The following is a 57,671-nucleotide window of genomic DNA, read 5'->3' as shown; positions in this document are numbered from 1 at the left end:
GCTTCCAGATGGAATACTCCAGCAGCCCTTCCGCCTGGGCATCGCCAGACCGGCACCAATGCATAATGATTTCAGGGCGCACAGTGCCGTTTGCCACAGATTTCGCCAGCTCATTAGAAGCCTTACCCATCTGCGAGGTCAGCTCGATCTTGCCAAAATTGGAATTGGCGTGCATCCGCTGTGTCGATCCAAGATCTGTCATCTCAACGGCGCGTTCAACATTCCAGTTCGCCGATTGAATGACGATCCATTTCTTGTGCTTGTCTTCGGTGGCATCTCCCTCGATATCCGAGATTTCCACGAACATGCTAGCAGCCATTTTGCTATCCTTTCAAAACTTAACTCATTGACAAATTCAGAGGCAGGAGTGGTTTTTAGCCTCCCTTTTCCGAAGGCAGTTTCGACACCAAGCGCAGAGAAACCGACAGGCCCTCTAACTGATAGTGCGGGCGCAGGAAGAATTTTGAGCTGTAATAACCCGGGTTGCCCTCGACCTCTTCGACCACCACTTCGGCAGCAGCCAGAGGTTTGCGCGCCTTTTCGTTCTCCGAAGAGATATCGGCGTTAAAATCAACGTAATTGTTGATCCAGTTCTGCAGCCAGGATTCCATATCCTGACGGCTTTTGAACGACCCGACCTTATCGCGCACCATACATTTCAGGTAGTGGGCAAACCGACAGGTGGCAAAAAGATAGGGCAAACGCGCGCCGAGGTTCGCGTTGGCCGTTGCATCCGGGTCGTCATATTCGGTGGGTTTGTGCAGGGACTGCGCCCCCATGAAAGTCGCCACATCGGTGTTTTTGCGATGCAAAAGCGGCATCATGCCGTTCTTGGCAAGCTCAGCCTCGCGCCGGTCATCAATGGCAATTTCGGTAGGGCATTTCTGATCCACCCCGCCATCTGTGGTGGGGAAGGTATGCGAGGGCAACTCTTCCAAGGTGCCACCGCTTTCCACACCCCGAATGCGCGAACACCAGCCATAGCTTTTGAAGGAGCGAGTGATGTTCGTGGCCATGCCATAGGCGGCATTGACCCAAGAATACTTATCACTATCCGCGCCTGTGGTGTCCTCTTCAAAGGCAAACTCATCCACCGGATCTGTTTTAGAACCGTAAGGCATCCGCCCCAGGAAGCGTGGCATCGCCAGGCCAACATATTTAGAATCTTCGCTCTCGCGCAGAGAGCGCCAGGCGGCATATTCCGGCGTCTGAAAGATCTTGGTCAGATCGCGCGGGTTCGACAACTCCGACCAGCTGTCCATCTGGAACAACGAGGGTTCAGCCCCGGTGATCAGGGGCGCATGGGCTGCCGCTGCGATCTTGGACATCTCCCCCAACAGTTCGATATCCGGTGGCGAGTGATCAAAATGGAAATCAGCCACCAGCGAGCCATAGGGTTCACCGCCCAGCTGGCTGAACTCTTCGGTATAAAGCTTCTTGAAGATCGGCGATTGGTCCATCGCCGTGCCTTTGAACTTGGCCAGGCTCTTGCCCAATTCCTTTTTAGTGATCGGGATCACCCGGATCTTCAGCATCTCGTCAGTTTCGGTATTGTTCACCAAATAGTGCAGACCACGCCAGGCGCTTTCAAGCTGCTGAAACTCTTTGTTGTGCAGGATCAGGTTCACCTGCTCAGTCAGCTTTTTATCGATCTCCGCGACAATGCTTTCGATTGAACGCAGAGCGTCATCAGAGATCAGACCGGTATTTGCCAGGGCCTGTTCCGCCAAAGTTTTTACTGCGCTTTCAACCGCGGTTTTGGCCTGGTCAGATTTTGGGCGGAATTCCTTGTGCAACAGGTTTGCAAATTCGCTGGAGCCAAAAGCGGCATCTGCCGGGGCGGCTTCGGTTTGGAGTGCTTCGTCTGCCATATCTGTCCCTCCTTATTCCGTCTCACCACCGGCGTCGCCGCCGGGCTTGGGCTGGGCTGCCAGAGTTTTCAAAAGGCTCGGATCCTGCATGATCTTGGTGATCAGATCCTCGGCCCCAGTCTTACCATCCATATAGGTCATCAGGTTGCTGAGCTGGGTGCGCGCATCCAAGAGCTCTTTGAGCGGCGCAACCTTTGCCGCGATGGCGGCGGGTTTGAAATCATCCATGCTTTCAAAGGTGATATCCACCGCCATATTGCCCTCGCCCGTCAGCGTATTGGGCACGGTAAAGGCCGCTCTTGGCGCCATGGACTTCATCCGCTTGTCGAAGTTATCGACATCAATTTCGAGAAACTTGCGATCTGCGACAGAGGGTTGCTCGACCTCTGATTTTCCGGTGAGATCCGCCAGAACACCCATGACAAAGGGCAGCTGAACTTTCTTTTCAGCGCCGTATAGCTCCACATCATATTCGATCTGGACCCGTGGCGCCCGATTGCGGCCAACAAATTTTTGTGAACTTCCAGCCATCTAGCTCTCCTTCAACTCGTAATCTAACTTGACAAGGAAACGCTGATCCCGGTTTCTCCGGATCACCAAGACCTCATTGTCTCCGCTTAGTCGTCGTCCTCCAGGCCGCCAATCAGCTGCACGTTTTCAAGCCCGCGCGGCGCCATATCATTTACAATCGTCAGGAAGTCGGCCCCGACCAGACGCTTGGCGCGCTCCAAAAGCAACGGCAACGGGCTCGAGGGTTCTTCCCGCTGATAATAGGCAATAATCCGATCCAGCGTATTGGCGACATCGGTTGGCGAATTGATTGCCCCCGGCGCTGCCGCACCCCGGGCACCACCGGCGGTAACGGCTTCAATCTCGGCCTCTCCAGCATCCGCCTCGGTCTCACTTTCCTCCGCCTCTCCCTCTGGAGCCAGATTGCCATAATCGCGCAGTCGCTTGCTCAACTGGCGCATCAGTTTCACCAAGGGATCGAGCTCAGGCCCCTGCCCCGGCGTCTGTTCAGAAAACACATCCGACATCGCCTTGATGTTTTCTTCAGCCAGTTCCACCGCAGCCAGACGTTCTGCGATGAAGGACTCATCGCTGTCCTGGAATGCGGCCCCGATCGTGGCCTGGTCCGGAATACTGTCCATATCCTCGGGCGCCGCCATGACCCCTTCGGCGATTTCAATATCCCGCAGCGAAAAGCGACCAAAGTTGCGGCTGTCACTCAGATGGACCCGCCGCAAAGCACTGAACACAGCCGAAGGCCCCGCCATACCCCCGGGCTGCCCACAGAGGTCCTGCACAGCGTTGATCCGCATGATCGGATCGCCGTCATCCTCATCTAGTTCGGGATGGCAGCTTTCCCAGAACTGCTCGAGGCAACCCCGCATATAGCTGGTCACCTCAGCAAAGCTGGCCAGTTCCCCCCGCGCCAGATAGGCCGCTGCCAGAAAGACGGCCGCGCGCAGCTCATGACTGCGCTCAAGCACATTCTGCGCGTTTTCTTCTACCGTCGAATAGTCTGGAGGGGTGCTGTTGCCGCTGTCATCCTGCGCAGACTGAGCCGCCCGCTCCATTTCAGCAAAGGCGGGGTCATAAACAAGGTTTTCCCCACTCGGAGTTTCCTCCCCAAGGGACTGTAGCAAAACAGCCAAATCCATACAGTTGACCCCCCAAAAAACAGGCCAAGCGTAGTCTGACAAACCACATTCTATTTCAACATACAGATATGTGGCGACGCCAGATACGCCACTAACAAAACAATAACTTGACGTGGAGTGAGCCTTATCGCCATCTTAAAGTCAATTGTTTTTGCACCTTTTTGTGAGTGGTTGTGATGTGTGCAGACCGTGTTACAGGTGACGAAGTAAAGGCCATGGTGCGTGAGGGTGCCAAGCGGCGGACGAGCTTTGCTTTCTGTCTGGACCCGCTCAAAGACCCCCTGATGATGATCCAGCCCGGCAGCAAACCCGAAGCCCTGCGCGCCCCTTTGAAACAGGCAGGCGGCAAGCCTCCGATGCTTTGGGGAACCTATGTTGTACAGGGCGATCAGATGGAGATGATCTGCGAGCAGGCGCCGACGCAGATGCTCTTGCAACTCAAACGGTTTCTGAAAAGCAGCCGCATCAAAGTGGGAGTTTTATTCCTGGATGACGGCGGCAATATCCTCGACAGTCTTAAGTCGGAAGCCACCAGAGAAACGGCCAGCAAAGACGCAGATATCAGCGATATCTCAACCCCGGATATCGCCCCCTCCGCCGTCGAACCGCTGAAACGCAGATTAAAACGCATCCAGCCACGAATCGCCCTAGCCCCCGGTCCTTTGGAGCTGAAACTGAACCGCGCCTTGGGTAAAACTGTCAGCCTCATCAATGCGGGTCGATTGCAGGAAGCGGAAACACTGGTGCTGGTGATCGAACGATCCCTGGCCGCCCTGGGCAAGGATCGAGAGGACGAAGACAGCACGCTGAAACGTGGACAGCGCGAATCCGATCAGCGCTCGCTTGGGGCCCAGATCAAACGGGCCCAGGGGTTGCAGGCCCATGTGGCCCGAGCGCCAGGCCCGGCCCGTGATCGCTTGACCCAGGCCATTCACAAAGCCGCCAGGTTGTTAAAGCAACGCGATCTAAACGGAGCCAAAGACGCCATGGACAAAATCGAAAAAGCGCTGACCTCGCTGGTCTGACCGCCTGTTTGTTGCCTACCCGATCCACTCAAAGAGACAGCCGAGACCCAAAGACACGCTAGCAGATTTAGACACTTATTCCCTACAGCCCCGGAGACCGCAATGCCCCTTTCTTCTTCAGCTCTTTCCCTGATCAGCCGCTGCCTGGTCGTTGCTCTAATGGTGGGCCTGCCGCAAAACACTCGCGCCGAAACCGGTCCGCTACAGGTTGAACTGAATAAGATGGAAGAGATCGATGGCGGCGGCTGCCGCGCCTTTTTCCTGTTCCGAAACCAAACCGGCAAAAGCTTTGCGGGTTTTGAAATGTCCCTGGCCATTCTGGATGGTGACGGCGTTATCGACCGGCTGCTGTCCGTCGATGCTGCCCCCCTGCCCGTCCAACGCACAACCCTCAAACTCTTTGAAGTGCCGCAGATTGCCTGTAGCAACATCTCCGAAATTCTGCTGCACGACGTGACCGCCTGTCAGCCACAGAACGAAGCCGAAATGGATTGCTTCCCGATCCTCACTCTGGGATCGCGCGCCACTGCCAAGCTGGTGAAATAACCATGGGGGCAATTCTGCAAAACCTTACGACGGGCGGACCGATCATCGCCCTTTTGGCCGTGATCTCGCTGCTTTCGCTAACCCTGATTGTGATGAAACTGGTGCACCTTTGGCCTGTCACCTCTGGTAAGGACCCGCGTCAAGATGCGATCGAGCTCTGGCAGACTGGCGACAAGCATGGTGCCCGGACCAAGATCGAACGGGGCAAATCTCCGGCCGACAGGGTCCTGCATTTTGCCATGGGTGCCCTGCAAAACGGACTCAAGGGCCCGGTTCTGACCTCGGAACTGGAACGGCGCGGCAATGAAGAAGTGCAACGGATGAACAGCCTGATCCGGCTCTTGGAGCTGATTGCCATGGTGTCGCCGCTCCTTGGGCTGCTGGGCACCGTGCTTGGCATGATCCAGTCCTTTCAGGAGCTGGAGCTGGCCCAGGGCGCGGCCAATGCCTCAGTGCTGGCCGGGGGCATCTGGCAGGCTTTGCTGACCACTGCGGCAGGCCTGGTCGTGGCCATTCCCGCCGCCATCGCAGCAGGGTTGTTTTCTGCCCGTATCGACACGGCGGCAATGCTGATCGAAAGCGCGGTGGGACAGTTGATGCTGGCGGATCATGGCCGCTAGCCACAGGAGTATTCTCTGATGGTCCTCACCCGCCGCGCCCCTCCCAAAGCCTTGATCTCTTTGGTGCCAATGATCGACGTGATGTTGATCCTGCTGGTCTTTTTCATGGTGACCTCGACATATCTCAATCTGGATATGATCCCGGCCTTGCGCCCCTCCGGGGAAATGGCAAAACCCACTGAAGCGTCAGATCTGCGTCTGATGATCCGTATCCAGGCAGATGGCAGCCCCAGTCTGCGCGGCGCGGCCTTATCACGCCAGGAATTAGACCAGATCCTGGCGCAGGCTCTGGCCAAAGATCCCCTCGCGCAGCTTGTCATCCTGCCCTCGGGGTCGGCACCCACCCAAGCGCTGATTTCCATAATGGACCAATCAGCACAGGCAGGGGTACAAAACATGCGGGTTTTGCGACTGGAGGCCCGGCCATGAAGCTGAAACGCGCCAGCCGAACACCACAGACGGAAACCATCATTGCGTTGATTGATGTGGTTTTTTTCCTGTTGGTCTTCTTTATGCTGATCGGTCGCATGGATGCCACCGCCCCCTTTGATGTCGCCCCGCCGCAGACCGAAACCGGGCGAGACATGCCGGCGGGCGGGATCACCCTGGCCATCTCAAAAACCGGGAAACTTGCCCTAGATGGCCGTGAAATTGCGACACTAGAACTGGGCCCTGCCTTGACCGCAAGCCTGGCGAAAGATCCCGCATTGCGGCTGCGGATCAATGCCCATCGCGATGCAGATCTGCGCCATGTTCTGCCCTATGTCAGCCAGGCCGAAGTCATAGGTATTCGTGATGTCATTTTGGTGGTGACGCCAGAACGAGCCCCCTCCTCCGGGGGCGATCTGTGACCCATTGGCCAGATACCCACACCCCCGATGTGCTGTCACCATTGGGTGCCGGAGGCTGGGCCCTGGGTCTGACTGTTTCGGCCTGTGCGCATCTGGTGGCAATAGCCGCGTTGATGCCGTTTCTTGATCCAGTCCCCTTGCCGCAGCAACCCAGCCCTCAAAGCGCGCTTTCAATGGAATCCCAACAGGTTGCACGTAGCGAGGCACGAGAACAAACCGCCGATCCTGAGCCGAGTAGAGAAGCCTCAGCCCAGGGAGAGAGCCTTGACGCGGGTGCGGTGCCTAGGACCACTGCGCAGGCCAGTTCCCTGTCCCCCCACCCTATCGCTGAGGCGCCCTCGCAGGGGGAGCGCCTCGCCAGCTCTTCCCCTACCCCCACGGCTTTGGCCTCTCCTCCGCCCGCCCCACAGAAAACCCCTGCACTGACCACGCCTGGGCAAGCTTTGTCGGCGCTTTTGGCCGAGCCGCAGTGGGTATCAGCCCAACCCGCTTTCGCCCAAGCGGTGCCGCTTCAACCTGCTGAAAGCACCTCTCTCACGGCTCGCCCAGCCGCGGCTCAGGCGGTCGCTGCGCAGGCCACGGCATCACAAGAGCTCGCGGCAGCGACGCCCCGCCCGGTCAACGCCAGCGCCGTATCCACCCAGGCTCTCACACAAGATACGCCCCCCAGTGTCGCGCAAAACCAGCCGCTGGCCGCCGCTGCTACAGCTGCACAGCAGGCGATTGAGAGCCCAAACCAATCCGAGGCGATCACCGCCGCTCTGGCTTTTCAGGGCGATGCAACCAAGGATCTAGACCCAGCCTCAGTTGCCGCATTCCAGAGTTTCACACAACCGGATGATCCCATCGGCCGGGCCACAGGGCTGCGAGACGGGCTTGCCGGGCTGCTCGGCGCCGTACCCTGCTCCCGGCTGCAGGCCGTCTTTGACCCGGACACCGCAACACTGGAGCTGCGTGGGCACCTCCCCGAAGACGGTCTGCGCGGACCGGTTCTGGCCGCTTTGCAGGCGCAAATGGGCCGCGACATTGCCCTCTCTGACAAAATGCGTCTCCTGCCGCGTCCGCAATGTGGCGCGCTCAGTGGTATCTCCCAGGTTGGCCTGCCGCAAAGCACCGATCAGATCACCAACCCGCTGCTGCTCGGCCCGGATGCTCAGGCCCGGGTGTTGAGCTACACCGGTGGCGAGCAACTCTATTTTGATCTGACAGCCCCAGATTATCCGGCCTATCTATACGTTGATTACTTTGATGCGGCTGGCAATGTCCTTCATCTGAGCCCAAATGCGCATATTCCGCTGACCTTGGCGCAGCCCAAAACCGCACTGCGCGTTGGCGCCAAGACACCCGAAGACCCAGGCCTTCAAATCACCGTAGGTCCTCCATATGGTCAGGAGATCGCGGTTGCCTTTGCTGCCTCTTCCCCTCTGTATGAGGCACTGCGCCCGCTCAGCGAGCCGGCCGCCCCCTATCTTGACTTTCTGCGTCTGAGAGTGGATGAAAAAAGATCTCAAGATCCTGATTTCAAAGGAGAATGGGTCTACTTTTTGATTGAAACCCATGCAAACTAGAGCCACTGCAGCTTGCCCATGGCAAGCTGCCGGGCCCAACTGAGATTGGGCAATCTTTGAGTGCACAATCTTAGGCGGGAGCCCCCCTTTTCTTCCGGAACCTCGGATGGACCAAAGGTACGGCTTAGGGCACGCCAAGCCGGTTCTGTCTTAGCCCTTCAAACTATTGGCAGCCACCGGCAGCCCAGGACTTCAGGCTCCGCTTCATCACCCCGCCAAAGGGGTGTTGTTTGTTCAGCGAGCGCTGCATGTTCAGGCTGAGATAGGTATTAGCCTGCTCACACAGCCGGTCCCTGTTCCATTGATGACAGGAGCTGCAGGTCTGAGTTTTCCAATAGCTTTCCGGCAACCCCTCGATCGGGGGAAACATCGGAGCCTGTTCAATTATCTCTGCAAGGCTCAGCCCGCTGATCTGACTCAACTCTGACACCAGTGGGCTGGCATAGGTCACGGGTCCCGCCTCTTGTTGCCGTGGCGCAGGTCCGGGGTCCGGACTGGGCGCCTCAGCAACTGGCGCTACCCCCTCTCCAATCGGATCCGTGCTTTGCCCCGCCTGCAAGGCCGCAATTTCCGTCATTGCGATTTCTGCATATGTCCCCTCGGGGAAGCTTTGCAGATAGGCCTCATAGGCGGTCACAGACCCGTCCTCCTGCGCCGCCTTAAAAAGCGCCGTTTCTGCTTCATCCGGAACCGTCGATGCCAGCGCGGATGTCTCTGGTGCCGGAGCCCCAACAGACAGTTCCTCCGCCATGACCTCTGCCAGCATGGCGCGGGCTTCTTCGGCATAAGCGCTTTCGGGGTAGCCCCGCAGGAAGAGCATGAGCTGGACCGGATCCCGTGTCGCACGAACCGAGCGCCAGAGCTGCAGTTCTTCGGTTTCGGCTGCCGTCAGAATAGGGCGCTCAGGCGCTGTGACGAACATAAAATCACTCACCAAAGAAGAGGTATCCCAGGGAGTTTGCAATCCGGCACTCTGAGCTAACACCTCACGGCGCACCTCCTTAAAGGCCTGTTCCACCGGCTGTCCTGGTCGGGTGATGTGTTTGACCAGCGCCTGGGTAAAGGGGCTGTTCTCACCCTGCCCGTCCAAAGCAACGCTGCCCGGGGCCGTGGCATAGGCCAGAAAAGTTCCCGTTGGGGCCTTCATCTCCGCCAAACCACTTTGATTCAGATCCGGGACGTCCTCAAAGGGATTGTTGCGGCAGGCATCCAGGATCACCAGATTGGTGCGGTTGCGCGCTGACGCCATCTGACGCAACACGGATTGTGCTTCAACCGCCATCAAATCCAGATCCGCGGCATCGGACAGGGTGACATCAACCGGCAAAAGGTAGTTGTTGCCAAAGCTCTGAACTCCGTGCCCAGCGTAATAGAACAACCCCGTGGCCTCCTCGCCTGCGGCGCGCAGATCGCGGCCGAACTGGGCAATGGCACGTTTCATTTCGATCTGGCTCAGGTCCACCGCCATGGTGACGGTAAAACCGATATCCTGGAGAGTTGTTGAAATCATCCGCGCATCATTGGCAGGATTATCCAGCGCAGACACACTTCCGTAGGACGCATTGCCAATGACCAGGGCCAGGCGGCGATTGTGCTCCTCTGCAAAAGCCCGCGCCGGAGCTGACAAAAGCGTGGCAACGATGAAAAGATGGAACAGGCCCTTGGCCAAAAAACCAGTCACTACAGTAATACTCCAATATCTGTCCCCGCGGGGACACCCAACGAACGCTTGGCATTTATTTGGCCGAGGCTACGCAATACTTGCATTTTTCCCTAGGATTTTCGTTAATCAAGAGAAGAGCCCAAACCCGGCCCTAAGTCGAGGCTACCCTAGTTCATCATTCTTGTATGAGTATTTTGCCATGTTACGCCAATTTCTTCGCCCATTCCTCATCCTCTTCTTGCTGTTCACCCAGCCAGCCCTGGCTGCGGATCCCTTTGAACATGGATGGCAATTGGACCCTGATGCCTCAGCCATCACCTTCCTCTCTGTCAAAAAGGACAAGGTCGCGGAAACCAGCCGATTTGCAGCCATAAGTGGCCAAATCACCGAACGTGGCATTGCTCAGCTGGTGATCGCATTGGATTCCGTAGATACAAAAATCGACCTGCGCAACGTGCGCATGCGGTTTTTGTTTTTTGAGACTTTCACCTTCCCTGAGGCCACAGTGACCGCTGTTCTCGATCCTGTCCCGCTGCAGGATTTGCCCAGCCTGCGACGCAAGGTGATCACGCTGCCGGTGACCCTGTCGCTACATGGTGTCGAGGTTGAACTGGAAGCAGAGGTCGCCGTCACTTTGGTCAGCAATGACCGGATCAACATATCCACCCTCAATCCAGTCATTCTTCAGCTTGAGGATTTCAACCTGATGGGTGGCCGCGACAAGTTGCAGGAAGCGGCCAATGTCACGATCACGCCGCTTGGCATTGTGAACCTGAACCTGGCCTTTGATCGTCGGGCGCCTGGCACACCGGTGCTGGCAGCCCCTACCAATACAGGCAGCACAGCGGCCCTGGAGGCCACAGGCGATTTCAGTCGTGAAGCCTGTCTTGGGCGATTTGATATTTTGTCGCGTAGTCGCAGCGTCAATTTTGCACCGGGAACCTCACGGCTGGATCAAAAATCTGTCGATTTTCTGGATGGCCTGTTTGATATCGTCAGCCGCTGTCCAGACATGGTGATCGAAGTCGGCGGTCATACCGATGACAAGGGCAGCGCGGCCTCAAACACCCGCCTCAGCCAGAAACGCGCAAACTCTGTGGTCCGGTATCTGTCGAATAAAGGGATCGCGCAACAGCGTCTACAATCCGTTGGCTATGGTGAATCCATTCCATTAGTTCCCAATGACACCGCGCAGAACCGCGCCAAGAACCGACGCATCGCCTTCAAGGTTCTGAACTGATTTCGAGTGACCCGCTTTGAAATGAAATAAGGGCTGTCCCCGCAGGGACAGCCCTTATGCTTTGCCTAAGATCAAAACGATTAGTCCTTCGGCTCGTCCTCTTCCAGGGCGGCAAAAAAGGCAGATATTGCCGCCTCCAACCGATAGCGATCAATCACTGAAAAGTCGCGTTCCATGGCAAGTTCAATTCTACCATCGCGCGCCTGGCACCGCACAGTCCCTGCAGGCAACGCACAGCGCAGGGTGGTTTTGGCCACGCCAGTCTTGACCCTGTCTGAGCCGGACGTGGCGCTGCTCCCCCCATCCTCTGCCTCTAAGGTGCCCGCAAGAAACCCACGCAGCAGATCAATTTCGGCCTCTGCATCGGGGCAGGGGGTGGTTTGCAACACCCTGTTCAGCTGCGCCACCTGGCTCTCGTCTTCGGACAGCCGCTTCTTCAGATCCAATCCCAATGCCCGCGGAATGGTTTCCGCATACTGCAGCCCTTCGCCGATCATTTCCAGAAGATCAGCAAAATGGCGAATGTAGCTGCGTTTTTGCCGCCCAGCGGAGGCATAGAGATGCGCCACAGCATCCGCAACCAGCTCACAATCCGTATCCGGGTCCTGCGCATAAGAGAGCGCCAGCTGCGCCATTTCTGCAAAGGAGATATCGCGCCGCACCAGGTTTTCATCTACCATCCGGCGATACAGCCCCTTAAGATCCTCGCCCTTGGCGATCAGTCCCGCGGGGATCGCGGCGAATTCGGTATCACCGGTTTCGGCGTAAAGCGCGCGATAGGCCGACAGGCGGCGGAACCCCTGAACCAGCTGATAGCTGCCCTCGGCATCCTCTTCGACCCGGATCGGGTTCGACAGGCCAATACTGCGGATCGAAGCCTGCAGCTCCTCCAGTTCCGGATCGCGCGAGGTCGCCCGGTCACGCACCAGTTTGCTGGTCGAGATTTTGTCCAAAGGAATACGGTCTACCACCAGCCCCAGTTTTTTCAGACGCACAAACTCATGCGCCAGCCGGTCGTTTTCAGCCCGAATATTCTGCTCAGTCGCAGCACGCGCCTTCAAGGCTGCGGCGTTTTCGGTGATCGCAGTGGCCATGGGACCACGCCGACTTTCAGGCGCAGGCGAAGTCTCCTTGCCCGCAGGCTCCGGGGCAGGGGCAGCCTGCGGCGCAGGATCCGAAGGGAAGTTGATATCAAAGACGCGGCGTTTGCTCATGATCTATCCTCCATCTTGTCCCAGGCCTCAGCGGCGTAGCCTTTGAATTCTTCATAGGCCTGATCAAAGGAGGCCCGTGCCCGGCGCCAGGTTTCGCGTGTCATATCGCGGTAGTCGATCTCGTAGATCGAACTGAGGAACCGCCCGGATTGTTCGACGGCGCGGGTCATTTCGATTGGGTGGTCCGCCATGCGGCCGTCAAAGACTTTGATAAAGGCATCGCGCATGGCACGGTGCAAATCATTGCCGCTCTCATATCGGGTCAACAGGAACCGCACATCGAGGAACGCCTTCGGCAGGGTGAATGTCCCCGCGGGGACAACACCGTTGAAAGCCGATAGATCCTCCAGCGCCTCCGACAGCTGTCCAATAAAAGAGGTGGTCGAATCGTATTCCCAGTACCCCGGCCCCGAAGGGATATAGAGCATGTCGGCGGCAAAGACCGCATTCATCGACTGGTAGCCAATGGCGGGGGGGCAATCAAAAATGATCATGTCGTAATCATCTGCCGAGACCTGATCGAGGTAGCGCGACACAGCCGCAAAGAAGGACCACTCGGGATTAAGATGACGGTACTGGGCGCTGGCGAATTCAACGAAAGCAGCATTGGCGCAGCTTGGCACCAGATCAATGGTTGGCCAACTGGTCGGTTTGATGAAATCGTTGATGCGCAGATCCTGCAAACCCATCCCGGTGATGGCCTCGGGCAGAACGCGCTCGGGCAGGGCGGCCCCCGTCTCAGCCCCGCGGGTCGAGGCATTCATCCGCTCAGTTTCGCGCACCAGATCCCGCGCCATGATGCCCCAGACCGTATAGTCCTCGGTCACATCACTCAGCCCCATGGAATGTGACAGCGTCGCTTGCGGATCAAAATCCACACAGAGAACCCGATAGCCATCCAGAGCAGCAGCATGGGCAAAATGCAATGCCACTGTGGATTTGCCTGCACCACCTTTGAAGTTGGAGATCGCCACCCGCAGGGCGCGCTTACCTTCGGGGCGTGGCGGCATCAGGCTCTTGCGATTGATCTTGATGCGTCGACGCAGCTCGTTAATCTCTTCCAACGAATACCAGCGCTGACGACCGTCCTCTTCTACATGCCCCTGTGGCAGCGAGGGATCCGCCGCAAGCCGTCCACGCAACGTGGATTGGTTCACTTTAAAGATCAGTTCGGCCACTTCCCAGCTGGAGAACCGCCGCAGGGTCTTTTCCATCTCGGGAGAGAAGGTTTGCTGTCGAATCCAGCTCTGCATTTTCAAAGATTGGGCCTGTAACTTTGCCAGGTCTTCATGGGTGAACATGACTGTCGCTCGCTTTTCGCTGTATCTCGCCCTTTGCACAGGACGCTAATTTTTCCTCAATACTCATTTACGCCGTAATTGCAAAAAACGCAAAACCTATTATCCTGAAAAAAAGCGTCCTGTCCCCGCGGGGACACAGTACAGAAAAGGCCATAATTTCAACAGGGCAGGGGGTTCCTGTGATTCGCGATTCGCCTGCAAGTCCGATCCATTCTCTCTTGCGAAAGGATGGGCCAAAGACGGGGCGCGGCGCCAAATATAGGGTGACAGCCTACAGCAAACCCCCACCCATTGGGGGACATTTTTCACCATTAAGGTGACATCCAGGATGTCCCCCAATACCATTGATACCAAATTTCTATCATTATTTTGGAATTGGATCAGAGGCTGAAACAACTCAGTGCTTGACAGAATCGACCCCAAGGACGCAAATCATCTACATTGAGTAAAGAGCGTTGAGTTTCCTGCAGTAGGAGCCAACGTAAATCGGGAACAACCCGAAAGACTGAGGCAGCCGACCCTGAATCTTAATTCTGGCTTTGCATATGAAGCCAGGCTGGGATCAAACCATTTCACAATGGGCAGGGTAGATCTAGAAGGACCAAAAGAGCCATGCAGGTGCAACGACCCGCCGGGCGACATGCGTCGGTAGTGAAGTACGACATTCTGACCGCCCTAGGTGCCTTTGCTCTGTCACAGCCAAAGGCATCGCAGAAACTGGTTCTTCGGTTCATGACTCTGGTCACCGCCCGTTACAATTGGTCCCGCAATGAGCTGGCAGTTGGTCAGCGTGAAATTGCCCGGCTCTGGACGGTTGATGAACGCACTGTCAAGCGCGAGATGGCCAAGCTGCGCGCCATGGGCTGGTTGATCGTCAAACGGCAAGGGGTAAGAGGCAGGGTTAGCGAACACGGGCTGGACTTGGATCGCATCCACGAGGATACTCGTACCGTCTGGGCACATGTCGGCCCTGACTTTGAACATCGGATGAATGGTCAGGAAACTGAGCCAACCAATGTGGTGCCTCTGCGCACCGGACAGGTTGCTGCTGCACCAGATCTGAGCGATGGCAACGAATGGAGCCTTGCCAAGGCCATTTTGCATCGGGACGATCCCGCTATCTATACCGCCTGGATAGATGCGTTGAACCGTAGCGAACGGGCAGGGGCTCGGCTTACTTTGATAGCCCCCAGTCGGTTTCATGCCAATTATGTTCTGTCGCATTTAAAGCCACGGCTGCTGGCGGCCTGCCGTGATATTGACCCCGAAATTTCCGACATCCTTGTGACCAGCTGAGTGCGACAGGGTTTTTGGATTCCTATCACTGGTTGCCATGGGGCGCGCTGGTTTCTAGCCCCTGTGAATTTGGGCTTGCCGAATGCCGGCAACCCAGTAATTATGCATTTGAATAATTACTGGGTTGCACTGGTCTTGAAAACATTCCCGACCTGAAAAGTCGCCGCAGAAACAAGACTTGTGCTCAATGAGGTGGAAACCGATATGAAAACCACGGCTGTGACGTCACGATTGGCCTCCTTGGGGGGGGCAAAATGGGATTTGCATTTGACCGCACGCGCGCGTGTGGCAGCAGGTGCGGATATTATCGAAATGACCATCGGCGAGCCCGATGTTCCGGTTCCTGCGGAATTGATGGACTGTTCCATCGCTGCGATGCGGGCGGGTCGAACCGGTTATTCCGACGGGCGCGGGGAACTCAATCTGCGCCAAGCCTTGGCCGACAGCTATACCGCCAGCCGCGGCCAAGCATTTGAGCCCGATAATTTTCTGTGTTTCCCCGGAACCCAGACCGCGTTGTTTGCTGCCATGATGGGGGTGGCTCAACACGGTGACGAGGTGCTGGTCGGTGATCCTATGTATGCCACCTATGAGGGGGTAGTCGCTGCCAGTGGTGCGACCATAGTGCCGGTACCGCTTAACCCTGAAAACGGATTTCGCATGCAGGCTAGGGATGTTGCCTCTCGAATCACGCCCCGGACACGCGCCCTGTTGCTGACCAGTCCCCACAATCCAACCGGTGCCATCTTAGGCAGGGATGAGCTGATAGAGCTCTGCGAGCTGGCGCGGGTTCACGATTTCTGGATCCTTTCGGATGAAGTCTATGAACAGCTGGTTTTTGAAGGCTCAGAATTTGTCTCGCCATTGTCCCTGCCGGATTATGCCGAACGAGTTATTGCGGTGTCCTCCATCTCTAAATCCCATGCGTCTCCAGGGTTCCGCAGCGGTTGGTGCGTTGGCTCCAAGGACTTCTGCGACGCGCTGCTGCCCTATTCGGAAACTATGCTCTTTGGCAACCAGCCCTTCATCGCGGATATGACGGAAGTGGCGATCCGTGAAGGGTCCTCTGTTTCCAAAGGGATGAGCGAACGCTTCAGCCGACGTGCAGAGTTGTTGGCGAGACGGTTGGAGGCGGAAACGGCCCTGCAGGTGCACCGGCCCGAGGCGGGGATGTTTGCCATGATCAATGTGTCAGCCACGGGGATGACCGGCGATGCCTATGCCTGGGATCTGTTGGACCATGGGGTTGCGGTCATGCCAGGGTCTGCCTTCAGCGACAGTTTGATTTCTTGGGTGCGGATTGCATTGACCATTGAGGATGCAGCCTTTGAAACCGCGCTCACACGCTTAATTTCCCATGCACAAAACTTGAACAAGGGGGCGGCATGATGGATCGCGAAAAAACTATCGGCGAAACCTTGGTGGATGGGTTGGCTGCGCGGGATGTCACCTGCGTCTTTGGCATCCCCGGTGTGCATACGGTCGAGCTCTATCGTGGTCTTGCAGCCTCGGGTATTCGACATGTGACCCCGCGCCACGAACAGGGCGCCGGGTTTATGGCGGATGGCTATGCACGGGTGTCCGGCAAGCCCGGCGTGGCCTTTGTGATTACCGGGCCCGGTTTGACCAATACGCTCACACCGATGGCGCAGGCGCGGGCGGATTCTGTGCCAATGCTGGTGATTTCTGGTGTTAACGCTCAGGCAAGCCTCGGCCAGGGCATGGGGCATTTGCATGAGTTGCCCGACCAGCAGGGGCTTGCCCAAACGGTGGCTCTGACCTCGCAGCACGTGGCCAAGCCTACGGATCTGAATTCTGCTCTAAACAAGGCATTTTCCCCTTTTGCAGAGGGGCGCCCAGGGCCAACCCACATTCAGATTCCGCTGGATGTTGCCGGCAGTGCGGCCGCGGAACTTGCGACACCCACCAGGGTCGCGCAGCCCGCTGTAGAGGCCGCGCTCGTGCAACAGGCCGCGCAATTGCTGGCCACAGCAAAGAACCCGCTCATTCTGGCAGGGGGCGGCGCCAGACGGGCGGGGGAGGCCCTCCGTCTCCTGGCAGAGCGCCTGAATGCGCCAGTGGTCCAAACCACAAATGGTCGGGGGCTGATGTATCAGCACCCGCTTGGTGTGCCGGCAAGTCCCAGCCTTGCTTCGGTGCGTGGTTTGATCGCGGGGGCAGATGTGGTCCTTGCTTTGGGAACCGAATTCGGACCCACCGACTATGATATGTATGCCACTGGCGCGTGGCCGCAGATGCGCCAGTTGATCCGGGTGGATATTTGCGAAAAGCAATTGGAGCGTCATCCGGCGCGCCTCCCAATTCGGGCAGAGGTTGGGGGCTTTGCCGCTGCTCTGCTTGCGGCTTTGCCGAGCAACTGTTCAGGCGTGGATGGGGCGCCGCGAGCGGCAGAGACCCGCGCAGCGGCGCTTGCGGAAATAGGGGAGGATTACCGGGCGCAGGTCGCGGTGCTGGATGCTGTGCGCGATGCCATACCCAACAGCTTGATGGTGGGAGATTCCACCCAGCCGATCTATGCCGGAAATCTATACTATGACCACGATCGCCCCGGCGGCTGGTTTAATGCGGCAACGGGATACGGGGCGCTAGGCTATGGCATCCCTGCCGCCATCGGCGCAGCCATCGCTGCACCAGAGGCACCGGTGATCTGCATTGTCGGCGATGGTGGCGCACAGTTTTCGCTTCCAGAGATCATGACTGCGGTGGATGAAAACCTATCGATCACCTTTGTGATCTGGAACAACCAAGGCTACCGCGAGATTGCCACCTCAATGCAGGAAGTTGGTGTGGAGGTTATCGGTTGTGATCCGACACCGCCCAGATTTTGCGATACCGCGCGGTGCTTTGGTATTCCACACCTCGCCGTGTCAGACGATCCCGCAGAAATTTCGGCCGCCATGGCGCGCAGCGCGGGGCAGGGGCCTCGGATTGTTGAAATTGCCGCGCCTGTTTTTGCCGCGGCAAAAAGCTAGCCTGGGAACGAGGAACTGGGGGGATGCAGAGCCTGCGTCCTATCCCACGTCCTAGCCACCAGCTCAGCTGCGAATCTGTGGCAGTTTGGGGGCTGTCCAATAGGCGCCGCTGTCCTGTCTCAGGGCTTCATAGGCTTCGATCCGGTGGCGGGCCTCTGCGCCGCCGGCCTCAATGAGGTGAGAGAGCAGGCAATCCAGCACTGCCATGGCTCCGGCATAGGCCCCAAAAGGGTGCGGGGAGGCGGTTGTGACCGTCAGCACATGATCGGGGTCAACCCCCGGTGCTATGACCTCACTGTCAGAAATCAGCACAATCCTGGCGCCCCGCTTGCGGGCCTGGCGCAGGGCTTGAATGGTGCTGGTGGAATAGGGGGCAAAGGTGATGGCAATCAGGCAATCCTCAGGCTTGAGCGCGATCAGATCATCCATGGTGGTGCCTACATGGCGTGGCACCAGATCAATTGCCGGTAAAGCCATGCGCGCCACATAGTGGAAGTAATAGGCCAGCGCATAGCTGGCGCGACTGGCCGTCACATAGCAGTTTCGGGCGCTCAGCAAGGTGTCAACAATGGCCTGGCTGCGGTCTGGCCCCATCTGGCGCAGCGAACGCGAGACCATGTTCAGCTCCCCCTGAACGATACGGGCCTGGCGTGCGGCGGCGGGTCCCCGCCCGGCCATTTCGGCCAGCCAATCTGCCCCAAGATGGGATTCGTTGCTGGTGACCAGTGCATCCCGGAAAGGACGGCGCAGCGCTTCGAAACTGTCATAGCCAAGCCGGTCTGACAGGCGCACAAAGCTATTGGCACTGATCCCTGCCTTGCGGGCGGTATCGCGCACCGGATCCAGGGCAAAACAGCCCGGGTTGTCGATGATGTATTTTGCAGCCTGCGCCAGTTTGGCAGGCATCTGACCGATCTGCTCTTTCAGAGCGACAATCAAGCGGGCGGTTTGTTTTGGGTCAAGATGCGGATCCATGGGCGTATAAAACCATATGGTCGCCGTATTTGAAATTCAAAACATCCGTTTTTATCTGTGCGGCCGCCCGCAGAGCAGTCTGCTGCCGGGCGGCCATCAGGGGCCAGTGTCAGCCTCTTTACATCAGCCTGTGGCGGATTTCAGATCTTCGCCCTCCTCAAGGGTGATGCTGCCGTCCTCGGCGACGGTGACCCAGGCTCCGGTTTCGATCTGGTTCAACCCTTTGCAGGCGACCTGCATCAGGATGTGTTTTTCACGGGCTACAATCGCCATGTGGCTCAACCAGCCGCCCACCTCGCTCAGCACCGCGCCGGAACGCTGGACATAGGGCAACCAGGCTGGATTGATCATGTGGCACACCAGAATATCGCCATCCTGGAAGCCATCGAATGCTTCTGGCCCTGTTGCTGTTTCATCCACGACCCAATAGGCGCGCCCTGTTCTGGTGCCACTGCCCGCAACGCAGGTGCCACCCAGATCGCCCTCAGCCAAGGCAGTCTGCGCCCCGAGGGACAGCAACTCGCAATCCCGCAGTGTCAGTTGTACCTGGCTTGGAGCCGAGGGTTTGCGCAGCTCCTCCTTGGTTTTACGTGCCTTTGCCATGTCCAGCAAAGCCTGCGCGTCCGACCAGTCGCAGTGCTGTAATTCTTCCAGTGTGAACTGGAAAATAAGATCATTCAGCCCCGTACCCGCGCCCAAGGCCTGCAGGGCCCGGCGCAGCTCTGCCAAAATACGCAGCGCTTCGTGTTTGGCCTGTTCCTTGAGATCCTGATAGGTCAGAGCCAGAGAAATACAGTCTTTCAGATCATGGGGCAGATTGGCAGGCAGCTGCCCCAGTTCTGAGATCTGCGAGATTGGGTTGTCCAGCAGCGGCCACAACAGGGCAGGGGCCTCGCTGTAGCGGGGCGAGCTGAGCTCGTAGTCAAAGATCGAGCGATGCCCCATCAGGGCCAGGGCCTGATCTCGATTGCCTTGGCAGGCGCTCAACAGCGAAGAGGGGGCATGGGGCAGTTCTGCCAACATCAGATGCTTGCGCAGTGTGACATCGCCTGCGGTTGCGGCTCTGGCTTCGTTCATGGTGAAACCGGCCAGAATATTGATCTTTTCGGCCTCGACGTAGATGTCATGGGCAAAGAAACTGACGAGGGTCTGGATCATCTCGATCAGCTTGTGCTGGGGCAGGGCGGCATAGTCCAGCGCTTGCCAGATCGCCAGACGATCTGCGATTATTGGCAGGGTTTGATCGTGAAAATCCCTGACCAGCGGGCGCGCTAGCCGGCGCAGCTGCTTGGCCTTGGATTTGGAGAGTTTGAGTGTCATTTGCCGCTTGAGCTCGGCATCCACATAGGTTTTGCCAAAGAGGTTGACCAGATGACCGTCGCGGCCTTCCGGCAGCCCGTAGGGGACGCCAAGCGCGCGACAGGCGTAGTCCACGCTGCCGCCGGGTGCCCAAAGGCTGCTCATGAGAGAGAAGGACATGGGCGTTGGGCGCGGCAGGACTTCGGACATTTCATCCTGTTCCAGGATCATCGCATCGGGATCACGATCGCCAAAGCGGTCCAGCACGGCGCGCCATTCGGTCAGCCGGATCTGTTCCGCGTCGGGACCATGGGCCAGTGTGGTGATGTCGCGGCTTTGCAGGATCTGAAACCCACCATCGGCATAGGCCCATTCGATATCTTGAGGGCCGCCAAAGAGGGCTTCGACCCGGCGCGCAAGGGCCAGCAAAGGCGCCAGATCCAGCGTTTGATCCTGATCCTCAAATGCGGGTCGGCCGGAGGAGCGTCCAAAGCGCAAAGACACAGGTGTCACCCGGCCTGAGACCAGATCTTCGCCACAGCCCTTTACCCATTCCACCATGGTCATTCCGGGGGCATTGGGGTCCTGTGTAAACAAGACGCCGGCATAGTCAGCCTGCACCATCTGCTGAACCAGTACATTGGCGGCAGATGTATCCTGGGCCTGCCGGTCGTAGCTGGCGGCCCGTTCTGAAGAAAAGCTTGCCACCACACTGTTCAAGGCGCCGCGCAGGGTGTCGCCGGTCACATCCAGCTCGGACTCAAACACCCCGGCAAAGCTCTGCTCGGCACCATCTTCATTGCTGGCGCTGCTGCGCACGGCGCAGGGTTTTTCTGCTATTAGCTGCCAGATCTGAGCCGCAAAGCGCTCTTGCTGGGGAAGGGACATCTGTTGAAAATCAGCGATGGCCTCCTGGCGCAGCACCAGACCATCGGGCACGGGCAGCCCGGCTGTTTTCATCACGGACAGCCGCAGCGCCTTATTGCCCGCCTGTGCCAGTTCTTCGCTAAAGCCCATGGGGATGACCCCGGCAGGCAGCTGTGCCAACTGACGTTTCTGGCGCCAAAGATCCAGCTGGTGTTTCAGAGATTTGTGCAGTCCGGTCACATAGGCACGCTGCAGCAGCAGCAGGCTGAGGCTGAAACAGAGATAGGCATTGGCGGCGGCGCTGAGGCTAAAGACCATGGCAAAGAGAAGGGGCAGACCCATAAAGAGCCAAAGCTTGATTTGCCGTGCCGTCTTAGCGACTGCCCAGGTCAGGTAGATCGCGGCCAAAGCGCAGAACATCAGCGGCAGGGCAAAGGCCGGATCTGGCAGGCCTAAATCGTCGATCCATAGCATTGAGATTGACAGCAGCCCGCTGGCCTCTCCGGCGGCAGAGACCCCCACCATCATCACCGGCAAAAACAACAGGGCGCTGAGATTGCGCAGCGGCGTCAGCCCCTTGGAGGCATAGAACGCCTGGATGGCACGGGCGCGGCGCACCGGATCCTGGGCCAGTTCTGATTTGAGTGTCGCCAGCTCCTCGGCACTGTTGTGGGTGATGATCTGGTCGCGTTCCGATTTCAACGCAACCGGTAGAACCAACAGGCGGGTCAGCAGGGAGAGGGCAAAAAGCCCCAACAAGAGATGGCTATGTGCATGGCTCCAGAGCAAAGCCGAGGTGACTGCTGCGACAGCCCGCTGCCAATAGGTCTGGTTTTGCGCGGCCAGCCAGTCCTGGACATGGGGTTTGGCAGCGGGGGCAATAAAATACTCCCAGGGCAAGGTATAACGTCCCAGGTAGTCGACCCCCTGCTGGACCAATTCCAGCCCCAGAACCTGCCCCATGAAGCAGCTGCGCCGATCATAGCAGGCCGTGAGGGTCGGCTTGTCCTCCAATGCAGCGATCCTGCGCATCAGGTCATCAGTCGGCAAGGCGCGAATGGGGATATTGATGGCACCGGGTAGGTGACCGGCCTCAAAATCGCCGGGATAGCGTGTGTCGACGATCTGCAGATCTTCGGTTTCGATCAGTGTCGTGAAATCAGCGGTGCTTAGCAGGGTGTCCTTGTTGACATAGTCTGGAATGGCGCGCAGGTCGGCCAGCGTCTCAACCTCGGCATCGCTAAAGGAGCGTCCTTCGACGATCCATTTCTCGATCCCGCCGGCAATAAAGCTGCAATCGATGCCCAGCTTTGCCAGTTCGGCGCAGGTCTCGGAGCTACGGTTGCCGTTGTGGCAAAAAACCACCGCCCGCTGTCCGGGCTGCAGGGGGCGAGACTGCAGAAAATCAGGAAATCGGACGTGCGTGGCGCCCGGCAGGCTGCCCATGGCGTTTTCGCCGGTTTCGCGGATGTCAAAGAAGGCGGCGTCCCCCGATGTCAACAGAGCTGCAGCCTGATCAGTGGAAATGGCCAGCGGGTTTTCTTCCTGTTTGGAAAAGCTAGTTTCCTTAAGCGTGTCGTCCTTGATCTCAGTTCCGGCGAACTGCGCCGGACGAAACAAGGTCGCCTGAAGGCGTGTCTGTTCTGTGGCTCTATAGCTGCTGTACTGCCAGTAGTTTGCAGCTACCAAGCCGGTCACAAACAGCACGAGCAAGCCAATGAGACGGACCGGATAGCGCTGTGTTGCGGCTCTTGGCTTGAACCCCAGTTTGGTTGCCAAAAGTGCGCCGGCCCCGGAAATCATTGCAAGACCCACAGCAAAAACCTGAGACAGGGATGTCACCGAGCCGATGACCAGTTCCGGAGAGGGAATGGCCAGAGCTTTCATGGGGATAGCCAAAAGGATTGCAGCCAAAAGAGAGGCAAAACAGAATTTTCGTTTGTTGTTGTGGGAAGAAGGGGCCGGTGTTTGCACTGAGAGACCTGCTGTCTGTTTAGGGATTCTTTATAGTTGTGACATTTTTATGAAAAAATACCTAAAGTATTACGGAACCGTTAAGTGCGGTATGCGATCCGGCCTTTCATTTAAAATTGACGGAAGAAAGCGAAAAAATTAACGTCATACACGCATTTGGTGAGCGATAAGCTAGAATGCATGTGCCTTTGGCGCGCAGTACACGAGCTAGGAGGCTTACCTATGCGGAACTTCATTACCTTAATTTTCTCAAGTGTTCACAGACTGGGACGGGGGCTTCTTGGCGTTTTGTTTTTGTTTGCTCTGAGCTTTGCACCAAATGATGCAGGTGCTGGGATCACGCTGACCTTTGGCACCTATGCCGCTGACAAACCCACCGAAACCGTGCGCAAATACAGGCCTTTCCTTACCTTTCTTGCGGATCGGATGTCCGAGCGGTTGGGAGAGAAGGTCACGATCAAGCTCACAATCGCCAAGGAATACGCGGAAGGTATTCGCCAGCTTGCCGAGGGTGAGGTGGATTTTGCCCGGTTTGGGCCGGCGTCCTATGTGGTGGTCAAGGAGCTCAACCCGGATATCAGCATTGTGGCCATGGAGTCCAAAAAGGGCCAAAAACGCTTCAAAGGCGTGATTGTTGTCCATCGCGATAGCCCGATCCAATCCCTGGAAGAGCTGTCTGGGCTGACCTTTGCCTTTGGTGATGAGCTGTCAACAATTGGTCGATATCTGGCTCAGGCGCAATTGCTTGATGTTGGGATCTCGGGTGAGGATCTGCACAGCTTTGCGTATCTGGGGCGACATGATCTGGTGGGCGAAGCCGTCGGTGCCGGAAAATATGCAGCAGGAGCCTTGAAAGAAAGCACCTATAAAAAGCTGGTTGCCAAAGGCGTGCCGATCCGGGCTTTGACCTCATTTGACAATGTCACAAAGCCCTGGCTGGCCTCTGCCGATTTGGACCCGCGGTTTCTGCAGGCCATGCAGGAGGTGATGCTGTCCGTTCAAAATGAAGAGATTGTCCGGCGCGTCTCCAAGAATGGATTTCTGGCGAGCGAAGATTCAGATTACGATCTGATCAGAGAAGCCATCGAACAAAGCCAAAGCTTCTAAGGCTAGAAACACAGAGAAATGAAACGCTCCAGTGTCCTGTTTCAGATTGTGCTTTCGCTGTCCCTGGCCGCCCTTTTGGTGGGGCTGGTTGTCGGGGCTGTTGCGCGCCGTACCGAGAGCATCCAGCTGCGCGACCAATTGAGCGAACAGGCAGGGCTGACGATTTCACTGCTCAGTGGTCTGATGCTGGAATCCATCATTGTCGAAGATGTGCCGGTGTTGGAAACAGGGCTTCACGAAGCCCTGGCCCGCACGCCTAAAATTCTCTCCATCCAAATTCTGAACAACGACGGCGTCACAATCGCAACGGCCAAACGGCGGGAAACCGATGCTGTAGAAGAGTTTGTCACCTACGAACAACCAGTTGAAATGGAGGGGTTCGAATTCGGCACAATGGTCGTGCGATGGTCTATGCTGGAAGGCCAGGCCATGGTTCAGGAAAAGGTCCGGTATACCATTATGTGGACGGTTCTAGCCGTCGCGGGCCTGTCGGCCCTTGTTTTGGCCTTGGTGCATATGCTGGCTCTGCACCCGCTCAGAACCATCCATCGCCGGATGTCGAATGCTCTCTTGGGCGCGCGGGGGAAGGCTGGCAAGCTCCCATGGTATGCCTCGCGGGAATTCTGGGCGCTGAACTATTCGGTTGGTGTTCTGGAAGACACTTTTGTTGAGCGGGATGAACGTGAAACCGCTTTGCAGCGGGCCTGTGAAGAGGCAGATATCGCCAACCAGGCCAAGTCGGAATTCCTGGCAAACATGAGTCATGAAATCCGCACGCCAATGAATGGTGTGATTGGTATGGCAGAGCTGATCATGGAAACCGACCTGGATGAGGATCAGCGTGTCTATGCGGAAACCATTTCCAAATCTGGCGCAGCGCTGCTGACAATTATCAATGATATCCTCAATTTCTCCAAAATCGAAGCAGGCAAAGTTGAGCTGAACCCCTTCCCGTTCAACCTCTTGGCGGCTGTCGAAGACGTGGTCACACTGCTCGCCCCCAAGGCCAGCAATAAGGGCATTGAGATCATTCTGAGGTATGACCCTGATCTTCCAATCTTTTTTGAAGGAGATGTTGGTCGGATCCGCCAGGTTATTACCAATATCATTGGCAATGCGGTAAAGTTCACCGACCATGGCTACGTCTATATTGATGTCTCAGGGCACAGAGATGCCAATGGCTATGATCTCGTGATCCGTGTCACCGACACCGGGATTGGCATTCCCGAAGACCGGCTTGATAGAGTCTTTAGCGCCTTTGAACAGGTGGACAGCGGCGCCACACGCAGCTTTGAAGGTACGGGACTTGGCCTGGCGATCTCGGCGCGCCTGATAGAGTTGATGAAGGGGCGGATTTCGGTGCAGTCGGAGGCGGGGAAAGGGTCCGTCTTTACCATCGATTTGCCATTGCCGCTGACCGACCAGATCGCTGACGTCAAAGTGGCGTTTAATGCCTTGCAAGGTATGACAGGACTTATTGTGGATGATCTGGAATTGAACCGGGCGGTCCTGAGCGAGCGGTTGCGCGACTGGGGTGTGAACTGCGTTGAGGCCGGTAGCGCCGCTCAGGCCTTGGAGATCATGGCGGATCTGCGTTTGGATTCGCAACGCTTGAATTTTGTCATTCTGGACTATCAAATGCCGCAGGTTGATGGCAGCGCGCTGGCGCGGCAAATTCGAGCAATCCCCGATTATGCAACAATGCCAATTGTCATGCTGTCCTCGGCGGATCAATCCGCTGCCCGGTCAAATGACCACCGGGCGAAGATCCGCGACATTGTGTTGAAACCTGTTCGAATGGCACAGTTGAAACAGGTGCTGCGGCGGGCACTCAAGCTTGAGCAGTCCGGGCGAAGCGCGGTTGTCATGCGTCAAGAGGCGCGACAGGCCATCCATTCCCTCAAATTGATCATCGCCGAGGATAACCGGACCAATCAGTTGGTGGTGACCCGGATGCTCAAGGATGCGGGGTTTGACATTACTATTGTGGCCAACGGCGCCGAGGCGGTTGAGAAATTTCGAGAAGTGCAGCCGGATATCATCCTGATGGACATGATGATGCCGGTGATGGACGGGGTTGAAGCGACGATGAAAATTCGGGAGATCGAATCTGCGTCCCATAGCTCTGGTTGTCATATCATCGCCCTGACCGCCAATGCGCTGGAGGCGCATCGGGAAGAATGCCTGGCGGCGGGCATGGATGATTTTCTTAGCAAGCCGATCAACAAACAAGCGCTACTGGAGGCCCTTCACAAGGGCGCTGATACTCTGGACGAACTTCCCGCTGATCTGAGAGCAGGTCAGACCTGAGGGTGTGCCGCTCTTTAGTTAACGGTCATTGCTGACAGCTGGGAGCCGGTTTTTCCAGATCGCACTTCCCAGATTTGTCAGGGCAAAAAATACCGCTGCGGCGCAGACAATTGTTGGCCCGGTCGGGGTATCCAGAACAAAGGAAGCCTGGAGGCCAACCAGGGCGGCAAGTGCGCCGATGCTAGCAGCAATCGCGGCCATGCGTTCGGGGGTCGCGGCAAAGGGACGTGCGGCGGCGGCCGGGATCAGCAAGAGCGCTGAAATCAACAAGACTCCGACAACTTTGATGGCGACGGCCACGACCAGGGCTAGGGCGACGGTCAGCACCAGTTGTTCACGTTTGGGGTTGATGCCGGCTGCATAGGCCAAATCAGGGCTGAGTGTGGCGGTCAATAGGGCGGACCATCTGGCCCAGAGCAACAATAAAACCAGGGTCGCTCCGCCCCAAATTACGGCCAGATCTATTCGGCTTACTGCCAGGATGTCGCCAAACAAATAGGCCATCAGGTCAATGCGGATGCCCTGCAGAAAAGAGACCGCCACGAGCCCAAAAGCCAGCGAGGAATGCGCCAGCACCCCCAAAAGCGTGTCCATGGCAAAGCCCCGTCCGCTCAGGCTGGAAACTGCGGTGGCCATCAGAAGGGCAATGATCAAAACGCCTGCAAAGATCGGCACCTGGAACCCCAGAGCCAATGCAACGCCCAGGATCGAAGCATGGGCCGTTGCATCGCCAAAATAAGCCATGCGGCGCCAGATCACAAAACATCCCAGGGGGGCGGCTGCGATGGCGACGCCGGTTCCTGCAAGGGCTGCGCGGATCAAAAAACTGTCGAACAGTGTGATCATCTGTGTGCCTCATGCGCAGGGTGAGAGTGCTGGCCCCCGGTCTCGTCTTTGCCGTGATCATGGCCGCAACTGTGGTCGTGGCTGTGATTGTGCTCGTGGCGATAGAGCGCCAGCGCGCCCTGGGTGCCACTGCCAAACAGCGCCCGGTATTCTGGCGCCGAAGCCACATGCTCAGGCTCGCCTTCGCAGCAGATATGGCCGTTGAGGCAGATCACCCGGTCAGAGGCCGCCATAACAACATGCAACTCATGACTGACCATCAAAATGGCGCAGCCCAGAGTTTGCCTCAGGGTTTCGATCTTTTGGTAAAATGCGGCTGATCCGGGCTGATCAAGCCCCTGGGTGGCCTCGTCGAGGATCAGAAGCTGCGGCTGGCACAAAAGCGCCCGCGCCAGCAAAACGCGCTGAAACTGACCGCCCGATAGATCGGCCATTTGACGGTTGGACAACTGTCCGGCGCCGGCCTGTTCCAGGGCGCTGGTGGCCTGGGCGTTGGACACTCGGTCCGGCAGGCTGAGAAACCGACGCACGGTCATTGGCAAGGTCGGATCGATATGCAGTTTTTGCGGAACATAGCCAATCCGCAGATCCGGGCTTCGATTGACCGTTCCCTTGCTGGGCATCTGCGCCCCGATGACACTGCGCAACAGGGTGGATTTGCCGGAACCATTGGGGCCAACGATGGTGACGATTTCTCCGGGAGAGATGCCAAAGGTCACGTTCGACAGAACCGTGTTTCCGCCATAGCTGACAGAGAGATCCTGAAGTGAGATCAGTTGCATTTATGGGCAGCTTCTTGGCATTTGGGGCAAAGACCTTCGGCTTCGACCACGGTGCGTTCTATCTGGAACCCGGCGTCGCGGGCGGCCTGACCCAACTGGCCATTGGTTGGCACGGCCTGGGCTTCGGCCACTGACTTGCACAGGCGGCAGATCATGAACACCGGGGCGTGATCCTCGCCGGGATGGGTGCAGGCAATAAAGGCGTTCAGCCGTTCGATTTTATGGGCAAACCCGTTGCTCACCAAAAAGTCCAGCGCGCGATAGGCGACGGGCGGTTGCGAGCCAAGTCCTTCTTCGCGCAAACGATCAAGAATTTCATAGGCGCCCAGAGCCCGGTGTTCCTGCAATAGGATTTCCAAGACCCGTTTGCGGACAGGGGTAAACTGTAGCCCCTGCGCCTTGCACTGGGCATCAACCGTTTCAATGCAGCTGGAAATACAGCTTGTGTGGTCATGGGGCTCAAATCCGATGGAATCCATGGTCTTGGGTCTCCGCTGATAAGGGCGATGCCTGGGGCTTGCCGAACTTGGCTCTTGATATGTTATGCTATGACGTTTAACAAGCCGTGAGATGTTATAAAATCACATGAGAGTCCCATGCTTAAAACTCCCCTGACTTCTGTCGCAGCCCTGATGGGATTTGCAAGCGTTTCTGTGGCAGATGTGCCCAAAGTCGCGACCGATATTGCCCCCGTGCACAGCCTGGTCGCCCGAGTCATGCAGGGAGTTGGAGAGCCAGGCATGGTGGTTCCAAACGGCGCCTCGCCGCATCACCACTCAATGCGCCCCTCCGAGGCCCTGACCCTGTCGCAAGCGGATGTGGTCTTTTGGATCGGCGAAGCACTGACCCCTTGGTTGGAAGGTCCGGTGGACGAGCTGGCAACGGAGGCCCATGTGGTTGAGCTTTTGGAGCTGGAGGGCGGCGTGGCGCTTCCTTTCCGTGAGGGCGTTGGCTTTGAGGCCCATGATCACGGGGATGAAGAGCAACACGACGACGATCATCACGATGCGCATGAGGATCATGATGACCACGGGGATGATCACGACGCTCATGCCGAGCATGAAGATCACGACCGCGAGGCACATGCCGAGGCCGGGCATGATCATGAAGAGGACCATGAAGAGGACCATGAAGAGGGTCATGACGATGAGCACGAGGGCCACGATCACGCGGGTCATGAAGGCCACGACCATGAAGGGCTGGATCCTCACGTCTGGCTCTCTCCAGAAAATGCAATGCTTTGGCTTGATGTGATTGCGGCGGAGCTCTCCGAGCATGATGTTGAAAACGCCGCCACCTATGCGGCAAATGCAGCAGCCGGCAAGCAGGAGCTCAAAGAAGTCAAAGCTGAGATCAAAGCCAGCCTAGAATCCGTGCGTGACGGCGGCTTTGTGGTGTTCCATGATGCCTATCAGTACTTTGAGCACAGCTTCGGTATCTATGCCGCTGGTGCGATCTCGCTGGGGGATGCGTCAGACCCAAGCCCTGCGCGTATCGCGGAGATCCAGCAGGTGGTGAAGCAAGCACAGGTTTCTTGCGTCTTCTCAGAGCCGCAGTTCAACCCGGATATGGTGGCCACCGTTCTGGAAGGTAGCGGCGCCAAAACCGTGGTCATCGACCCATTGGGGGCCGCCTTGGAACCTGGCGCCGGATTCTATCCCGCGCTGCTGAAAGAGCTGGGCGCCGCCATGGCCAGTTGCCAGTAAACGCAGGGATCATTGTCGTAGCCGCTTCAACTTCGTGACAGTGGCCCGGCAGTGTTTCCCAAAGGGGGCAGAGCAAGCTCTGACCCCTTTGGGTTTTTAGATTCGGTCTTTGACAAGATGGATCAGGGTTGCGCCGGTCTCGTAATAGGCACCACGCAGGCGGGCAAAGGGCAGGCTATGGCCAGAGCTGGCCGGCAAGGGCAGTAGGCTCTCATCTTTTGTGAGCAGGGCCTGAGCCATCTGTTGGCCAAACAGGGTTCCAGGCCCGATGCCACGACCTGAATAGCCAAAGCTGACATAGCCTTCCTCCAGTTTCTCGATCTTGGGCAGGTATTCCCCGGTCATGGCGATGCGGCCAAACCATTGGCTTTCCAGTTTGATCCCGGAAAGCGCAGGAAAGACCGCGGATAGCTTCCGCTTGAGCCAGCCTTGGTGAATGTTGCTGCCAAGATGATCCAAAGCCCCCATGGCACCAATCACCAGCCTGCCCTTTTGGTCCATGCGCCAGGAGGACATTACCATAGCGGAATCCCAGCAGCCTTCGAGCCCTGGCAGAATTTGGGCTTTCTGGGCTGTTGTCAGGGGGGCAGTAGCGCCTTGGAAATAGTGAACGGGAACGATCGCAGGTGCCTTATAGCCGGACATGGGACGGGCATAGGCATTTGTTGCCATGATCAGATGTTTGGCGCGGATGTGGCCACGAGGCGTTGCAACCTCCCAGCAGCCATTGTTGCGGGTGATTGCCTGGGCCGGAGTTTGATCATGCAGGCGAGCACCAGCGGAGATCGCGGCACGGGCCAGCCCTCGGGCAAAGCCTAGCGGCTGGATGGTGCCGGCACGGGGGTCAAACAGGGCGCCGTGCACTGCCTCGGATCCGACGCGGGCCCGGGCTTCGGCGGCCTCCAATAGCTGCACTGGGGCGCCGATGGCCTGCAACTGATCTGCGCGCCGTTGCAGATCCTGCATGCCGCTGGGGGCATGGGCGCAGTGAAGAGTGCCATTGCGTACAGGCTCACAGGCGATCTTGAACCTGTCGATGAGCCCGTAAACCAGGTCAGGGGCCTGCCCCAAGGCCTGCGATAGATGGTTGCCGATCTCTGCGCCAAGCCGGGCGTTGATGTCTTCGGGTGGCAACCACAGCCCGGCATTGACCAGACCGACGTTGCGGCCAGACCCGCCATGGCCAAAGACCTCAGCTTCGAGCAGACAGACCGAGGCCCCCATTTCGGCGGCCTTTAGCGCGGCAGAACAGCCGGTATAGCCGCCCCCAATCACCACCAGATCTGCCGTGGCCTCCCCGGATAAAACCGAGGAGGCAGGGTTTTCCTGGCAGGTCTGGTGCCAGAGGCTGTCAGTCAGGTCAGATGTCAAATTTGATTCCCTGTGCAAGCGGCAGCTCCCGCGAGTAGTTCACGGTGTTGGTCTGGCGACGCATATAGCCCTTCCAGGCGTCAGAGCCGCTTTCCCGTCCACCGCCGGTTTCCTTTTCGCCACCAAAGGCGCCGCCGATTTCGGCGCCCGATGGGCCGATGTTGACATTGGCGATACCGCAATCGGATCCGGCTGCCGAGAGGAAATATTCCGTCTCGCGTACATCTGTGGAAAAGATGCAGGAGCTCAGCCCCTGTGGCACATCGTTTTGCAGGGCGATGGCCTCGTCCAGATCCTCATATTTCACCACATAGAGGATCGGAGCAAAGGTCTCGGTGTGCATGATCGCAGACTGCGCGGGCATTTCGACAATCGCCGGATGGGCATAGGCCGCAGCAGAGTGGCTGTCGGTTAGCGCCTGGCCGCCTCCATGGACCGTGCCGCCTTCGACTTCTGCCTGAGCCAGGGCCTCGGTCATGGCCTTCAACGCCAGATCGTCGATCAGCGGGCCAACAAGCGAGCCTTCCAGCAGCGGATCCCCAATCGGCAGGCCTGCATAGGCTTTGATCAGCCGGGGGATCAGCGCGTCATAGATATCGGCATGGACGATCAGGCGACGCAGCGAGGTGCAGCGCTGCCCGGCGGTGCCAACGGCAGAAAACACAATGGCGCGCAGGGCCATTTCCAGATCAGCCGAGGGGGCGACGATCATCGCGTTGTTGCCGCCGAGTTCCAGAATTGTGCGGCCCAGGCGGGCAGACATGTCCTTGGCCACGGCCTTGCCCATGGGGACAGAACCGGTGGCCGAGATGATCGCGACGTCTTTGGATGCGGTCAGGGCTTCGCCCAGATCGCGCTCGCCGATCAGTGTCTGGATCAGACCTTCGGGCGCATCGGCACCAAACTGGGTGGTGACGCGATCACAGATCTTCTGTACGGCAAGGGCGGTTAACGGGGTCTTTTCCGAGGGTTTCCAGATCACCGGATCACCACAGACCAGCGCCAGGGTTGCGTTCCAGCACCAGGGAGCCACGGGGAAGTTGAAGGCGGTGATAACACCGCAGGTCCCCATCGGGTGCCAGGTTTCGCGCATGGCGTGGCCGGGGCGTTCCGAGGCGATGGTCAGGCCATAGAGTTGACGCGACAGGCCTACTGCGAAATCGCAGATATCGATCATTTCTTGCACTTCGCCCAGACCTTCCTGGTAGATCTTGCCACATTCCAGCGTCACCAACCGGCCGAGGTTCTCTTTTTCCCGGCGCAGCTCTTCGCCCAAGAGGCGCACCAGCTCGCCGCGGCGCGGTGCGGGCACTGTGCGCCAGGATTTGAAGGCTGACTTGGCATTTGTGATCTGGGCCTGGGCATCCGCCAGGCTGTGCATGGCGATGCGGGCAATCTCGCTGCCATCAACTGGGGTCTTGACGCTAAGACTGCCGCCAGAGAGGTCGTTCTGGGTGAAACCTGCGGCGGTGAGGATCTGGGAATAAGGCATGGTGCATCCTTTCGAGGAAACTGTCAGGCCATGAGCATTACACGGGGTAAAACGCTGGTGACTCACGGGTGTTTCCTGTAATTCTCACGATAAATGTGAAATTGCACATGATACTAAATTCTAAAGCTATGAGGTAAAATCATATGATAGCGCCGCGTCGGTTTCTGCCTTCGATCTCATCTCTGCTGGCACTGGAAGCCGTGGACCGTCTGGGAAGCGCTTCAGCGGCTGCAGAAGATCTGAACCTGACCCAGAGCGCTGTCAGCCGTCAGCTTAAACAGTTGGAACAGCAGATGGAGGTGGATCTGATTGCGCGGGATCAGATGCGACTGCAGTTGACTCCGGGCGGGGCGAACTATGCCAAAGAAGCCCGCGCGATCCTGTCCCGGCTGGCGCAGGCCTCAATCAAGCTGCGGGCGAATCCGGATGGTGGTAGTTTGAATCTGTCGATCCTGGCCTCCTTTGGCTTGCATTGGTTGGCTCCACGGCTCAAGAATTTTGTCGCTCAGCACCCTGGCATTACGGTCAACTTGCAGACCCACAACCTGCCGTTCGGTTTTGAATCCGGCACAGCTCAGGCTGCGATTCATTATGGGACGCGCGACTGGCCCGGCGTGGAGTATCTGCCCCTGATGCCCAAACACGTGCTGCCAGTCTGCGCGCCCGGCCTTTTGCAGGCGCCCCTGTCCGTGCCAGAGATGCTGCTGCACTATCCGTTGTTGCACCTGGAAAGCCATCCGGACAGTTGGGAGCAATGGTTTGGCCTGCACGGTGTCACGGCTGAGCGCTTGCAGGGTATGTTGTTTGACCAATCATCGGCGATGACACAGGCGGCGGTGCATGGGCTGGGCATTGCCCTGTTGCCAACCTTTTTGGCCGAGGGCGAGATCAAAGCCGGCCGCTTGCAATTGGCCATCAATGGACCGCCTGTGACACTGGGGGAGTATTTTCTGGTCTGGCCGCCGGAGCATTGCGATGACTACCCGCTCATGCAGTTTCGCAATTGGCTGCTCGATCAGATAACGGCTCAGGAGGCCTAAGGATGCGCTTGCCCAGTCTCACCCATCTTCGCTGTTTTGAAAGCGCCGCCCGCCACCAGAGTTTTACCGCGGCAGGCGAAGAGATTGGCCTGACCCAAAGTGCTGTCAGCAAGAAGGTCAAGGAGCTGGAGGCGGATCTTGGCTTTGCGCTGTTTCAGCGCGTTGGCCGGGGCGTGGTGCTGACCGACGCTGGCGCCGGTCTCGCTGCGGATTTGGCGCAGGACCTTGGCGCGCTGCGCACCTCGGTGCAAAAGGCGGTGGCGGCGGGGGCGGGGCGCAGTGCGCTGCGCATCGCGGTGCTGCCAACCTTTGCCAACCGCTGGCTGATACCACGCTTGCCGGATTTCTTTGCGCGCCATCCGGAGATTGAGCTGAGCCTTTCGACACGGTTGGACCCCTTTGATTTTGCGCGCGACCCCTTTGATTTGGCGATCCATTATGGGCGTGACAACTGGCCCGGTGCCCGTATGGTCGAGCTGTTTGGCGATCAGATGGTGCCGATTTCTGCCCCCGAATTCTATGCCAGCTATGGATTGACAGATCTAACCGCGTTGGAAGACGTGCCTTTGGTGCATCTGGAAAGCCGCAGTGAGGTCTGGGCGAATTGGTTTCAGGAGGCAGGGATCAAGGGGCAGCCGCGACAAGATGGGCGCTATTTTGATCAATACTCCATGGTTATTGGCGCGGCGACTGCGGGGCTCGGGGCAGCGATCGTGCCTTTTGACATGGTCTCGGATGAGCTGGACAGCGGCGCTTTGGTGCAACTGCCGGGGCCGGTCCTGGGGTCGGCCAAACGCTATTACCTAACCCGCCCGCATGGGGCGGCGACGGATGCGGTGCAAAAGTTCGAGACCTGGATCACCCGACAGCTGAGGTGCAGACCGGGCTGACCCATGTGGTTTTGGAATGAGTTGGGTCCAACTTGGGGATTTTTCTCTCTGGAGCTTGGTGCTTTAGGCTTTGAGCATTGGCGCGCGCCGGATTGTCCAGCGCCCCTGTTTCAGCTGTAGGACGACACCCATGACAGAATTCCGCAAGGCCAGCCGTATTGATGCAATCGAAGTATCTGAAATCCTGCAGATCGGGGCGCGGGCTGCGGAGCTGAAACAACAGGGGCGACCGGTGATTGTGCTGGGTGCGGGCGAGCCGGATTTTGACACGCCTGACGCCATCAAACAGGCGGCTGTTGACGCGATATGGGCGGGAGAAACCAAATATACAGCCCTTACTGGCACGCCGGATCTGAAGCGGGCGATCCGCGCCAAATTCAAGCGAGATCACGGTTTGGACTACTGTCAGGATGAAGTGATTGTTTCTACCGGTGCCAAGCAGGTGCTGTACAATGCTTTCATGGCCAGTCTGGAGCCAGGTGACGAAGTCATCGTGCCGGCTCCCTATTGGACTTCCTATGTGGATATCATTGCTCTGGCCGGTGGCAAAGCCGTGCTGGTGCCCTGTGGTGCCGAGACCGGTTTTCGAATGACAGCAGAGCAGCTGCAGCAGGCGCTTGGCCCGCGCACCCGTTGGGTGCTGTTCAACTCGCCATCAAACCCCTCTGGTGCGGCCTACTCGGCGCAGGATTACGCACCCTTACTGGAGGTTTTGATGCAGCATCCGGGTGTCTGGGTCATGGCCGATGACATGTATGAACATATCACCTACGAAGGATTTGAATTTGCCACGCCTGCGGCGGTTGAGCCGCGTTTGAAACCCCGTTGTTTGACCATAAATGGCGTCTCCAAAGCCTATGCTATGACCGGATGGCGCATTGGCTATGCGGGTGGTCCTGCAGCTTTGATATCTGCCATGGCGGTGATTCAGGGGCAGTCGACCTCCTGTGCCGCTTCGGTGTCGCAGGCGGCAGCACTGCAAGCCTTGAACGGGGGCCAAGATTTCTTGACAGAGCGGCGCGCCAGCTTTCAGGCCCGTCGCGATCTGGTGGTGGATGGGTTGAATGCAATTGAGGGGATCAGCTGTCCGCGTCCCGAAGGGGCTTTTTACACCTTTGCCAGCTGCGCTGGCCTGCTAGGGCGTCGAACCCCGCAAGGCAAGACTTTGCAAACGGATGCGGATTTTTGTGCCTATGTTCTGGAACACCACGATGTTGCCATGGTGCCGGGGCGGGCCTTTGGGCTGTCGCCGTATTTCCGCATTTCTTATGCTACCAGTCCGGCAGAGCTGCGTGAGGCTTTGGTGCGATTGGCGCGGGCGGTCGCGCAGCTGGACTAACGCAGAGCGGGGCAGGGTTACAGCTGCTTTTGCATCAGGATCAGGTCCAGCCACTGATTAAATTTACGCCCGACCTGAGGCAGAAACCCTGTCTGGGTATAGCCAATGGCTCTGTGAAATTTGAGCGCCTTGGGGTTGGCGCTGCTGATACCTGCAACCAATACATGCACCTCTCGGGTGCGGGCTTCCTTTTCCAGCTGACCCATCAGCGCCCGGCCCAGCCCATGGCCCTGGGCTTCGGGGCGCAGCTGAATGGAATGCTCTTGTGTGTGGCGATAGCCCGGACCGGAACGAAAGGCGCTGTAAGTTGCAAAGCCCAGGATCCTGCCGCCTCGTTCTGCCACGAGGAAGGGCGTCAGATCTTGTTCCAGCCGGGCCGCGATCTCTTGGGGCTGGCGCTCCTGAGAGGTAAAGGTGAACAGCGTATCGCGGATCATTGCATTGGCAATTTCGGCAATACTGGCGCTGTCGCGCGGCTGGGCATGACGTATCTCCAATGGCATCGTCGAGGTCTCTTTCACTGAAGGCAGCAGATGACGGCCAAGGGATCATGGCCGTGGGCAAACCACAAGGGCAGACAGGTGGAAGGCTGGGGGCTACCCGCCCGAGACTAGAGAAAGCAATTGAACTCGGCGCAGGAGCGCTTCAAAGATGGAAAACCACAGCAGGGAGTCTTTGACATGCAGCGCAACGATATGAAACCAGCCACAATTGCGGCTCAGGCTGCTGGTGCCATCGATGCGGCCAGCGGTGGGGTAGTGCCTCCCCTGCAGCCCTCGACCACCTTTGTGCGGGACCGGGACTATCAGCTGGTCAATCAGGACAACGTCTATCTGCGCTCCCACAACGAGGCCGTCAGGCTGGGCGAAGAGATCCTGTCTCGCCTTGAGGGCGCCGCGGACACACAGCTGTTTCCCTCCGGTATGGCGGCTATTGCCGCAGTTTTTCGTACCGTGCCCAATGGTGGTGCAGTGATTGTTCAATCGGGCATTTACTGGGGCACAACCAAATGGATCCGGGATTTCTGTATCCGCCGCGACATCACCCTACACGAGGTCGAGGCCAGCGATACAGCGGCTTTGCAGACGGTCTGTGAAGCGCATGAGGCGCAGATCCTGTTTGTTGAAACCCCGTCAAACCCCTGGCTCAAAACCGTCGATATCGCGGCGGCAAGAACCTGCGCCGATCGCGCTGGTGCCAGCCTGGTTGTTGACAGTACCGCCGCCACCCCGCTGCTGACCCGGCCATTGGAGCTGGGCGCGGATATCGTCATGCATTCTGCAACCAAGGTGATCAATGGTCACTCTGATGTGTTGGGCGGCGTGCTCAGCACCCGCAGGCCCAACCCGATGTGGGAGGCAATCTGTATGGATCGCAACGAGGCGGGTGCGGTGATGGGGCCATTTGAGGCCTGGCTTTTGGTGCGAAGCATGCGCACTTTGCCGCTGCGAGTGGAAAAGATGTGCGCCAATGCGATGAGGGTGGCTGAGTTCCTGGCCAGCCATCCTGAGGTCGAAGAGGTGTTATACCCGGGCTTGCCAAGCCACGAAGGACATACGCTCGCCAGCCGTCAAATGTCCGGCGGCTATGGGTTTCTGATGTCCTTTCTGGTCAAGGGAGGGCGCGAGGTAGCACTGGCGGTCGCCGGGCGTTTGAACCTGTTCCACCGTGCCACGTCGCTGGGGGGCGTTGAAAGCCTGGTTGAACACCGCCATACCATCGAGCCCCATACTGGCATCCCTGAAAGCCTGTTGCGGATCTCTGTTGGGATCGAAGATGCGGATGATCTGATCTCGGATCTGAACCAGGCTCTGTTAGGCTAGGGATTGTGCGGCTGCGGCGGGTACCGTTTGTGAAGGCCGTTTTTAACAGGAGCGGACACCCATCTGAATGAGTGTGCTTCCCTTGATCTTGTAGACGCTATTGATCCGTTTGCGACCTGTCTGCATGTACCAGGTGTTCAGTTGCGGCGGGTAGTTGGCGGCAATGATGCGGGAATAGCGGTCGAATTCATCCGCCGGCAAAGGGTGACCGCTTTTGGACGGTCCATGAAATCCAAAGGTGGTATTGGGAGAGACACAGGTATTAGGTAGCCCCAATAGCATGGTACAGGTTGAAAAACAGATACGCCCCCGAATTTCGACAGGTCGGCCTGAGGATCGCAGATTGTTCAATTCAATTAGGCGATCGCGAACGTATCCGCCCCGGTCGTTGCCAACCACATAGGGGGTCTGCCCGGCGGCAAAGGCGGTTTCGGTCACGAAAAACAGTGCCATTGTGACGGCAGCTGTAGTGGCCAGGGTTTTACTCAAGGTGCCAAACACCGCCTTGATGCGGACTGCGCGTTTCGCTGGATCACCCATACCTTACTCCTTGCAGATAAAACTGTGTTGGAGCTCAGGGCTAGAGGCTTGGCATGGGCTACTTTGGGGCGGGATGTGGCGAAAAACGGGCGCTTGTTTTCAAATTGATTAGGATTGTTGACGAAGTGTGACCACTTTGGTTGGCAGCAAAGGGGTTCTCAGAAGTTTGAAAATGTTCCGGTTGTCGGTTTTCCGTCCCGCACGATTGGCTGCGCCCCAAAAAGCAACATAACATTGATTATTGGTTATTTTATGATGCTGGGGTGCGCGCTACTTTGAAGTGCGACTCTTGTTAGAAAACAAGATGTTATCTGACGAGAGGAATCGCCATGGGAGCCGTTTACACCCAACTGAGTATCACAGAGAGACGCAAAATAGAACGCTGGAGGCATGCGAAGGTCCCTGTTGATGAGATGGCGCGTGTATTGAAGCGCTGTCGGTCGACGATCTTTCGAGAACTTAAGCGCAATCATTTCTCTGATGAATGCATGCCAAAGTGTGATGGCTATTACGGCGCGGCCGCCCAGATGATGGCCGCAGATCGTCGCGCGCGACAACGCAAACTGATGAAGCATCCCGAACTTTTCCAGCGCGTGATCGAGCGGATCAAAAACGGATGGACGCCCGAGCAAATCGGCAACCGCATGATCCATGAAAGGACCATTCCAAGGGTCTGCCAGGAAACGATTTACCGCTACATCTATTCCAAGGAAGGTCAGCGCGAAGATTTGTGGTGGTACCTTCCAACGCACCGTGTCGCGCGCAGGCCCCGGCGAACCAGACGCCGCAGAGAGCCTAAATTCCATCGCGATGTCAGTATCCTTTTCCGCCCCGACGATGTCGCTCACCGCCGCCAGTTCGGTCACTGGGAAGCTGATTTGATGCTGTTCAAACAGAAGCTTGGTCAAACCAACGTCACCTCACTCGTCGAGCGTGTCAGCCGGTTCACAGTGATCCTGAAGAACCCAAATAAGCGGACAAAACCTGTCATGGGAAAGATTATGGATGCCATCCGTGATCTTCCCCTCCCTGCACGCAAGTCAATTACCTTTGATCGTGGCACGGAGTTTGTAAGCTGGCCCCACCTGCAGGCTGAGATCGGGACACAGACTTGGTTCTGTGATCCATCCAGCCCCTGGCAAAAAGGTACTGTCGAGAATACAAACCGCAGGCTTCGAAGATGGCTCCCGCGTAAGCGCGACATCCGGCAATGCACAGATCACGATATGAAGATGATCTGCGATCGCCTCAACAACACGCCCCGTAAATGCCTCGGATGGAAAACACCCGCCGAAGTCTTCCGCGAAAAAATGATGGAGGAAATGGGTCGATCCCCCTACCCTCAGAAGGAATAGGAGTCGCGGTTCAAGTATCGCTCACAAGGGAGCAGATCAGAGAGAGACCTGTGCCTCTGGTGGTTACAACGGGTAGGTGACGGCAATACGGGCACTGCCACTATCGAATTGCAGGTATGTTGTTTGGGGCGCCCTACAACCTGGATGATTTTGAATAGCTGATTGCCTCGCGATATGTGTCGTCCTCGTGAAGTTGCCAGTAGAGCGCCATCAATCGTTTTGAGAGGAGACCAACGTCTCCTGCTCCAATCGGTTGCCCGTCAATTCTGGAAACAGGCATAACGCCGCCTGCGGTTGATGTCACAAAGACTTCATCCGCTGCCATCAACTCTGCAACCGAGATATCCTGGGCGTTGCATTGGATGCCTGCCTCTGTGCAGAGGTCAAAGACGGTTTGGCGTGTCACGCCGAGCAAGACGCTCAGATCGGGTGTCGAAATCACACCGTCCTTAACTGCAAAGACATTGAACCCGGGCCCTTCTGATACATTGCCGTGGGCATCGAGCAGCACTGCCGTGTCTGCCCTCCGCGCGTAGGCTGCATATAGCGCCTTAACCATATCCAGCCAGTGATAGTTCTTTACGGTTGGGTCGACAGAGGAGGGTGGGATGCGCAGGACATCTGTTACGGCCATGTGCAAGCCCCGTTTCATCTGTTCTTCGTTCGCAACCGAGCCAAAAGGAATGGCAAAAGCGATAAAGCGGTTTTCGGCATCCCTGGGGTCGCGGCTGAAGTTCGGGGAGGTGCCCCGTGTGCAGATGAATTCCACATAGGCATTTTCAAGTCCGGATAGGGCCACGCAGTTGTGCAGGACTTCGGCCACTTGTGTCTTGCTATAAGGAATGTTCATATGCAGTTCCCCCATACCGCGGAAAAAGCGCTCCAGATGGTCTCCCAATCTGAAGAAAGCGCCATTCCATACATGGGCAACATCATAGGTCGCATCGGAGTGGAGAAATCCATAATCCAGAACGGAGAGCTTGGCCTCCTGGATCGGCAGATATTGCCCGTCCATATAGGCAACGCCAGGGGGGTAGTTGCGCGGATCAACGTGGCGATCGGTTAACTGAGGAGATTTCTGCATGAGGGAACTTTCGATGCGAGTATTTGGCGTGTTCGTTTGAAATTACGGGTTTTCTCTGAGCATCTTGCCTGAACTTTGCTATATTTGTGAGATAAGTGCCGCAACATTTGAAGGTATGATGAGCAAAATGCCAACTGCGCTGGATGAAACGGACAAGAAGCTTCTAACGTTGCTTCAGCGGAATAACCGGCTGACGGCAGACGATTTGGGGGATCTCGTTGGGACGTCACGCTCGTCGGTTCAACGGCGGATGAAGCGGTTCAGGGATGAAGGTATTATCGAAGCCGACATATCTGTCCTTTCCACCAAGGCTGTTGGCCGGCCCATGACTTTTATTGTTGAGGTCGAGCTGGAACGCGAACGTACAGATCTTCTGGATGAATTTCGCCGTTCCATGCTTGCTTTGGATGATGTGCAGCAATGCTACTATGTGACGGGGCACACTGATTTCATTCTGATTGTCACATCTGCGGATATGGCTGCCTATGAAGAGTTCAGCCGCCAGGTGTTTACGGACAACCCCAACATCCGACGGTTTCATTCAAATGTTGTTGTAAACCGCATAAAGGCAGGTTTGCAGGTGCCCCTTTAACCTGCCAAGGGGGCAGTGACCTCGCAGCGCTTTAGGATGATAATTCCGAAATGGCTGCACAATCTTCAGTCCAGAATCTGCACCGGCGGTGTGCGGCCTTTTGCGGTTCCGAAAACAATCACAAAATCGAGGAAAAGCGAGAAAAATACTCCTATTCCGGCGAAAGAATGATGCCTGTCCTTTTGAGTTCTGGGTAAATTCTAAAACCACAATAGGGGGCGTTCCATGAATGAGTTTCACAGAGATCTGACGGCGTTGCGGCAACAGTTGCATCGGGATCCTGAGCTTGGCTTTGAAGAACAACGGACCAAGGCCCGGGTCGCACAGAGGCTGCAGCAGTTGGGTTTGGAGGTGCAGGAGGGGGTGGGCGTCGTAGGTGTGCTCAAGTCAGGCGGCGGCAACCGTGCAATTGGCCTGCGCGCAGACATGGACGCGCTGCCCATTCACGAGATTGGCAATCAGGACTATGTCTCGCAGAACCCGGGTGTCATGCATGCCTGTGGCCATGACGGCCATATGGCCATGCTGCTGGGCGCCGCTGAAAAACTGGCGCAGAGCCGAGATTTTGAGGGCACCGTGGTGTTTATCTTCCAACCCAACGAAGAGCACGGGCTTGGCGCGCAGGCCATGCTCGCCGAGGGGCTGCTGGAGCGTTTTGGCTTGGAAGAAGTCTATGCCATTCACAATTTGCCCGGTGCGCCAGTGGGGCAGGTCTCAACGCGTCAGGGGCAGATCTGCGCCAGCGAAAGCCTGTTTGAGATTTCCCTGAATGGTCAGGGCGGTCATGCCTCGATGCCCCATGTCGGGGTGGATACCATTACTGTAGGCGCCGAAGTCGTTCTGGCCTTACAGACAATAGTGTCCCGCAAATTGGCGCCATCTTCTGGTGCCGTGGTTTCAGTCACCGAATTCATCACCGATGGGCAGCGCAATGTGCTGCCCGGCAAGACCTTGCTCAAGGGCGACGTGCGGGCCCGTCTACCCAAGGATCGCCTGGCGCTGGAAGGCTTCATGCGCCAGATCAGCTCAGGCATTGCGGCGGCCCATGGCATTTCGGTTGAGATGAGCTTTAACACTGAATTCATTGAGACGATGAATGCCAAAGCCCCCACCGAGGCCGTTGTGCGCGTGTCGCAGAAGCTTGGGCTTGAGACGATACCGGATCGTGCGCCGATGAGCTTTTCCGAGGATTTTGCCCATTTCAGCGCTGCCCTTCCTGGCTGCTTCCTGCTGTTGGGCAATGGAGACAGCGGCGCCCATGGCCAGCCGCTGCACTCTGCCGACTATGATTTCAACGATGCGCTTTTGCCGATCGGCGCTGCCCTCTGGGCGGATCTGGTCCGTGATCGCCTCCCCAGCCGAAAGACTACCGATGTTTGATCTTCTTCCCGCTGCCAAGCTTGGCCATGTTGCCGCCAAAAGACGTGAGGGTGACGCCGCAGAACGTGTGCTGTCGCGCCAGGATTTTGCCACCTCCCGTGCCGAAATCACCCAGTGGGAGGGCTATCAGCCTACTCCGCTGGTTTCGCTGAAAACGCTGGCGGATAAGATTGGCGTTGGCGCGGTCCTGTATAAGGACGAAGGACCCCGGTTTGGACTTGGCAGTTTCAAGGCGCTTGGCGGATCTTATGCGGCCCAGCGGGTGTTGCAACGGCAAATCTCTGCCAAACTTGGCCAAGAGGTTTCGCTGCAAGAAATTCGCACCGGCAAGTATAAGGCGGAGGCTGCCGAAATTACGCTTGTTTCTGCGACAGACGGCAATCATGGGCGTTCCCTGGCCTGGGGCTGCCAGCGCTTTGGGGCGCCCTGCCGGATCTATATTCACGCGGAGGTCAGTGAAGGGCGTGCGGAAGCCATGCGAGACCTGGGCGCTGAGGTGATCCGTATCAGTGGCGATTATGATGAGTCGGTGATCTTGGCCAAAAAGGAAGCCGAAGAGAACGGCTGGTTCGTGGTCTCAGATACCTCCTGGGAGGGCTATTTTGAACCGCCGCGGGATGTGATGGCGGGGTACGGGGTGATGACCCAGGAGATCTGCGACAGCCTGGATCAGGCGCCAACCCATGTGTTTTTGCAGGGCGGTGTCGGCGGTTTGGCGGCGGGCGTTGTTGCCGGTCTGCGTCAACACTGGGGGGCAGAAGCGCCGAGGGTGGTGATTGTTGAACCCGAACTTGCGGCCTGCCTGTTTGAAAGCGGACGCGCCGGCGAGGCCACCACTTTTGCCATTCAGACCGAAACTCTGATGGCGGGTCTGTCCTGCGGTGAACCCTCGGGAATGGCGTGGGAGATCCTGGGCGAAGAGGCTTCGGATTTTCTGACAATTCCTGAAGGCCTGGTTGCCCCCGCTGTACGTCTATTGGCGCGCCCCCTGCCCGGGGATGAGGCGATCGAAGCGGGCGAAAGCGCCATTGCCGGATTGGCAGCGCTCATTGCGGCCCGTCAGGATGCGGAGCTGTCGCAAAAGCTGGGGCTGGATCACAGCGCGCGTGTTTTGCTGATCGGGTCCGAAGGGGTCACGGATCCCGCAATCTTTGCTCAGATCATGGAGGAAAGCGATGCGGCGTGAAGGGCCTGCGCGCGGTTTTGAGGCGGCCGAGTTTAAGGTCCGCACGGAAAAAGCTCAAAAGTTGATGGCAGCTCAGGGGCTGGAGGGACTGTTGCTGTGGAGCGAACCCGATGTGCGCTATTTTAGCGGGTTTCACACCCTGTTCTGGCAAAGCCCGACACGGCCCTGGTTCCTGTTTGTTCCGGCTTCGGGCAAGCCAGTTGCGGTGATCCCGGAAATCGGCGCCGCCTTGATGCGGCAGACTTGGATCGAAGATATCCGCACCTGGAGCGCCCCTGCCCCGCAGGATGACGGGATAAGCGTCTTGACCGAGCTTCTGGCGCCCCTGGCACAGCGCGGTGCGCGTCTTGGTGTTTTGAAAGGTCACGAGACCTCATTGCGGATGCCCTTGGGCGATTGGGAGCGTCTGGTGCAGGCCCTGCCGGGGCTGCAACTGGCGGATGCAACTAGTTTGGTTCAGGGTTTGCGGATGGTAAAATCTGTGGCCGAAATTGAAAAACTGGCGCATATCTGCGCGATTGGATCGGCCACATTTGACCAGGTGCCGAGCCAGGTATCGCAGGGAATGCCGCTGGAAGAGGTGTTTCGTGCCTTTCGCCGTGAGGCCTTGGCGCAAGGCGCAGATGATGTGCCCTATCTGGTGGGCGGCGCCGGCCCCGGCGGCTATATTGATGTGATTTCGCCGCCCTCCCGCCGCCCCCTAAAACAGGGGGATGTGCTAATGCTGGATACCGGCGCCACCTGGGATGGCTATTTCTGCGATTTTGACCGCAACTTTGCCATCGGCGCAGCTGATGATGCTGCCCGCCGGGCCTATGATGTGTTGTGGCGGGCAACTGAGGCTGGGATTGCCGCTGCGCAACCGGGCAATAATTGCCGGGACCTGTTTCAGGCCATGCAGCGGGTCATCGCTGAGCTGGACGACCAGGGCGGCGACATCGGCAGGTTGGGTCATGGGCTAGGGATGCAGCTGACCGAACAGCCCTCGCATGCCGATTTTGATACGACGCCGCTGCAAGAGGGCATGGTGCTGACACTAGAACCCTCGCTGGGCTATGGCGATAATCTGATCATGGTGCATGAAGAAAACATTGTCATTCGCGCGCAAGGAGCCGAATTGCTCACCCGTCGCGCGGTTCCTGAATTGCCGGTCATCTAGCCAAGTCTCAAGTATTGGGCGCAGAAACCGGTTGTCCTTTGACCGTGTTCTGCGCTTTATCAGAACATGGACGACAAAGATCTGGAAATACTGAAACTGATGCAGGGCAATGCCCGTTTGACTGCCGATGCGCTGAGCGCTCAGGTTGGCCTTTCACCGCCTGCGGTACAGAAACGAGTAAAACGTCTGCGTGATTCCGGTGTGATTGAGAGCGAAATTGCGGTTCTGTCTCCCGCCAAGCTGGGCCGCGAGATGACAATTATCGTCGAAGTGGTTCTGGAACGCGAAAGCCGCAGGCATCTGGATGCGTTCAAGCAGCGCATGCGCGCCGCTTCCGAGGTACAGCAGTGCTACTATGCGACAGGCGACGCAGATTTTATTCTGATCGTCGTCACTAAGGACATTAAAGAGTATGAAGCTTTCACGCAGGAATATTTTTTTGATGAATCCAATGTCAGCAGGTTCAACACCTCGGTGGTCATGGACCGGGTCAAGGTCTCGCTGGATATTCTCTAATCCTGCAAGGTTCTTACTGCAGGAACTGCATCCGGTCGCCGAGGCGCGCTGCCTCTAGGTTTTGCTTTGCAAAGCCGCACTAAGGATTTGCGACAATCCGGCCTTGTTCATCGGCTTTTGGAAAAAGACATGACCATGGTCGGCCAGCGCGGCCAGCACTTCTTCATTCTGGGTATAGCCCGACATCAAAACGGCCTTGATTTGCGGATGGTGGCGGCGAAGTCGTTCCACAAACTCGACACCGCTTTCACTGCCTTTTAGTACCACATCGGCAAGGATCAAGGCGGGGAGTGGTCCCTGCGAAATGACCTGCATGGCGGTTGTTGCATCGCTGGATTGGGTGACCCGGTAGTTCAGAGATTCAAGAATGCCACGCAGCGTGCTCTGCACGGCGCCATCGTCTTCCAGAAGATGCACATGTTCGCCACTGCCGGCAATCGGTGCTGGGGTATCGGCCTGAGGCTGGGCCACGGGTTCCTGAAACGAACGAGGCAGGAACAGCGAGGCGCGGGTGCCTGCGCCGCGCTGGCTGTGCAGGGCGACTCCGCCGCCAGATTGCTGTGCAAAGCCAAAGACCACGGATAGGCCCAACCCACTGCCCTGCCCGGCCTTGCGGCTGGTGAAAAAGGGCTCACTGGCCCGGTTGAGCGTCGCAGGTGTCATGCCCTCGCCACTGTCGCAGACCTGGATTTCAACATAGTCACCCGGCGCCAGGCTATGTTCCCCCCCGGCAAGGGGTTGCACCTGCGTCACCACATGGTTCCGGCAGGAAATTTCCAGTTGCCCACCCTGAGGCATGGCCTCACAGGCGTTGCGCGCAAGATGCAATAGAGCACTTTCGACCTGGGTTGCATCGGCATGGATGGGCCACAGAGCACCAGCGATCTTGGTTTCTACCTTGATCCCCTCCGTGAGGCCGTCCAACAAGGTTCTATTCATGCCGGTAATGAGCCGAGACAGGTCCATCGGCCTGGGGTGCAGGGTTTGCTTGCAGGAATAAGCAAGCAGGTGGCGGGTCAGATCCGCTCCGCGCAGTGCAGCGGTCTTGATAGCAGTTATCAGCTCGTGATTGGCACTGTCAGACATGTCCAACAGTTCAGCATTTCCCAAGATGACCGTAAGCAGATTGTTGAAATCATGCGCGATACCTCCTGAAAGCTGGCCAATCGCTTCGGAGCGATGCGCCGCAAAAAGCGAAGCTTCGAGCTCTTTGCGTTCGGTGATGTCCGTAAGAATGCCTACGGAGCGGGTCGCCCGGCCATCTGGACCGACAATTGATTTGCCCTGGGCATGAAACCAGCGATAGGAGCCGGACCCGGTTTTTATCCGGTGCTCATGGCTAAAGGGCACATCGGGCTCTTTCAGGTGGCGCATCACCTCGGCCTGAAAAGAGGCCAGGTCGTCAGGGTGCAGAATTTTGAAGGCGATGCTGTCTACTGAGCTGTCGAGCAATGTATCGGTCTGAAAATCAGAGTCAAGCTCCAGAGCCTCAAGGAAATTGGGGGACAGGAACAGATGGTTTTGCTGCAGGTCCCAATCCCAGACTGCGGCGCATTGCGTGGCCAGGGCATAGCGCTCTTCGCTGGTGTCGAGCTGCCTGGTGCGGTCTTCCACTTTACGTTCAAGCTGCGCGTTCAGCGCCTGCATTTGCAATCGCAAAGCATTCTGTTTGGTGACATCTTCCTCGCTCACAACCGTTGCAAAGACACCGGTAATCGGATCGCGGCCCCGCCGCGCCTGGATGCGGTGCACCCGAGAGCCGTGTTGTGTCCAGACAAGCTGTTCCAGGTCCAGGCTTTTGCCGTTCCTGGCGGTTTCAAGGAGCTGTACCGCGACATCCGGATCTTTGAGTCGACCAGCCATCTCATTGCCGTTCAGGCCGGGCCGTGGCGGTCCATAGCAGGCGAGCGCTGCCGGGTTTTGCGCCAGCAGATGGCCCTCTGCTGAAAAGGTGCTGACCATCAAAGCCGAGGCGCGGGCAGCTTCGAGGATTCGCAGGGAATCCGCATCGACAACACTGTCGGCAAATTGCTTTACCTCGATGAGGACCGCATCTGTGCCTTGTTTGATGGTAATGGGGAGAAAAGACAAAATGACGTGTTTGGGCTCGTCGTTTGGATAAAGCGTCCAGGTGTCTTGGATCCGGTTTTGGTTGTAGCCATTTCGCACGATCTGGCGCAATCGAGTGCGTACGACATCACTGTCCGTGGAAAAATCTCTTTGCAGGAGAGCCTCCAGGCTTGGGGCCTCCCAAAACAGAATACCTGCGGCGTTTGACCACCAAATGTCATGACTTTCGACGTCAAAGACCCACATGGGCGTGGCCAATTGTTCAAAATGGCCCAGGTCTTCCCGGGTGGCAAAATGCGAGTGGGTTTGATCGCTACTCATACTAAACAAGGTACCAAGGCTAATAACTGTAGCATTAGTACACGTCTCGCCTTGGCAACCCAAGCTATTTTGACAGGCCAGCGGGAGTCCCAGGCCTTGGTATGCTGGCATTGCGGGATGGAATTAACTGTGGCAACGCCGGGTCTCGTGCGACGATCTGAGGTGGAGATAGGTTTAGGATACCTATATTAAGGATGGGAAGAGGAGCCATAGGATAAGCTCTGAAAGGGGGCCGATATGAGATCAACCCTGCCGCCGCTGCGGGCCCTGCAGGTATTTGAAGTTTTTGGTCGTTGTGGATCTGTCAGTGCCACTGCGCAGGAGCTGGGGGTCACGGCTGGAGCGGTCAGCCAGCAGATGAAGGTCCTGGAGCAGCACCTAGGCCAACCGCTCTATTGCAAGGACGGCGGTCGTCCCAGCCTGTTGCCGGAGGCAAGGGCCTATCATCAGATTGTCACGGCCGGCTTTGATCAGCTGCACCAGGCGCAAGAGCTCATGATGCAACAACAAAGCAGAGCTGATCTCAAGATTTCGGGCCTACCAACCCTTCTGCTGAAGTGGCTGAACCCAAGGATTCACCGCTTCCAGGCGGCGGCGGAGGGGGCTGCAATCCATCTTGAGGCTACCCATGCCGAGCCCCGGCCTCATCAGCAGTCAGAGCTGTTTCGCTTAACCTATGGGGAGGCGGCCGAAGCCTTTCCTCATAAACAGGCTCTGTTTTTGGATCATTGCTTTCCTGTTTGCTCGCCTGAATTCCTGCAGCAGTTCCCAGAAGCAAAGGACCCCAGAAAGTTGCGGGAGGTGCCCTGGATCGATATCAATTGGGGGGCTGGCTATTCTGCGGTCCCCCGTTTGGCTGATTGGTTGGCAAGTCAGGGCATCGATGCTCCCCGCCAGAAACCCAAATCCGTGCATTCCTTGTCGAGCCTGGCGTTGGAGGCTGCTGCCGGCGGTCAGGGCGTTGTACTGGCGCAGGCTTCGTTTGTAGAGCTTGATCTGGAGCTGGGCCGTTTGCTACCGCTGTCTCGCGACAGCCTACCCATGCCTGCGCCCTACTATGTCTGCTGGGGTGGCGCTGCCCTGCAGCGGCCAAAGGCTCAGGCCTTTCTCAAATGGATTTTGTCCGGTGCCGAGTGAATGAGAGCTTTAGAAAAACTAAACCTATAGCAAGAGATCTATGGGTGAAATGAGACCCTTGAGACTCTAGGATCGGCCAAGGCTAATTTCCGAACTGGAGGAAACGGATGTTTCTCAGGAACGCATGGTATGTCGCTGCCTGGAGCGATGAAATCGATAGTACGCTGCGACAGATCAAGGTTCTGGGTGAAAAAATCTGCATGTTTCGCACCGAGGCGGGGGAAGTCATTGCGCTTGAGGATGCCTGTCCGCACCGCAAATTGCCCCTGTCTAAGGGGCGGATTAAGGGCGATACTGTTGAATGTGGCTATCACGGGCTGACCTTTGATTGTGCCGGGCGATGTGTCTGGGCCCCAGGCGGCGGGCGCATCCCTTCTGCGGCAAAGGTGCGCCCCTATCCGATCCATGAAAAATACGGATTGGTTTGGATTTGGATGGGCAATGCCGCCATCGCCGATATTGAAGAGATCATCGAAATCCCCAATTTCGACAGTCCAGACTGGGGGATCAATCGTGGTGCTGCGATGGAACTGCAGTGCAACTATCTGTTGATGTGCGACAATCTACTAGACCCGACCCATGTGGCCTGGGTTCATCAGTCGTCTTTTGCAGCGCCTGCTACCAAGGACACGCCCCTGCGGGTCAGCAGGACGGATGAGGGCATTATTGTGCATCGCTGGATGATGGATCACGAGCCCGCGCCTTTCTACAAGAAGGTGATCGAATTCGAGGGCAACTGTGATCGCCTGCAGCACTATGAGGTCCGCTATCCCGCTCATGCTCTGATCCGGGCTATTTTCACTCCCGCCGGAACCGGTGGGCCGGACGGCCCTCTGGATGACAAGACTTTTGTCATGGACAGCTACAATTTTATGACCCCAACAACCGAGACGGAAACCCGCTACTATTGGTTTCAGCTTCGCAACCTACGCCCCGATGATGCCGCGCTTTCAGCGATGATGAGTGAGGACGTAAGGGCGGCCTTTGAGGAAGATAGGGCCGTGCTAAACGAGGTGCAGATTGGCATGGAGGAGAGGGTCTCAGCGCATATCGACCTGAGCATTGATGCGGGGCCTTTGCGGTTCCGGCGCCAGCTCCAGGCGATGATCGCCGAGGAGGCCATGTTGGACAAAAAGATGGAGGGCTAAGGGGCGCATTCGGAGGTGACTGGCTAGGGTTGCCTAAGCGGCTCTAACCGCCTCCTGCGCCTATACACTTAGACAATATGCTTTTATGATTGCGCTTAAACAAGGGGCGCAGGGATCATGAAGGCTACATTCCGAGACGTAAAAGCGGATATCATGGCAAAGATCACCTCGGGCGAATGGGCTCCGGGCGGATTGTTGCCCAATGAAATGGATCTGGCCGACAACTATGGCTGCGCCCGTGCGACCGTCAATCGCGCCATGCGGGAACTGGCGGATGAGGGCGTCATTGAGCGCCGCCGAAAGGCTGGCACCCGGGTGCGACAGGCCCCTCTGCGACAGGCGCGCTTTGCGATCCCTATCGTGCGGGCCGAGATCGAAGGCCAGAATGCCATCTACCGCTATGCGCTGGTCAAGCGCGCTGTATTGGAGGCGCCGCATTGGCTGTGTGCGCGGTTGCAACTGGCCCAGGGCAGCACGGTTTTGCATCTCACCTGCATGCATTATGCCGATGGCGCACCCTATCAGTTTGAGGACCGTTGGATCTCTTTGTCGATATTGCCCCAGGCAGAGGCGGCTGATTTCAGCACTCTGGGGCCAAACGAATGGCTGGTGGCCACAGTGCCTTTCTCGGATGCTGAAATCGCATTTTCCGCGACAGCGGCCACGTCAGACCTGGCTGACTATCTGGGCTGTTCTAAGGGAGAGGCCCTGTTCACGGTTGAGCGCTCCACCTGGCTCAAGGGCGAAGCCATTACCTTTGTGCGCCAGACCTTTCGGCCGGGCCATCGCATGACGACGCGGTATTGATCCGCGCCGTCTGTTTTTGGGCCTGATTTCACCTCAGGATGCCCGGCAGGCGCAGGTTGTGCACGCGGGCACATTCTTTGGCCTCTTCATAACCTGCATCCGCGTGGCGCATCACGCCCGATGCCGGATCGTTCCACAGCACCCGCTCCAGCCGTTTGGCGGCTGCATCCGTGCCGTCGGCGCAGATCACCACACCGGAGTGCTGCGAAAAGCCCATGCCGACGCCGCCACCATGGTGCAGCGACACCCAGGTCGCGCCCGACGCGGTATTGGTCAGCGCATTCAAAAGTGGCCAATCCGACACCGCATCAGAGCCATCCATCATGGCTTCAGTCTCGCGGTTGGGTGAAGCCACCGAGCCCGAGTCTAGGTGATCGCGGCCAATCACCACCGGCGCGCTCAGCTCGCCGTTTTTTACCATTTCGTTGAAGGCCAGCCCCGCCTTGTGGCGGTCACCCAGACCAATCCAGCAGATCCGCGCCGGCAGGCCCTGGAAGGCAATACGCTCATCTGCCATGTCCAGCCAATTGTGCAGATGGGTGTTCTCGGGGAACAGCTCTTTCATCTTGGCATCGGTCTTGCGAATGTCTTCGGGATCACCAGACAGGGCCACCCAGCGGAAGGGGCCAATGCCACGACAGAACAGCGGGCGGATATAAGCAGGCACAAAGCCGGGGAAGTCAAAGGCGTTCTCCAGCCCTTCTTCCAGCGCCATCTGGCGGATATTGTTGCCGTAATCCACGGTGGGAATGCCCATGGCGTGGAATTTGCACATGGCATCCACCTGCACACGCATGCTGGCGCGCGCCGCTTTGTCCACCGATTTGGGGTCGCTCTCGCGGCGCTCTTTCCACTCGCCCATGGTCCAGCCCAGTGGCAGGTAGCCATTGACCGGATCATGCGCCGAGGTCTGATCGGTCACGATGTCAGGGCGTGCACCGCCAGCTTCGGCCCGGCGCAGAATCTCGGGGAAAATCTCGGCGGCATTGCCCAGTAGGCCGACGGACTTGGCCTCGCCTGCTGCGGTCCAGCGCTCGATCATCTCCAGCGCTTCGTCCAGGGTTTCTGCCTTTTCATCCAGGTATTTGGTGCGTAGGCGGAAATCGATTGAGTCAGGGTTGCACTCGACCGCCAGGCAACAGGCGCCGGCAAAGATCGCAGCCAGAGGCTGGGCGCCGCCCATGCCGCCTAGACCCCCGGTGAGAATCCATTTGCCAGTAAGGTCACCGCCATAGTGCTGACGACCGGCCTCGGCAAAAGTCTCGTAGGTGCCCTGTACGATGCCTTGTGTGCCGATGTAGATCCAAGAGCCGGCAGTCATCTGGCCGTACATCATCAAACCCTTTTTATCGAGCTCATTGAAGTGATCCCAATTGGCCCAATGCGGCACCAGGTTGGAGTTGGCGATCAACACGCGCGGCGCATCCACATGGGTGGGCACAATGGCTACTGGCTTGCCGGATTGCACCAGCAGGGTCTCGTCCTCTTCCAGATCTTTCAGGCTGTCGACGATGAGGTCAAAATCCGCCCAGGTGCGCGCGGCGCGGCCAATGCCGCCATAGACCACCAGCTCATGCGGGTTTTCAGCCACATCGGGGTGCAGGTTGTTCATCAGCATCCGCATTGGCGCTTCGGTCATCCAGCTTTTGGCAGTGATCTCGGATCCGGTGGGCGGAAAGATGTCGCGACTATTCTTGCGGGGATCGGTCATGTGGTATCTCCGGTCTGAGGAGCCCAGTTTGTCAGGCTCATGAGAATGTGGTGCAGATGTTCGCGCAGGCGGTTTGCCTTAGCCTGGTCATAGCTCCAGGGGGTGGCTTCATCTGTCAGATAGGTGCTCTGCGCCAGTTCCATCTGGATGGCGTGTATCCCTTCGGTGGGGCGGCCATAGTGGCGCGTGGTCCAGCCGCCTTTGAAACGTCCGTTGAGAACCGAGCTGTAGCCCTTGGCCTGATCGCAAGCGGTGACGACGATCCGTTCGATCGCGGGATCGCAGGTGGTGCCCAGATTGGTGCCAGTGTTGAAATCCGGCAGGGTGCCTTCGAACAGAAAGGGGATCTGGCTCCGGATCGAATGGCAATCATAGAGAATGGCAAAGCCATGCTGGGCCTTCACCCGCTGCAGTTCTGCCTCCAGGGCCGCATGATAGGGCGCGTGAAAAGCCAAACGGCGGTTTTCGATCTCCTCCGCATCAGGTGCCTCGCTCCAGATCTCCTGCCCGTCAAAGTCCGTGAGGGGCACCAGGGTGGTGGTGTTTTGTCCGGGATAAAGCGAGAGGCCTGACGGGTCGCGATTGGCATCAATCACATAGCGGTGGAAGGTGGCGCGCACTGATGTGGCCCCCTCCAGAAGCCCATCATAGAGCCTATGAATATGCCAATCGGTGTCATCCAGCCCGCGGCCCCGCGCATTGAGCTTGGCCTCAATTTCAGGCGGCACATAGGTGCCGGTATGGGGCAGGCCCAAAACAATCGGGCTGTCGCTCCTTTTCACTTCAACCGGAGAAATCATGCAGACAGATCCGGCATGACGATATCAGTGCAATGGGCAATTTCACCGCTGCTGATCAGTGTCGAGGCGGCCTCGATATCCGGGGCGGTATAGCGGTCGTCGCCCAGGGGCGGCACCACATCGCGCAGTTTTGCCATGACCTGTTGCAGCGCTTTGCTGGTAGGCAGCGGTGCGCGGAATTCGACGCCTTGGGTCGAACAGAGCAGTTCCACCCCAAGAATACGCTCCAGGTTGGTGATCATCTGTCCCAGACGGCGCGCACCGTGTGCGGCCATCGAGACATGGTCCTCCTGGTTGGCCGAAGTTGGCGTGCTGTCGGTGACGCAGGGGTTGGCCAGGTGCTTGTTCTCGCTCATCAGCGCCGCCGTGGTCACCTCGGCAATCATATAGCCCGAGTTGAGGCCGGGATTTGGCGTCAGGAAGGGGGGCAGATCATGGCTCAGAACCGGATCTACAATCAGGGCAATCCGTCGCTGCGCGATGGCACCGATCTCGGCAATGGCCAATGCGATCATATCGGCGGCAAAGCCAACTGGTTCGGCGTGGAAATTGCCACCAGATACGATCAAATCCGCACCGACCAGTACCAGAGGGTTGTCGGTGGCGGCATTGGCCTCGATCTCCAGCGTGGTTGCGGCTTGGCGCAAAACATCCATTGCCGCACCTACAACCTGTGGCTGGCAGCGGATGCAATAGGGGTCCTGTACCCGGGTGTCGTCGTCCCGATGGCTTTCGCGAATAACCGAGCCTTCGAGCAGGGCCCGCATGGTGGTGCCAGCTTCGATCTGGCCGCGATGGCCGCGCAGGGCGTGGATCTCGGGCTGCAGTGGCGCCGTGGAGCCCATGATGGCATCTGTGGTCAGCGCAGATGTGACCAATGCGCTTTGTGCCGCCTGCCAGGCGCCAAACAGGCCTGCCAGACCAAAGGCGGTGGAGAACTGTGTGCCATTGATCAGCGCCAGGCCTTCCTTGGGGCCCAGCTCTAAAGGGGTCAGTCCTGCGGCTGCCAGGGCTTCGCCACCGGGCATGACCGCGCCGTCAAACTCGGCCTCGGCCTCTCCCATCATAACCGCCGCCATATGCGACAGGGGCGCCAAGTCGCCAGAGGCGCCAACTGAGCCTTGTGCCGGGATCCTGGGCGTCACGCCCTTGTCAAGCATCGCTTCCAGCAGGTCGATGACCGCGAGCCGTACCCCCGAGGCTCCGCGACCAAGGCTGAGCAGCTTTAGCACCATCATCAGGCGCGCATGGGCGCGTGGAATGGTCGGCCCCACACCGCAGCAATGGCTGAGGATCAGGTTGCGCTGCAGGGTGGCCGTGTCTTCTGCGGCAATCTTGACGCTGGCCAGTTTGCCAAATCCGGTGTTGACGCCATAGACGGCGGCCTCGCCATTGGCGGCGGCTTCGATCCGGCTATGGGCTTCTTCAATTGCGGGGCGGCAGGATGGGGCCAGAGAGACCGCGCATTCTTCTCGAAAGATACGTTCAAGCTCCACAAGAGAGACATTGCCGGGAACAAGAGTAAGAGTGGTCACGAAGTGCCTCCAAAGATACGGGCGTGAAGCGGATTGAAGCCAATGCGATAGGCCAGCTCCGAGGGGTGGGCGACATTCCAGATGGCTAGGTCGGCGCGCAGGCCCGCAGCGATGCGGCCACAATCAGTAAGCCCCAAAGCGCGGGCGGCGTTGGTGGTGACCCCGCGCAGGGCTTCTTCTGGGGTCATGCGAAACAGGGTGCAGCCCATGTTCATGGCCAGCAGCAGAGAGGTCATCGGGGCTGAACCGGGATTGCAATCAGTGGCCAGGGCCATCGGCACGTTTGAGCGGCGCAGGGAGTCAATTGGCGGCATCTGGGTTTCGCGCAGGGTGTAAAAGGCGCCAGGCAGGATCACGGCGATAGTGCCGGCCTCTGCCATCGCTGCAACGCCTGAGTCATCCAGATATTCAATGTGATCCGCCGAGAGGGCCCCGTAGCTTGCCGCCAGTTTGGCGCCGCCAAGATTTGACAGCTGTTCGGCGTGCAGTTTCACTGGCAGGCCCAATTCGCGCGCGACCTCAAAGAGCGGGCGGATCTGCTCGGGGGCAAAGGCAATGCCTTCGCAGAAGCCATCAACCGCGTCTACCAGGCCTTCGCGCCTTGCGGCGCGTAGCGTCGGGATGCAGACCTCGGCAATATAGGTGTCAGGACGATCCTGATATTCAGCTGGAACCGCATGGGCCCCCAGAAAACTGGTTACCACCCGGACGGGGCGATGCTCCGGTAGGGCGCGGGCTGCGCGCAGCATATTCAGCTCGGTCTCGCGATCCAAACCATAGCCTGATTTGACCTCTACTGTCGTGACACCCTCGGCCAACATGGCATCAAGGCGGGGCAGCGCCTGACGGATCAGATCCTCGACGCTGGCAGAACGGGTGGCGGTGACGGTCGAAACAATGCCACCGCCTGCGCGCGCCACCTCTTCGTAGGACGCGCCATTGAGGCGCAGTTCGAACTCTGAGGCACGATTGCCACCGTGCACAATATGGGTGTGACAGTCGATCGGAGCCGGGGTGACCAGGCGGTTTCCAAGCGGGGTTTGCTTTAGCCCGGCATAGCGGACAGGCAGTTCGACCTGGGGCCCAACCCAGTCGATCTGCCCTGCAATCACAGCAATGGCGGCGGCTTCGATCAGCCCATAGGGACTGGAGGCATCGGCCAGGGTGGCGACCCGAAGCTCGGTAAAGAGGTGATCCTCAGCCTGCATGGTGACCTCTGTTTCTGTTGTTTCCTCTTTTCTCGTACAAATCAATGTGCCATATGTCTAGACATAAAATGAGGTGTGACATGACAGTAGTTTTTGCAAAACGCGCGCTATTGACGACGGGCTGGGCGGAACAGGTGCGGGTGAAACTGCGGGGCGGCAAAATTGATGCGATCACCACCCAGGCAAAGGCTGAACCCGAAGATCAAAGGGTCGATGCCCTCTTGCCGGCGCTGGCCAATCTACACAGTCACAGCTTTCAGCGGGCGATGGCGGGGATGACCGAATATCGGATGGCGGGGCGCGACAGCTTCTGGACCTGGCGAGATCTGATGTACCGGTTCACGGCCCACTTGACCCCTGATCAAATCGAGGCGATTGCCGCTCTAGTGTTTCTGGAGATGCAAGAGTCAGGCTATGCTTCGGTTGGTGAGTTTCACTATTTGCACCATCAAAAAGACGGCAGCCCCTACGACAATTTGAGTGAGCATTCCGACCGGATCATGGCGGCGGCGGCGCAGACTGGGATCGGCCTGACGCATCTACCCGTACTTTACAGTTATGCGGGCGTTGGTAAACGGCCCCTGGAGCCAGGTCAAAAGCGGTTTGGCAATGATGTTGACCAGTTCTGCACATTGGTAGAGCAAGCCCGCAGCTGTGCGGAGGCTCTGCCTGCGGACTGCCGGGTTGGTATTGCGCCGCATTCGCTGCGCGCCACCGCGCCCGACGATCTGGCGCGGATTCTCGAGGCCCAGACCAAAGGCTGCCCAATCCATATCCACATCGCCGAACAACCCAAAGAGGTGCAGGAGGTGCTGGCCGGGCTTGGCGCCCGTCCGGTTGAATGGCTGCTTGAAAATGCGCCGGTAGATCAAAACTGGTGTCTGATCCATGCCACTCATATGACCTCCAAGGAAACCCTCGCGATGGCGGCCTCGGGTGCGGTGGCAGGCCTTTGCCCGGTCACAGAGGCCAACCTGGGGGATGGGCCCTTTAATGGGGCAGCCTACCTTGAGGCCCGTGGTGCCTTTGGTGTTGGATCGGATTCAAATGTGTTGATTTCTCTGACCGAAGAGCTGCGGGTGCTGGAATACTCGCAACGGCTGCGAGATTTGTCGCGCAATGTGCTGGTCAGGGGCGAGGGCTCAGTTGGGCATGCGCTTTATACCGGAGCGGCACAGGGGGGTGCCCGCGCTTTGGGGCGCGATGCTGGTGAGATTACTGTCGGTCACTGGGCTGATTTGTTGGCGGTGGATACCACGCAACCCTCGCTCTGCGCGCTGCGGGAGGACCAGCTTCTCGATGGGCTTGTCTTTGCCGCCAAGGACGAGGTGGTGACGGATCTGTGGTCTGCTGGGCGCCACTCTGTGGTAGGCGGTCGCCATGTTGCGCGGGATCAGATTATTGTCCGGTATCGCAAAGCCATTGGTGATTTGCTGGAACAGATCCGCT

49 protein-coding genes (1 of these 49 running past the window's edge) are annotated in these 57,671 nt (G+C 57.9%); 27 read left to right on the top strand and 22 right to left on the bottom strand.

Translation table 11 applies throughout. From position 1 onward, the window contains the following. From AN476_RS13610 to tssA, 4 genes are all read right to left on the bottom strand, one after another. Positions 1-319, bottom strand: partial view of a type VI secretion system tube protein Hcp gene (locus tag AN476_RS13610; RefSeq protein WP_054462148.1) — the 5' portion only. 185 nt of this gene lie to the left of the window's left edge; only the first 319 of its 504 coding nucleotides appear in the window; its start codon is at positions 317-319; its stop codon lies off the left edge, out of view. Positions 320-374: 55 nt separating this feature from the next. After that, on the bottom strand, positions 375-1,871 hold the full coding sequence (gene tssC / locus AN476_RS13605) for a type VI secretion system contractile sheath large subunit (protein WP_054462146.1): 1,497 nt from the start codon (positions 1,869-1,871) through the stop codon (positions 375-377). Positions 1,872-1,883: 12 nt separating this feature from the next. Beyond that, entirely contained in the window at positions 1,884-2,402 is a 519-nt protein-coding gene (gene tssB / locus AN476_RS13600) for a type VI secretion system contractile sheath small subunit (protein WP_054462145.1), read from the bottom strand. An 86-nt stretch (positions 2,403-2,488) separates the two neighbouring features. Continuing rightward, positions 2,489-3,535, bottom strand: a complete 1,047-nt coding sequence (gene tssA / locus AN476_RS13595) for a type VI secretion system protein TssA (RefSeq protein WP_054462144.1) — start codon at positions 3,533-3,535, stop codon at positions 2,489-2,491. Between the two features lie 176 nt (positions 3,536-3,711). Here tssA and AN476_RS13590 point away from each other — a divergent pair, with 176 nt between their 5' ends. From AN476_RS13590 to AN476_RS13565, 6 genes are all read left to right on the top strand, one after another. Further along, positions 3,712-4,560 carry a hypothetical protein gene (locus AN476_RS13590; protein ID WP_054462143.1) on the top strand — a complete coding sequence of 283 codons (849 nt, stop codon included), beginning with the start codon at positions 3,712-3,714 and terminating at the stop codon, positions 4,558-4,560. Positions 4,561-4,662: 102 nt separating this feature from the next. Beyond that, on the top strand, positions 4,663-5,106 hold the full coding sequence (locus tag AN476_RS13585) for a hypothetical protein (RefSeq protein WP_054462142.1): 444 nt from the start codon (positions 4,663-4,665) through the stop codon (positions 5,104-5,106). A gap of 2 nt (positions 5,107-5,108) precedes the next feature. After that, positions 5,109-5,726, top strand: a complete 618-nt coding sequence (locus AN476_RS13580; RefSeq protein WP_054462140.1) for a MotA/TolQ/ExbB proton channel family protein — start codon at positions 5,109-5,111, stop codon at positions 5,724-5,726. Between the two features lie 18 nt (positions 5,727-5,744). Beyond that, the gene (locus AN476_RS13575; RefSeq protein ID WP_054462138.1) at positions 5,745-6,155 is read left to right on the top strand and encodes a biopolymer transporter ExbD; all 411 of its coding nucleotides are present in this window, start codon (positions 5,745-5,747) and stop codon (positions 6,153-6,155) included. After that, positions 6,152-6,577 carry a biopolymer transporter ExbD gene (locus AN476_RS13570; protein ID WP_054462136.1) on the top strand — a complete coding sequence of 142 codons (426 nt, stop codon included), beginning with the start codon at positions 6,152-6,154 and terminating at the stop codon, positions 6,575-6,577. The genes AN476_RS13575 and AN476_RS13570 overlap by 4 nt, the downstream gene beginning before the upstream one ends. Further along, positions 6,574-8,145 (top strand): DUF4384 domain-containing protein, encoded by a 1,572-nt coding sequence (locus AN476_RS13565; RefSeq protein ID WP_083464337.1) that lies wholly within the window; start codon positions 6,574-6,576, stop codon positions 8,143-8,145. Before AN476_RS13570 ends, AN476_RS13565 begins: the two co-directional genes overlap by 4 nt. A gap of 163 nt (positions 8,146-8,308) precedes the next feature. On the opposite strand, the gene AN476_RS13560 is transcribed toward AN476_RS13565, so the two are convergent. Beyond that, entirely contained in the window at positions 8,309-9,826 is a 1,518-nt protein-coding gene (locus AN476_RS13560; protein WP_054462130.1) for a caspase domain-containing protein, read from the bottom strand. Positions 9,827-10,007: 181 nt separating this feature from the next. Between AN476_RS13560 and AN476_RS13555 the strand changes: the two genes are divergently transcribed. Next, positions 10,008-11,048, top strand: coding sequence for an OmpA family protein (locus AN476_RS13555; protein ID WP_054462129.1), 1,041 nt, complete (start codon positions 10,008-10,010; stop codon positions 11,046-11,048). An 80-nt stretch (positions 11,049-11,128) separates the two neighbouring features. Here the strand turns inward: AN476_RS13555 and AN476_RS13550 are convergent, their stop codons facing one another. Together AN476_RS13550 and AN476_RS13545 are read right to left on the bottom strand one after the other, a co-directional pair. Continuing rightward, the gene (locus AN476_RS13550; RefSeq protein WP_054462128.1) at positions 11,129-12,262 is read right to left on the bottom strand and encodes a ParB/RepB/Spo0J family partition protein; all 1,134 of its coding nucleotides are present in this window, start codon (positions 12,260-12,262) and stop codon (positions 11,129-11,131) included. Then, on the bottom strand, positions 12,259-13,563 hold the full coding sequence (locus AN476_RS13545) for an AAA family ATPase (protein WP_054462127.1): 1,305 nt from the start codon (positions 13,561-13,563) through the stop codon (positions 12,259-12,261). The genes AN476_RS13550 and AN476_RS13545 overlap by 4 nt, the downstream gene beginning before the upstream one ends. 612 nt (positions 13,564-14,175) lie before the next feature. Between AN476_RS13545 and AN476_RS13540 the strand changes: the two genes are divergently transcribed. The 3 genes from AN476_RS13540 (at position 14,176) to AN476_RS13530 (ending at position 17,852) form a co-directional block, all read left to right on the top strand. Continuing rightward, the gene (locus AN476_RS13540; protein ID WP_054462126.1) at positions 14,176-14,859 is read left to right on the top strand and encodes a hypothetical protein; all 684 of its coding nucleotides are present in this window, start codon (positions 14,176-14,178) and stop codon (positions 14,857-14,859) included. Positions 14,860-15,063: 204 nt separating this feature from the next. After that, complete coding sequence (locus AN476_RS13535) at positions 15,064-16,248, top strand: pyridoxal phosphate-dependent aminotransferase (protein ID WP_054462125.1); 1,185 nt, start codon at positions 15,064-15,066, stop codon at positions 16,246-16,248. After that, the gene (locus AN476_RS13530) at positions 16,245-17,852 is read left to right on the top strand and encodes a 5-guanidino-2-oxopentanoate decarboxylase (protein ID WP_054462124.1); all 1,608 of its coding nucleotides are present in this window, start codon (positions 16,245-16,247) and stop codon (positions 17,850-17,852) included. The genes AN476_RS13535 and AN476_RS13530 overlap by 4 nt, the downstream gene beginning before the upstream one ends. A gap of 63 nt (positions 17,853-17,915) precedes the next feature. On the opposite strand, the gene AN476_RS13525 is transcribed toward AN476_RS13530, so the two are convergent. Together AN476_RS13525 and AN476_RS13520 are read right to left on the bottom strand one after the other, a co-directional pair. Further along, positions 17,916-18,827, bottom strand: coding sequence for a MurR/RpiR family transcriptional regulator (locus tag AN476_RS13525; RefSeq protein ID WP_054462123.1), 912 nt, complete (start codon positions 18,825-18,827; stop codon positions 17,916-17,918). 123 nt (positions 18,828-18,950) lie between these two features. Beyond that, complete coding sequence (locus tag AN476_RS13520) at positions 18,951-22,880, bottom strand: PEP/pyruvate-binding domain-containing protein (protein WP_083464336.1); 3,930 nt, start codon at positions 22,878-22,880, stop codon at positions 18,951-18,953. Between the two features lie 309 nt (positions 22,881-23,189). Here AN476_RS13520 and AN476_RS13515 point away from each other — a divergent pair, with 309 nt between their 5' ends. Then, positions 23,190-24,074 (top strand): PhnD/SsuA/transferrin family substrate-binding protein, encoded by an 885-nt coding sequence (locus AN476_RS13515; RefSeq protein ID WP_054462121.1) that lies wholly within the window; start codon positions 23,190-23,192, stop codon positions 24,072-24,074. Between the two features lie 18 nt (positions 24,075-24,092). After that, positions 24,093-26,384: a response regulator gene (locus AN476_RS13510; RefSeq protein ID WP_054462120.1), complete on the top strand. Its 2,292-nt coding sequence runs from the start codon at positions 24,093-24,095 to the stop codon at positions 26,382-26,384. A gap of 18 nt (positions 26,385-26,402) precedes the next feature. Here the strand turns inward: AN476_RS13510 and AN476_RS13505 are convergent, their stop codons facing one another. The 3 genes from AN476_RS13505 to AN476_RS13495 are packed head-to-tail and all read right to left on the bottom strand — an operon-like array spanning position 26,403 to position 28,491. Next, entirely contained in the window at positions 26,403-27,230 is an 828-nt protein-coding gene (locus AN476_RS13505) for a metal ABC transporter permease (protein ID WP_054462119.1), read from the bottom strand. Further along, on the bottom strand, positions 27,227-28,012 hold the full coding sequence (znuC, locus tag AN476_RS13500) for a zinc ABC transporter ATP-binding protein ZnuC (protein ID WP_054462118.1): 786 nt from the start codon (positions 28,010-28,012) through the stop codon (positions 27,227-27,229). The genes AN476_RS13505 and znuC overlap by 4 nt, the downstream gene beginning before the upstream one ends. Further along, positions 28,003-28,491, bottom strand: a complete 489-nt coding sequence (locus AN476_RS13495) for a Fur family transcriptional regulator (protein ID WP_054462117.1) — start codon at positions 28,489-28,491, stop codon at positions 28,003-28,005. The genes znuC and AN476_RS13495 overlap by 10 nt, the downstream gene beginning before the upstream one ends. 117 nt (positions 28,492-28,608) lie before the next feature. Here AN476_RS13495 and AN476_RS13490 point away from each other — a divergent pair, with 117 nt between their 5' ends. Next, positions 28,609-29,718 (top strand): zinc ABC transporter substrate-binding protein, encoded by a 1,110-nt coding sequence (locus AN476_RS13490; protein WP_054462116.1) that lies wholly within the window; start codon positions 28,609-28,611, stop codon positions 29,716-29,718. Between the two features lie 96 nt (positions 29,719-29,814). Here AN476_RS13490 and AN476_RS13485 read toward each other — a convergent pair whose 3' ends face one another. Then, on the bottom strand, positions 29,815-31,089 hold the full coding sequence (locus tag AN476_RS13485) for an FAD-binding oxidoreductase (protein ID WP_054462115.1): 1,275 nt from the start codon (positions 31,087-31,089) through the stop codon (positions 29,815-29,817). Then, positions 31,079-32,581, bottom strand: coding sequence for an aldehyde dehydrogenase family protein (locus AN476_RS13480; RefSeq protein WP_054462114.1), 1,503 nt, complete (start codon positions 32,579-32,581; stop codon positions 31,079-31,081). Before AN476_RS13480 ends, AN476_RS13485 begins: the two co-directional genes overlap by 11 nt. A 143-nt stretch (positions 32,582-32,724) precedes the next feature. Between AN476_RS13480 and AN476_RS13475 the strand changes: the two genes are divergently transcribed. From AN476_RS13475 to AN476_RS13465, 3 genes are all read left to right on the top strand, one after another. After that, a complete protein-coding gene (locus AN476_RS13475) occupies positions 32,725-33,621 on the top strand; it encodes a LysR substrate-binding domain-containing protein (protein ID WP_054462113.1) in 897 nt (298 codons plus the stop codon). 2 nt (positions 33,622-33,623) lie between these two features. After that, entirely contained in the window at positions 33,624-34,511 is an 888-nt protein-coding gene (locus AN476_RS13470; protein ID WP_054462112.1) for a LysR substrate-binding domain-containing protein, read from the top strand. 130 nt (positions 34,512-34,641) lie between these two features. Further along, positions 34,642-35,850 carry a pyridoxal phosphate-dependent aminotransferase gene (locus AN476_RS13465; protein WP_054462111.1) on the top strand — a complete coding sequence of 403 codons (1,209 nt, stop codon included), beginning with the start codon at positions 34,642-34,644 and terminating at the stop codon, positions 35,848-35,850. A 17-nt stretch (positions 35,851-35,867) separates the two neighbouring features. Here AN476_RS13465 and AN476_RS13460 read toward each other — a convergent pair whose 3' ends face one another. Next, on the bottom strand, positions 35,868-36,353 hold the full coding sequence (locus tag AN476_RS13460) for a GNAT family N-acetyltransferase (RefSeq protein ID WP_054462110.1): 486 nt from the start codon (positions 36,351-36,353) through the stop codon (positions 35,868-35,870). 177 nt (positions 36,354-36,530) lie between these two features. Here AN476_RS13460 and AN476_RS13455 point away from each other — a divergent pair, with 177 nt between their 5' ends. Then, entirely contained in the window at positions 36,531-37,673 is a 1,143-nt protein-coding gene (locus tag AN476_RS13455) for a PLP-dependent aspartate aminotransferase family protein (protein ID WP_054462182.1), read from the top strand. Between the two features lie 42 nt (positions 37,674-37,715). On the opposite strand, the gene AN476_RS13450 is transcribed toward AN476_RS13455, so the two are convergent. After that, entirely contained in the window at positions 37,716-38,213 is a 498-nt protein-coding gene (locus AN476_RS13450) for a hypothetical protein (RefSeq protein ID WP_054462109.1), read from the bottom strand. Between the two features lie 329 nt (positions 38,214-38,542). Here AN476_RS13450 and AN476_RS13445 point away from each other — a divergent pair, with 329 nt between their 5' ends. After that, a complete protein-coding gene (locus AN476_RS13445) occupies positions 38,543-39,568 on the top strand; it encodes an IS30 family transposase (RefSeq protein ID WP_054462108.1) in 1,026 nt (341 codons plus the stop codon). A 133-nt stretch (positions 39,569-39,701) separates the two neighbouring features. Here the strand turns inward: AN476_RS13445 and AN476_RS13440 are convergent, their stop codons facing one another. Next, on the bottom strand, positions 39,702-40,652 hold the full coding sequence (locus AN476_RS13440) for an aminotransferase class IV (protein ID WP_054462107.1): 951 nt from the start codon (positions 40,650-40,652) through the stop codon (positions 39,702-39,704). Between the two features lie 118 nt (positions 40,653-40,770). On the opposite strand from AN476_RS13440, the gene AN476_RS13435 reads away from it, so the two are divergent. The 5 genes from AN476_RS13435 to AN476_RS13415 all read left to right on the top strand — a co-directional run bounded on the left by AN476_RS13435 (position 40,771) and on the right by AN476_RS13415 (position 45,485). Then, positions 40,771-41,244 (top strand): Lrp/AsnC family transcriptional regulator, encoded by a 474-nt coding sequence (locus AN476_RS13435; protein WP_157063757.1) that lies wholly within the window; start codon positions 40,771-40,773, stop codon positions 41,242-41,244. A 225-nt stretch (positions 41,245-41,469) separates the two neighbouring features. Continuing rightward, positions 41,470-42,624, top strand: a complete 1,155-nt coding sequence (locus AN476_RS13430; RefSeq protein ID WP_054462105.1) for an amidohydrolase — start codon at positions 41,470-41,472, stop codon at positions 42,622-42,624. Further along, positions 42,617-43,810: a diaminopropionate ammonia-lyase gene (locus AN476_RS13425; RefSeq protein WP_054462104.1), complete on the top strand. Its 1,194-nt coding sequence runs from the start codon at positions 42,617-42,619 to the stop codon at positions 43,808-43,810. Before AN476_RS13430 ends, AN476_RS13425 begins: the two co-directional genes overlap by 8 nt. Further along, entirely contained in the window at positions 43,800-44,969 is a 1,170-nt protein-coding gene (locus AN476_RS13420) for a Xaa-Pro peptidase family protein (protein ID WP_054462103.1), read from the top strand. The genes AN476_RS13425 and AN476_RS13420 overlap by 11 nt, the downstream gene beginning before the upstream one ends. Positions 44,970-45,035: 66 nt before the next feature. Then, positions 45,036-45,485 (top strand): Lrp/AsnC family transcriptional regulator, encoded by a 450-nt coding sequence (locus AN476_RS13415; protein WP_054462102.1) that lies wholly within the window; start codon positions 45,036-45,038, stop codon positions 45,483-45,485. A 54-nt stretch (positions 45,486-45,539) separates the two neighbouring features. Here the strand turns inward: AN476_RS13415 and AN476_RS13410 are convergent, their stop codons facing one another. Next, a complete protein-coding gene (locus tag AN476_RS13410) occupies positions 45,540-47,876 on the bottom strand; it encodes a PAS domain-containing sensor histidine kinase (protein ID WP_054462101.1) in 2,337 nt (778 codons plus the stop codon). A gap of 237 nt (positions 47,877-48,113) precedes the next feature. Between AN476_RS13410 and AN476_RS13405 the strand changes: the two genes are divergently transcribed. From AN476_RS13405 to AN476_RS13395, 3 genes are all read left to right on the top strand, one after another. Further along, entirely contained in the window at positions 48,114-49,013 is a 900-nt protein-coding gene (locus AN476_RS13405) for a LysR substrate-binding domain-containing protein (protein ID WP_054462100.1), read from the top strand. A gap of 107 nt (positions 49,014-49,120) precedes the next feature. After that, positions 49,121-50,161 carry an aromatic ring-hydroxylating dioxygenase subunit alpha gene (locus AN476_RS13400; RefSeq protein ID WP_054462099.1) on the top strand — a complete coding sequence of 347 codons (1,041 nt, stop codon included), beginning with the start codon at positions 49,121-49,123 and terminating at the stop codon, positions 50,159-50,161. A 117-nt stretch (positions 50,162-50,278) separates the two neighbouring features. Further along, positions 50,279-50,968, top strand: a complete 690-nt coding sequence (locus AN476_RS13395) for a UTRA domain-containing protein (RefSeq protein ID WP_054462098.1) — start codon at positions 50,279-50,281, stop codon at positions 50,966-50,968. A 28-nt stretch (positions 50,969-50,996) separates the two neighbouring features. On the opposite strand, the gene hutU is transcribed toward AN476_RS13395, so the two are convergent. The 4 genes from hutU to hutI are packed head-to-tail and all read right to left on the bottom strand — an operon-like array spanning position 50,997 to position 56,222. Beyond that, on the bottom strand, positions 50,997-52,679 hold the full coding sequence (hutU, locus tag AN476_RS13390; protein WP_054462097.1) for a urocanate hydratase: 1,683 nt from the start codon (positions 52,677-52,679) through the stop codon (positions 50,997-50,999). After that, positions 52,676-53,479, bottom strand: a complete 804-nt coding sequence (gene hutG / locus AN476_RS13385) for an N-formylglutamate deformylase (RefSeq protein WP_054462096.1) — start codon at positions 53,477-53,479, stop codon at positions 52,676-52,678. The genes hutU and hutG overlap by 4 nt, the downstream gene beginning before the upstream one ends. Beyond that, a complete protein-coding gene (hutH, locus tag AN476_RS13380; protein ID WP_054462095.1) occupies positions 53,476-55,014 on the bottom strand; it encodes a histidine ammonia-lyase in 1,539 nt (512 codons plus the stop codon). The genes hutG and hutH overlap by 4 nt, the downstream gene beginning before the upstream one ends. Beyond that, the gene (gene hutI, locus AN476_RS13375; RefSeq protein ID WP_054462094.1) at positions 55,011-56,222 is read right to left on the bottom strand and encodes an imidazolonepropionase; all 1,212 of its coding nucleotides are present in this window, start codon (positions 56,220-56,222) and stop codon (positions 55,011-55,013) included. Before hutI ends, hutH begins: the two co-directional genes overlap by 4 nt. A gap of 80 nt (positions 56,223-56,302) precedes the next feature. Between hutI and AN476_RS13370 the strand changes: the two genes are divergently transcribed. Further along, positions 56,303-57,671, top strand: a 1,369-nt coding sequence (locus AN476_RS13370) for a formimidoylglutamate deiminase (protein ID WP_157063756.1), incomplete at its 3' end; no start/stop codon positions are given.

It is taken from the genome of Phaeobacter sp. 11ANDIMAR09 (assembly GCF_001294455.1).
Lineage (GTDB): Bacteria > Pseudomonadota > Alphaproteobacteria > Rhodobacterales > Rhodobacteraceae > Pseudophaeobacter.
The sequence above is the reverse complement of the archived record's forward strand: the minus strand, read 5'-3'. Positions and strand labels throughout refer to the sequence as shown.

Excerpts from the sequence above, each read along its gene's own strand:
- tssC (WP_054462146.1), bottom strand. The coding sequence starts at position 1,871 with ATGGCAGACGAAGCACTCCAAACCGAAGCCGCCCCGGCAGATGCCGCT.
- tssB (WP_054462145.1), bottom strand. The coding sequence starts at position 2,402 with ATGGCTGGAAGTTCACAAAAATTTGTTGGCCGCAATCGGGCGCCACGG.
- tssA (WP_054462144.1), bottom strand. The coding sequence starts at position 3,535 with ATGGATTTGGCTGTTTTGCTACAGTCCCTTGGGGAGGAAACTCCGAGT.
- AN476_RS13590 (WP_054462143.1), top strand. The coding sequence starts at position 3,712 with ATGTGTGCAGACCGTGTTACAGGTGACGAAGTAAAGGCCATGGTGCGT.
- AN476_RS13585 (WP_054462142.1), top strand. The coding sequence starts at position 4,663 with ATGCCCCTTTCTTCTTCAGCTCTTTCCCTGATCAGCCGCTGCCTGGTC.
- AN476_RS13580 (WP_054462140.1), top strand. The coding sequence starts at position 5,109 with ATGGGGGCAATTCTGCAAAACCTTACGACGGGCGGACCGATCATCGCC.
- AN476_RS13575 (WP_054462138.1), top strand. The coding sequence starts at position 5,745 with ATGGTCCTCACCCGCCGCGCCCCTCCCAAAGCCTTGATCTCTTTGGTG.
- AN476_RS13570 (WP_054462136.1), top strand. The coding sequence starts at position 6,152 with ATGAAGCTGAAACGCGCCAGCCGAACACCACAGACGGAAACCATCATT.
- AN476_RS13555 (WP_054462129.1), top strand. The coding sequence starts at position 10,008 with ATGTTACGCCAATTTCTTCGCCCATTCCTCATCCTCTTCTTGCTGTTC.
- AN476_RS13550 (WP_054462128.1), bottom strand. The coding sequence starts at position 12,262 with ATGAGCAAACGCCGCGTCTTTGATATCAACTTCCCTTCGGATCCTGCG.
- AN476_RS13545 (WP_054462127.1), bottom strand. The coding sequence starts at position 13,563 with ATGTTCACCCATGAAGACCTGGCAAAGTTACAGGCCCAATCTTTGAAA.
- AN476_RS13540 (WP_054462126.1), top strand. The coding sequence starts at position 14,176 with ATGCAGGTGCAACGACCCGCCGGGCGACATGCGTCGGTAGTGAAGTAC.
- AN476_RS13535 (WP_054462125.1), top strand. The coding sequence starts at position 15,064 with ATGAAAACCACGGCTGTGACGTCACGATTGGCCTCCTTGGGGGGGGCA.
- AN476_RS13530 (WP_054462124.1), top strand. The coding sequence starts at position 16,245 with ATGATGGATCGCGAAAAAACTATCGGCGAAACCTTGGTGGATGGGTTG.
- AN476_RS13525 (WP_054462123.1), bottom strand. The coding sequence starts at position 18,827 with ATGGATCCGCATCTTGACCCAAAACAAACCGCCCGCTTGATTGTCGCT.
- AN476_RS13520 (WP_083464336.1), bottom strand. The coding sequence starts at position 22,880 with ATGAAAGCTCTGGCCATTCCCTCTCCGGAACTGGTCATCGGCTCGGTG.
- AN476_RS13515 (WP_054462121.1), top strand. The coding sequence starts at position 23,190 with ATGCGGAACTTCATTACCTTAATTTTCTCAAGTGTTCACAGACTGGGA.
- AN476_RS13510 (WP_054462120.1), top strand. The coding sequence starts at position 24,093 with ATGAAACGCTCCAGTGTCCTGTTTCAGATTGTGCTTTCGCTGTCCCTG.
- AN476_RS13505 (WP_054462119.1), bottom strand. The coding sequence starts at position 27,230 with ATGATCACACTGTTCGACAGTTTTTTGATCCGCGCAGCCCTTGCAGGA.
- znuC (WP_054462118.1), bottom strand. The coding sequence starts at position 28,012 with ATGCAACTGATCTCACTTCAGGATCTCTCTGTCAGCTATGGCGGAAAC.
- AN476_RS13495 (WP_054462117.1), bottom strand. The coding sequence starts at position 28,491 with ATGGATTCCATCGGATTTGAGCCCCATGACCACACAAGCTGTATTTCC.
- AN476_RS13490 (WP_054462116.1), top strand. The coding sequence starts at position 28,609 with ATGCTTAAAACTCCCCTGACTTCTGTCGCAGCCCTGATGGGATTTGCA.
- AN476_RS13480 (WP_054462114.1), bottom strand. The coding sequence starts at position 32,581 with ATGCCTTATTCCCAGATCCTCACCGCCGCAGGTTTCACCCAGAACGAC.
- AN476_RS13475 (WP_054462113.1), top strand. The coding sequence starts at position 32,725 with ATGATAGCGCCGCGTCGGTTTCTGCCTTCGATCTCATCTCTGCTGGCA.
- AN476_RS13470 (WP_054462112.1), top strand. The coding sequence starts at position 33,624 with ATGCGCTTGCCCAGTCTCACCCATCTTCGCTGTTTTGAAAGCGCCGCC.
- AN476_RS13465 (WP_054462111.1), top strand. The coding sequence starts at position 34,642 with ATGACAGAATTCCGCAAGGCCAGCCGTATTGATGCAATCGAAGTATCT.
- AN476_RS13460 (WP_054462110.1), bottom strand. The coding sequence starts at position 36,353 with ATGCCATTGGAGATACGTCATGCCCAGCCGCGCGACAGCGCCAGTATT.
- AN476_RS13455 (WP_054462182.1), top strand. The coding sequence starts at position 36,531 with ATGCAGCGCAACGATATGAAACCAGCCACAATTGCGGCTCAGGCTGCT.
- AN476_RS13450 (WP_054462109.1), bottom strand. The coding sequence starts at position 38,213 with ATGGGTGATCCAGCGAAACGCGCAGTCCGCATCAAGGCGGTGTTTGGC.
- AN476_RS13445 (WP_054462108.1), top strand. The coding sequence starts at position 38,543 with ATGGGAGCCGTTTACACCCAACTGAGTATCACAGAGAGACGCAAAATA.
- AN476_RS13440 (WP_054462107.1), bottom strand. The coding sequence starts at position 40,652 with ATGCAGAAATCTCCTCAGTTAACCGATCGCCACGTTGATCCGCGCAAC.
- AN476_RS13435 (WP_157063757.1), top strand. The coding sequence starts at position 40,771 with ATGAGCAAAATGCCAACTGCGCTGGATGAAACGGACAAGAAGCTTCTA.
- AN476_RS13430 (WP_054462105.1), top strand. The coding sequence starts at position 41,470 with ATGAATGAGTTTCACAGAGATCTGACGGCGTTGCGGCAACAGTTGCAT.
- AN476_RS13425 (WP_054462104.1), top strand. The coding sequence starts at position 42,617 with ATGTTTGATCTTCTTCCCGCTGCCAAGCTTGGCCATGTTGCCGCCAAA.
- AN476_RS13420 (WP_054462103.1), top strand. The coding sequence starts at position 43,800 with ATGCGGCGTGAAGGGCCTGCGCGCGGTTTTGAGGCGGCCGAGTTTAAG.
- AN476_RS13415 (WP_054462102.1), top strand. The coding sequence starts at position 45,036 with ATGGACGACAAAGATCTGGAAATACTGAAACTGATGCAGGGCAATGCC.
- AN476_RS13410 (WP_054462101.1), bottom strand. The coding sequence starts at position 47,876 with ATGAGTAGCGATCAAACCCACTCGCATTTTGCCACCCGGGAAGACCTG.
- AN476_RS13405 (WP_054462100.1), top strand. The coding sequence starts at position 48,114 with ATGAGATCAACCCTGCCGCCGCTGCGGGCCCTGCAGGTATTTGAAGTT.
- AN476_RS13400 (WP_054462099.1), top strand. The coding sequence starts at position 49,121 with ATGTTTCTCAGGAACGCATGGTATGTCGCTGCCTGGAGCGATGAAATC.
- AN476_RS13395 (WP_054462098.1), top strand. The coding sequence starts at position 50,279 with ATGAAGGCTACATTCCGAGACGTAAAAGCGGATATCATGGCAAAGATC.
- hutU (WP_054462097.1), bottom strand. The coding sequence starts at position 52,679 with ATGACCGATCCCCGCAAGAATAGTCGCGACATCTTTCCGCCCACCGGA.
- hutG (WP_054462096.1), bottom strand. The coding sequence starts at position 53,479 with ATGATTTCTCCGGTTGAAGTGAAAAGGAGCGACAGCCCGATTGTTTTG.
- hutI (WP_054462094.1), bottom strand. The coding sequence starts at position 56,222 with ATGCAGGCTGAGGATCACCTCTTTACCGAGCTTCGGGTCGCCACCCTG.